This is a genomic window from Cupriavidus sp. UGS-1, assembly GCF_021213615.1.
Taxonomy (GTDB): Bacteria; Pseudomonadota; Gammaproteobacteria; order Burkholderiales; family Burkholderiaceae; genus Cupriavidus.
On sequence record NZ_JAJQJF010000014.1, the window covers coordinates 1 to 56303 of the forward strand.

52 protein-coding genes, 1 tRNA gene and 4 pseudogenes (1 of these 57 running past the window's edge) are annotated in these 56303 nt (G+C 68.4%); 24 read left to right on the top strand and 33 right to left on the bottom strand.

Going from position 1 to position 56303, the window contains the following annotated elements; all coding sequences use genetic code 11:
* From LRR16_RS17450 to hutG, 11 genes and pseudogenes are all read left to right on the top strand, one after another.
* Positions 1–491 (top strand): annotated as a pseudogene (locus LRR16_RS17450) (SDR family NAD(P)-dependent oxidoreductase); the annotation flags it as partial.
* A gap of 448 nt (positions 492–939) precedes the next feature.
* Complete coding sequence (locus LRR16_RS17455) at positions 940–1905, top strand: ABC transporter substrate-binding protein (protein WP_370646843.1); 966 nt, start codon at positions 940–942, stop codon at positions 1903–1905.
* Between the two features lie 15 nt (positions 1906–1920).
* Positions 1921–2805 carry an ABC transporter permease gene (locus tag LRR16_RS17460; RefSeq protein ID WP_370646844.1) on the top strand — a complete coding sequence of 295 codons (885 nt, stop codon included), beginning with the start codon at positions 1921–1923 and terminating at the stop codon, positions 2803–2805.
* A complete protein-coding gene (locus LRR16_RS17465) occupies positions 2802–3581 on the top strand; it encodes an ABC transporter ATP-binding protein (protein ID WP_006579257.1) in 780 nt (259 codons plus the stop codon). The genes LRR16_RS17460 and LRR16_RS17465 overlap by 4 nt, the downstream gene beginning before the upstream one ends.
* Positions 3582–3681: 100 nt before the next feature.
* Positions 3682–4479 (top strand): histidine utilization repressor, encoded by a 798-nt coding sequence (hutC, locus tag LRR16_RS17470; RefSeq protein WP_232206677.1) that lies wholly within the window; start codon positions 3682–3684, stop codon positions 4477–4479.
* Positions 4480–4595: 116 nt separating this feature from the next.
* On the top strand, positions 4596–6185 hold the full coding sequence (gene hutH, locus LRR16_RS17475) for a histidine ammonia-lyase (RefSeq protein ID WP_232206678.1): 1590 nt from the start codon (positions 4596–4598) through the stop codon (positions 6183–6185).
* 86 nt (positions 6186–6271) lie between these two features.
* On the top strand, positions 6272–7972 hold the full coding sequence (gene hutU / locus LRR16_RS17480) for a urocanate hydratase (protein WP_232206679.1): 1701 nt from the start codon (positions 6272–6274) through the stop codon (positions 7970–7972).
* The gene (locus LRR16_RS17485) at positions 7969–8625 is read left to right on the top strand and encodes a HutD family protein (RefSeq protein WP_232206680.1); all 657 of its coding nucleotides are present in this window, start codon (positions 7969–7971) and stop codon (positions 8623–8625) included. The genes hutU and LRR16_RS17485 overlap by 4 nt, the downstream gene beginning before the upstream one ends.
* Complete coding sequence (gene hutI / locus LRR16_RS17490) at positions 8622–9902, top strand: imidazolonepropionase (RefSeq protein ID WP_232206681.1); 1281 nt, start codon at positions 8622–8624, stop codon at positions 9900–9902. Before LRR16_RS17485 ends, hutI begins: the two co-directional genes overlap by 4 nt.
* Positions 9899–11290, top strand: a complete 1392-nt coding sequence (locus LRR16_RS17495; protein WP_232206682.1) for a formimidoylglutamate deiminase — start codon at positions 9899–9901, stop codon at positions 11288–11290. The genes hutI and LRR16_RS17495 overlap by 4 nt, the downstream gene beginning before the upstream one ends.
* Positions 11291–11411: 121 nt before the next feature.
* The gene (gene hutG, locus LRR16_RS17500) at positions 11412–12227 is read left to right on the top strand and encodes an N-formylglutamate deformylase (protein WP_064576491.1); all 816 of its coding nucleotides are present in this window, start codon (positions 11412–11414) and stop codon (positions 12225–12227) included.
* 82 nt (positions 12228–12309) lie between these two features.
* On the opposite strand, the gene LRR16_RS17505 is transcribed toward hutG, so the two are convergent.
* The 3 genes from LRR16_RS17505 to LRR16_RS17515 form a co-directional block, all read right to left on the bottom strand.
* A complete protein-coding gene (locus tag LRR16_RS17505) occupies positions 12310–13074 on the bottom strand; it encodes a M48 family metallopeptidase (protein ID WP_304524543.1) in 765 nt (254 codons plus the stop codon).
* Positions 13075–13250: 176 nt separating this feature from the next.
* Positions 13251–13907, bottom strand: a complete 657-nt coding sequence (gene nfsB / locus LRR16_RS17510) for an oxygen-insensitive NAD(P)H nitroreductase (RefSeq protein WP_064576489.1) — start codon at positions 13905–13907, stop codon at positions 13251–13253.
* Between the two features lie 63 nt (positions 13908–13970).
* Positions 13971–14978, bottom strand: a complete 1008-nt coding sequence (locus LRR16_RS17515; RefSeq protein ID WP_064576488.1) for a zinc-binding alcohol dehydrogenase family protein — start codon at positions 14976–14978, stop codon at positions 13971–13973.
* Positions 14979–15092: 114 nt separating this feature from the next.
* Here LRR16_RS17515 and LRR16_RS17520 point away from each other — a divergent pair, with 114 nt between their 5' ends.
* On the top strand, positions 15093–16013 hold the full coding sequence (locus LRR16_RS17520; protein ID WP_232206683.1) for a LysR family transcriptional regulator: 921 nt from the start codon (positions 15093–15095) through the stop codon (positions 16011–16013).
* A gap of 35 nt (positions 16014–16048) precedes the next feature.
* On the opposite strand, the pseudogene LRR16_RS17525 reads toward LRR16_RS17520, so the two are convergent.
* Both LRR16_RS17525 and LRR16_RS17530 read right to left on the bottom strand, forming a co-directional pair.
* Positions 16049–16710: pseudogene (locus LRR16_RS17525) on the bottom strand (DUF4172 domain-containing protein).
* 67 nt (positions 16711–16777) lie between these two features.
* Positions 16778–17731: a LysR family transcriptional regulator gene (locus tag LRR16_RS17530; RefSeq protein WP_064576487.1), complete on the bottom strand. Its 954-nt coding sequence runs from the start codon at positions 17729–17731 to the stop codon at positions 16778–16780.
* Positions 17732–17847: 116 nt separating this feature from the next.
* Between LRR16_RS17530 and LRR16_RS17535 the strand changes: the two genes are divergently transcribed.
* The 3 genes from LRR16_RS17535 to LRR16_RS17545 all read left to right on the top strand — a co-directional run bounded on the left by LRR16_RS17535 (position 17848) and on the right by LRR16_RS17545 (position 21319).
* Positions 17848–18930, top strand: a complete 1083-nt coding sequence (locus LRR16_RS17535) for a tripartite tricarboxylate transporter substrate binding protein (RefSeq protein ID WP_232206684.1) — start codon at positions 17848–17850, stop codon at positions 18928–18930.
* Between the two features lie 13 nt (positions 18931–18943).
* Positions 18944–20404, top strand: coding sequence for an amidase (locus LRR16_RS17540; protein ID WP_232206685.1), 1461 nt, complete (start codon positions 18944–18946; stop codon positions 20402–20404).
* 96 nt (positions 20405–20500) lie between these two features.
* Positions 20501–21319 (top strand): aminoglycoside adenylyltransferase family protein, encoded by an 819-nt coding sequence (locus LRR16_RS17545; protein WP_232206686.1) that lies wholly within the window; start codon positions 20501–20503, stop codon positions 21317–21319.
* Between the two features lie 19 nt (positions 21320–21338).
* On the opposite strand, the gene LRR16_RS17550 is transcribed toward LRR16_RS17545, so the two are convergent.
* Positions 21339–22562: an MFS transporter gene (locus LRR16_RS17550; RefSeq protein ID WP_232206687.1), complete on the bottom strand. Its 1224-nt coding sequence runs from the start codon at positions 22560–22562 to the stop codon at positions 21339–21341.
* A 295-nt stretch (positions 22563–22857) separates the two neighbouring features.
* On the opposite strand from LRR16_RS17550, the gene LRR16_RS17555 reads away from it, so the two are divergent.
* Positions 22858–23508: a LysE family translocator gene (locus tag LRR16_RS17555; protein ID WP_006576437.1), complete on the top strand. Its 651-nt coding sequence runs from the start codon at positions 22858–22860 to the stop codon at positions 23506–23508.
* A gap of 18 nt (positions 23509–23526) precedes the next feature.
* On the opposite strand, the gene LRR16_RS17560 is transcribed toward LRR16_RS17555, so the two are convergent.
* Positions 23527–24135 (bottom strand): GNAT family N-acetyltransferase, encoded by a 609-nt coding sequence (locus tag LRR16_RS17560; protein ID WP_232206688.1) that lies wholly within the window; start codon positions 24133–24135, stop codon positions 23527–23529.
* A gap of 36 nt (positions 24136–24171) precedes the next feature.
* Between LRR16_RS17560 and LRR16_RS17565 the strand changes: the two genes are divergently transcribed.
* Positions 24172–24972 (top strand): APH(3'') family aminoglycoside O-phosphotransferase, encoded by an 801-nt coding sequence (locus LRR16_RS17565; RefSeq protein ID WP_232206742.1) that lies wholly within the window; start codon positions 24172–24174, stop codon positions 24970–24972.
* Here LRR16_RS17565 and denD read toward each other — a convergent pair.
* The 15 genes and pseudogenes from denD to LRR16_RS17640 all read right to left on the bottom strand — a co-directional run bounded on the left by denD (position 24939) and on the right by LRR16_RS17640 (position 38444).
* Entirely contained in the window at positions 24939–25967 is a 1029-nt protein-coding gene (gene denD / locus LRR16_RS17570; RefSeq protein ID WP_232206689.1) for a D-erythronate dehydrogenase, read from the bottom strand. The two genes, LRR16_RS17565 and denD, sit on opposite strands and share 34 nt — an antisense overlap.
* A gap of 70 nt (positions 25968–26037) precedes the next feature.
* Positions 26038–26820, bottom strand: coding sequence for a 2-oxo-tetronate isomerase (gene otnI, locus LRR16_RS17575; RefSeq protein ID WP_232206690.1), 783 nt, complete (start codon positions 26818–26820; stop codon positions 26038–26040).
* Between the two features lie 54 nt (positions 26821–26874).
* Complete coding sequence (locus tag LRR16_RS17580) at positions 26875–28197, bottom strand: MFS transporter (protein ID WP_006576442.1); 1323 nt, start codon at positions 28195–28197, stop codon at positions 26875–26877.
* 93 nt (positions 28198–28290) lie between these two features.
* Positions 28291–28929: an aldolase gene (locus LRR16_RS17585; protein WP_064576478.1), complete on the bottom strand. Its 639-nt coding sequence runs from the start codon at positions 28927–28929 to the stop codon at positions 28291–28293.
* On the bottom strand, positions 28926–30245 hold the full coding sequence (gene otnK / locus LRR16_RS17590) for a 3-oxo-tetronate kinase (protein ID WP_006576444.1): 1320 nt from the start codon (positions 30243–30245) through the stop codon (positions 28926–28928). Before otnK ends, LRR16_RS17585 begins: the two co-directional genes overlap by 4 nt.
* A gap of 55 nt (positions 30246–30300) precedes the next feature.
* Positions 30301–31197: pseudogene (gene ltnD / locus LRR16_RS17595) on the bottom strand (L-threonate dehydrogenase); the annotation flags it as partial.
* 33 nt (positions 31198–31230) lie between these two features.
* Positions 31231–31935, bottom strand: a complete 705-nt coding sequence (locus LRR16_RS17600; RefSeq protein ID WP_006576446.1) for a FadR/GntR family transcriptional regulator — start codon at positions 31933–31935, stop codon at positions 31231–31233.
* A 180-nt stretch (positions 31936–32115) separates the two neighbouring features.
* Positions 32116–32976 (bottom strand): annotated as a pseudogene (locus LRR16_RS17605) (cation diffusion facilitator family transporter); the annotation flags it as partial.
* A gap of 15 nt (positions 32977–32991) precedes the next feature.
* Positions 32992–33210 carry a hypothetical protein gene (locus LRR16_RS17610; protein ID WP_232206691.1) on the bottom strand — a complete coding sequence of 73 codons (219 nt, stop codon included), beginning with the start codon at positions 33208–33210 and terminating at the stop codon, positions 32992–32994.
* Between the two features lie 289 nt (positions 33211–33499).
* A tRNA-Leu gene (locus tag LRR16_RS17615) sits at positions 33500–33584 on the bottom strand.
* A 123-nt stretch (positions 33585–33707) separates the two neighbouring features.
* Positions 33708–34082 (bottom strand): HNH endonuclease, encoded by a 375-nt coding sequence (locus LRR16_RS17620; protein ID WP_006576448.1) that lies wholly within the window; start codon positions 34080–34082, stop codon positions 33708–33710.
* Between the two features lie 22 nt (positions 34083–34104).
* Entirely contained in the window at positions 34105–34974 is an 870-nt protein-coding gene (locus LRR16_RS17625) for an NAD(P)-dependent oxidoreductase (RefSeq protein ID WP_232206692.1), read from the bottom strand.
* Positions 34975–35048: 74 nt separating this feature from the next.
* The gene (locus LRR16_RS17630; RefSeq protein ID WP_232206693.1) at positions 35049–36239 is read right to left on the bottom strand and encodes an ABC transporter substrate-binding protein; all 1191 of its coding nucleotides are present in this window, start codon (positions 36237–36239) and stop codon (positions 35049–35051) included.
* A 61-nt stretch (positions 36240–36300) separates the two neighbouring features.
* A complete protein-coding gene (locus LRR16_RS17635) occupies positions 36301–37506 on the bottom strand; it encodes a class I SAM-dependent methyltransferase (RefSeq protein WP_232206694.1) in 1206 nt (401 codons plus the stop codon).
* On the bottom strand, positions 37503–38444 hold the full coding sequence (locus LRR16_RS17640) for a CysB family HTH-type transcriptional regulator (RefSeq protein ID WP_006577802.1): 942 nt from the start codon (positions 38442–38444) through the stop codon (positions 37503–37505). Before LRR16_RS17640 ends, LRR16_RS17635 begins: the two co-directional genes overlap by 4 nt.
* 157 nt (positions 38445–38601) lie before the next feature.
* Between LRR16_RS17640 and LRR16_RS17645 the strand changes: the two genes are divergently transcribed.
* The 7 genes from LRR16_RS17645 to cobA all read left to right on the top strand — a co-directional run bounded on the left by LRR16_RS17645 (position 38602) and on the right by cobA (position 45739).
* Complete coding sequence (locus LRR16_RS17645) at positions 38602–39375, top strand: sulfite exporter TauE/SafE family protein (RefSeq protein WP_006577803.1); 774 nt, start codon at positions 38602–38604, stop codon at positions 39373–39375.
* A gap of 75 nt (positions 39376–39450) precedes the next feature.
* A complete protein-coding gene (locus LRR16_RS17650; protein WP_232206695.1) occupies positions 39451–41130 on the top strand; it encodes a nitrite/sulfite reductase in 1680 nt (559 codons plus the stop codon).
* A 41-nt stretch (positions 41131–41171) separates the two neighbouring features.
* Entirely contained in the window at positions 41172–41750 is a 579-nt protein-coding gene (locus LRR16_RS17655) for a DUF934 domain-containing protein (RefSeq protein WP_232206696.1), read from the top strand.
* Positions 41747–42568 carry a phosphoadenylyl-sulfate reductase gene (locus LRR16_RS17660; RefSeq protein WP_232206697.1) on the top strand — a complete coding sequence of 274 codons (822 nt, stop codon included), beginning with the start codon at positions 41747–41749 and terminating at the stop codon, positions 42566–42568. The genes LRR16_RS17655 and LRR16_RS17660 overlap by 4 nt, the downstream gene beginning before the upstream one ends.
* Positions 42569–42576: 8 nt before the next feature.
* Positions 42577–43563, top strand: coding sequence for a sulfate adenylyltransferase subunit CysD (cysD, locus tag LRR16_RS17665; protein ID WP_006577229.1), 987 nt, complete (start codon positions 42577–42579; stop codon positions 43561–43563).
* Between the two features lie 48 nt (positions 43564–43611).
* Positions 43612–44928 (top strand): sulfate adenylyltransferase subunit 1, encoded by a 1317-nt coding sequence (locus LRR16_RS17670; protein WP_053822394.1) that lies wholly within the window; start codon positions 43612–43614, stop codon positions 44926–44928.
* A gap of 46 nt (positions 44929–44974) precedes the next feature.
* A complete protein-coding gene (gene cobA, locus LRR16_RS17675) occupies positions 44975–45739 on the top strand; it encodes a uroporphyrinogen-III C-methyltransferase (RefSeq protein ID WP_232206698.1) in 765 nt (254 codons plus the stop codon).
* Positions 45740–45942: 203 nt separating this feature from the next.
* Here cobA and LRR16_RS17680 read toward each other — a convergent pair whose 3' ends face one another.
* The 11 genes from LRR16_RS17680 to LRR16_RS17730 form a co-directional block, all read right to left on the bottom strand.
* Positions 45943–46524, bottom strand: a complete 582-nt coding sequence (locus tag LRR16_RS17680; RefSeq protein ID WP_232206699.1) for a hypothetical protein — start codon at positions 46522–46524, stop codon at positions 45943–45945.
* A 29-nt stretch (positions 46525–46553) separates the two neighbouring features.
* Entirely contained in the window at positions 46554–47627 is a 1074-nt protein-coding gene (gene ruvB, locus LRR16_RS17685) for a Holliday junction branch migration DNA helicase RuvB (RefSeq protein WP_006577233.1), read from the bottom strand.
* 144 nt (positions 47628–47771) lie between these two features.
* Positions 47772–48353: a Holliday junction branch migration protein RuvA gene (gene ruvA / locus LRR16_RS17690; RefSeq protein ID WP_232206700.1), complete on the bottom strand. Its 582-nt coding sequence runs from the start codon at positions 48351–48353 to the stop codon at positions 47772–47774.
* A gap of 217 nt (positions 48354–48570) precedes the next feature.
* The gene (locus tag LRR16_RS17695) at positions 48571–49716 is read right to left on the bottom strand and encodes a glycerophosphodiester phosphodiesterase (RefSeq protein ID WP_370646849.1); all 1146 of its coding nucleotides are present in this window, start codon (positions 49714–49716) and stop codon (positions 48571–48573) included.
* A gap of 219 nt (positions 49717–49935) precedes the next feature.
* Positions 49936–50481, bottom strand: coding sequence for a crossover junction endodeoxyribonuclease RuvC (ruvC, locus tag LRR16_RS17700; RefSeq protein ID WP_006578757.1), 546 nt, complete (start codon positions 50479–50481; stop codon positions 49936–49938).
* Between the two features lie 284 nt (positions 50482–50765).
* The gene (purH, locus tag LRR16_RS17705; protein ID WP_232206702.1) at positions 50766–52340 is read right to left on the bottom strand and encodes a bifunctional phosphoribosylaminoimidazolecarboxamide formyltransferase/IMP cyclohydrolase; all 1575 of its coding nucleotides are present in this window, start codon (positions 52338–52340) and stop codon (positions 50766–50768) included.
* Between the two features lie 16 nt (positions 52341–52356).
* Complete coding sequence (locus LRR16_RS17710; protein ID WP_006578759.1) at positions 52357–52590, bottom strand: Fis family transcriptional regulator; 234 nt, start codon at positions 52588–52590, stop codon at positions 52357–52359.
* Positions 52587–53645, bottom strand: a complete 1059-nt coding sequence (gene dusB / locus LRR16_RS17715) for a tRNA dihydrouridine synthase DusB (RefSeq protein WP_232206703.1) — start codon at positions 53643–53645, stop codon at positions 52587–52589. Before dusB ends, LRR16_RS17710 begins: the two co-directional genes overlap by 4 nt.
* A gap of 305 nt (positions 53646–53950) precedes the next feature.
* Positions 53951–55270 (bottom strand): UbiH/UbiF/VisC/COQ6 family ubiquinone biosynthesis hydroxylase, encoded by a 1320-nt coding sequence (locus LRR16_RS17720; protein WP_232206704.1) that lies wholly within the window; start codon positions 55268–55270, stop codon positions 53951–53953.
* Entirely contained in the window at positions 55251–55724 is a 474-nt protein-coding gene (locus LRR16_RS17725; RefSeq protein WP_232206705.1) for a hypothetical protein, read from the bottom strand. Before LRR16_RS17725 ends, LRR16_RS17720 begins: the two co-directional genes overlap by 20 nt.
* Positions 55724–56303: the final stretch of an aminopeptidase P N-terminal domain-containing protein gene (locus tag LRR16_RS17730; protein ID WP_064576456.1), read on the bottom strand. Its footprint extends 806 nt past the window's final position; only the last 580 of its 1386 coding nucleotides appear in the window; its start codon lies off the right edge, out of view; it ends in the stop codon at positions 55724–55726. The genes LRR16_RS17725 and LRR16_RS17730 overlap by 1 nt, the downstream gene beginning before the upstream one ends.

Here is a 56303-nt window from a genome sequence, read left to right on the forward strand (position 1 = left end):
GGCCGCAGACCGCGCGGGCACGCCGCCGCGTCGCTGCCGAGCGGGCGGTGCGGGCCTTCGGCCGTGCCAGTGGCTGGCGCGCCGGCATCGTGCGGATTCCCGGCATCTACGCCGCGGACCGCCTGCCAGTGGCGCGCCTGCTCAAGGGCACGCCGGCGCTGGTGCCCGAGGACGACGTCTACACCAACCACATCCACGCCGACGACCTGGCGCGCGCGATGATCGCCGCGCTGCTGCGCGGCAGGCCGCAGCGCGTCGTCCATGCCAGCGACGACAGCGAACTGCGGATGGCCGACTATTTCGATCTGGTGGCCGACCGCCGCGGGCTGCCGCGGCCGCCCCGGCTGTCGCGCCAGCAGATCCGCGAGGCCGTGGAGCCGGCGCTGCTGAGCTTCATGAGCGAATCGCGCCGGCTCGACAACGCGCGGCTCAAGCGCGAGCTGCGGCTGCGGCTGCGCTATCCGACGGTTCACCACTTCTTCGAAACCTGATCCGCTCCGGGCGCCTGGAGCCCTTTGAAGCCATCGCGCCGCCGCGATGGCATGGCGATTGCGTCATTCCGCTTCGCTAACCTGTCTATACAGCATATTGGGGCACGATGCCCGCAGGCCGTGCCGGAACGTCACCACGATGGTGCGAAACAACCGTTGCCAAGGCCTCCGCCGATGCCGCCGTTCCATCCGCCTGCCCGTCATCGCTTTCCCTATCAGGGTTTGCGAGGAGCGTCCGGAATTCGGCACGGTCATTGGCGGCGTCTTTCCGGAAGGGCGAAGCCGGGATCTTTCGTCTCCTTGACTTGTATATACAGGATTGCTACATTGCCCGGAAACCGACCGGCGCCCCGACCGAGGACGCCGGCACGACCCGGGCGGGCCCGCCAGCCGGCGGCGCCGTTCGCGACACCAAAGGAGCCAGACAGTGCAGATGCAGAAGCGGAAGTTGGGGAATCAAGGGGGCGCCGGCCGTGCGCTCGGTTGGCTGGCCACGCTGGCGCTCGCCGCCGGGGCCGGCGCGGCGCAGGCCCAGACCACCAAGGTGGCGCTGGGCATGAGCGGCTGGACCGGCTTCGCGCCGCTGACGCTGGCCGCCAAGGCCGGCATCTTCGAGAAGCACGGCGTCGAGGTCGACATCAAGATGATTCCGCAGAAGGACCGCCATCTGGCGCTGGCCTCGGGCGCGATCCAGTGCGCGGCGACCACGGTGGAAACGCATGTGGCCTGGAACGCCAACGGCGTGCCGATCACGCAGATCGTGCAGCTCGACAAGTCCTACGGCGCCGACGGATTGGCGGTGCGCAGCGACGTCAAGTCCTTCGCCGACCTGAAGGGCAAGACCATCGGCGTCGATGCGCCGGGCACCGCGCCGTATTTCGGGCTGGCGTGGATGCTGAAGAAGAACGGCATGACCATCAAGGACGTCAAGACCACCACGCTGTCGCCGCAGGCGGCCGCGCAGGCCTTCGTCTCGGGCCAGAACGATGCGGCGATGACCTACGAGCCGTACCTGTCGACGGTGCGGCAGAACCCGGACAAGGGCAAGATCCTCGCGACCACGCTCGACTATCCGATGGTGATGGACACGCTCGGCTGCACCCCGAAATGGTTGAAGGACAACCCGAAGGCCGCGCAGGCGCTGGTCGACGGCTACTTCGAAGCATTGGAGATGATTCGCAAGGACCCGGCCAAGTCCAACGAGATCATGGGCGCCGCGGTCAAGCAGACCGCCGAGCAGTTCGCCAAGTCCGCCTCGTATCTGCGCTGGCAGGACCGCGAGGCCAATCGCAAGTTCTTCGCCGGCGAGCTGGCGGAGTTCAGCAAGGAAGCCGCCGCGGTGCTGCTCGACGTCGGCGTGATCCGCAAGGTGCCGGACGTGACCGCCCTGTATGACCCGCGGTTCATCCGCTAAGCGCCGGGAGCCGCGATGACACAACCGTTGCACGCCGATTCGCTGCGGGCCGTCGCGCCCGACAGCCCGGCGCCCGCCAGGACGATGCCGGCCGCGCCGCGTGCGCGCCGGACCCATCCGTGGCTGACGCCGCTGACCCCGGTCTCGCCGCCCACCCGCTGGGTGCTGGGCCTGGGCTTCTTCGTGCTGTTCTTCGCCGTCTGGGGCGCGGTGACGCTGGGCGGCCTGGTGCCGCCGACCTTCCTCGCCGATCCGATGACGATGGCGCGCGAGGCGTGGCTGCTGTTTACCGAGTATGGCTTTCTCGGCGACATCGGCATGACCGTCTGGCGCGTGCTGGGCGGCTTCGTGCTGGCCGCCGTGCTGGCGGTGCCGCTGGGCATCCTGATGGGCGCCTACAAGGCGGCCGAAGCCTTCTTCGAGCCCTTCGTCTCGTTCTGCCGCTACCTGCCGGCCTCGGCCTTCATTCCGCTGCTGATCCTGTGGGCTGGCATTGGCGAGACGCAGAAGCTGCTGGTGATCTTCATCGGCTCGTTCTTCCAGATCGTGCTGATGGTGGCCGTCACCGTGGGCGGCGCGCGCCGCGACCTGGTCGAGGCGGCCTATACGCTCGGCGCCAACAGCGCCGGCATCGTCAAGCGCGTGCTGATTCCCGGCGCCGCGCCCGGCATCGCCGAAATCCTGCGGCTGGTGCTCGGCTGGGCCTGGACCTATGTGATCGTCGCCGAGCTGATCGGCTCGTCGTCCGGCATCGGCCACATGATCACCGACAGCCAGGCGCTGCTCAATACCGGGCAGATCATCTTCGGCATCATCGTGATCGGCTGCATCGGCCTCGTCTCTGACCTGCTGTTCAAGCTCGCCAACCAGCGGCTGTTTCCGTGGAGCACCATTCAATGAGCGCGCTGTCGATCCAGCAGGTGTCGCGCACCTTCGTCAATCCGCGCGGCGGCCAGACCCAGGCCTTGCTGCCGGTGGACTTCGAGGTCCGCGAGAACGACTTCGTCACCATCCTCGGGCCTTCGGGTTGCGGCAAATCGACGTTGCTGCGCATCGTCGCCGGCCTCGACTCGCCGACCTCGGGCCGCGTGCTGCTCGACGGCGAGCCGGTCACCGGACCCGGCGCCGACCGCGGCATGGTGTTCCAGTCCTATACGCTGTTCCCGTGGCTGACGATCGAGCAGAACGTCCGCTTCGGCCTGCGCGAGCGCGGCATGAGCGTGGCGGAGCAGCGCGAGCGCAGCGATTTCTTCATCGCGCGCGTGGGCCTGCGCGGCTTCGAGCATCACTATCCGAAGCAGCTGTCGGGCGGCATGCAGCAGCGCACCGCGATTGCGCGGGCGCTGGCCAACGATCCGAAGATCCTGCTGCTCGACGAACCGTTCGGCGCGCTCGACAACCAGACCCGCGTGCTGATGCAGGAGCTGCTGCTCGGCATCTGGGAAAGCGCGCGCAAGACGGTGTTGTTTGTCACGCACGATATCGACGAGGCGATCTTCATGGCCAACCGGGTTGCGGTATTCTCTGCGCGGCCCGGACGGATCAAGACCGAAATCGCCGTCGACTTCGCCCATCCGCGGCACTACACGATCAAGACGTCGCCGGAGTTCTCGGCGTTGAAGGCGCGGCTGACCGAAGAGATCCGTGCCGAGGCGATGGCCTCGGCCGAGCATTGAGCCGGCCCATGATGTCCACCCGCCCGCGCACCGACACGCCCACCGACACGCCCACCGACACGCCCGCCGACGCGCGCGTCGACCCACGCAACCTCTGACCATGACCGTAGAAGCCGGCACCCGCCGCCCCGCCAACCGCCCCGACGCCAACGGCCACCGCCCGTCGCCCGATGCCACGCCGACCGCGCTGTACCAGCAGGTCAAGGAGTACATCGCGCGCCAGATCCAGAGCGGCGCCTGGCAGCCGGGCGATCGTGTGCCGTCGGAGCAGGAGCTGGTCAACCGCTTCGCCGTGTCGCGGATGACGGTCAACCGCGCGCTGCGCGAGCTCGCCGAGCAGGGCAGGGTGGTGCGGGTCGCGGGCGTCGGTACCTTCGTCGCGGAACACAAGCCGCAGTCGACGCTGCTGTCGGTCGTCAACCTGCAGGACGAGATCCGCATGCGCGGGCACGACTACGCCTGCGACGTGATCCTTGTCGAGCGCGCCTCGGCCTCGATCGAGGTGGCGGCGGCGCTCGACCTGCGCACCGGCGAGTCGGTCTTCCATTCGGTGTGCGTGCATCGCGAGGACGGCGTGCCGGTGCAGTTGGAGGACCGCTACGTCAATCCGCGCGTGGCGCCCGATTTCATCAACCAGGACTTCAGCGGCGTCAAGCCGGGCGAGTATCTGCTGCGGCACGTGCCGTACGACCAGGTCGAGCACGTGGTCGACGCGGTCGCGGCGACGCCCGAGCAGGCCAGCCAGCTGGAGATGCCGGTGACCCAACCCTGCCTGCTGCTGACGCGGCGCACCTGGACCGCCGGCACGCCGGTGACCTTCGTGCGCTGCCTGCATCCGGGCAATCGCTATCGGCTCGGCAGCCGTTTCCGTGCCGATGGCAATCCGGCGTTCGGCTAGCGCCGGACCTTGCGGCCCGGTGGCGCTTCCCACCGTACGCTGCCGAACCTGACTTCGATCTCGATTCGACCTAAGCTGATTCAAGCCGTACCAAGCTGTATAGACAGGACCATACAATGACAACGCCACACTCCGCTTCCCAATCGACCCAGGCGCATCCCACGCTGACCCTGCATCCCGGTCAGGTTTCCCTCGCCGAACTGCGCCGCATCTACCGCGGCGAGGTCCGGCTCGCGATGGCGGATTCCGCCTGGGCCGACGTGCGCGCCGCCCAGGCCACCGTGCAGCAGATCGTCGACACCGACGCGGTCGTCTACGGCATCAACACCGGCTTCGGCAAGCTGGCCAACACGCGCATCCCGCACGACAAGCTGGCCGAGCTGCAGCGCAACCTGGTGCTGTCGCACAGCGTCGGTACCGGCCGCGATCTGCCCGCCGATACGGTGCGCCTGATCCTCGCGACCAAGGCGGTCAGCCTGGCGCGCGGCCATTCGGGCGTGCGTCCGGAACTGATCGAGGCGCTGCTGGCGCTGGCCAACCACGGCGTCACGCCGTGCATTCCGGCCAAGGGCTCGGTGGGCGCCTCGGGCGACCTCGCGCCGCTGGCGCATCTGTCGTGCACGCTGATCGGCGTCGGCGAGGCCATCGTCGATGGCCGCCGCCTGCCGGCGGTCGAGGCGCTGGCGCATGCCGGCCTGAAGCCGTTCGAGCTCGGGCCGAAGGAAGGACTGGCGCTGCTGAACGGCACCCAGGTATCGACGGCGCTGGCACTGGCGGGCCTGTTCGCCGCCGAAGACGCGTTCGCTGCGGGCCTGGTGGCGGGCGCGCTGTCGCTCGAGGCGATCAAGGGCTCGGTCAAGCCGTTCGACGCCCGCATCCACGCCGCGCGCGGCCAGGCCGGCCAGATCGCGGTCGCCGGCGCGGTGCGCGAGCTGCTGGCGGGCAGCGAGATCGTCGACTCGCACCGCGAGTGCGGTCGCGTGCAGGACCCGTATTCGATCCGCTGCCAGCCGCAGGTGATGGGCGCCTGCCTGGACAACCTGCGCCACGCGGCGCGCGTGCTGCAGATCGAGGCCAATGCCGCGTCGGACAACCCGCTGGTGTTTTCCGAGCAGGGCGACGTGGTGTCCGGCGGCAACTTCCACGCCGAGCCGGTGGCGTTCGCCGCCGACATCATCGCGCTGGCGCTGGCCGAGATCGGCGCGATTTCCGAGCGCCGCCTGGCGCTGCTGCTCGACACCGGCCTGTCGGGCCTGCCGCCGTTCCTGGTGCGCGACGGCGGCCTGCATTCGGGCTTCATGATCGCGCAGGTCACCGCCGCCGCGCTGGCCTCCGAGAACAAGTCGCTGGCCCATCCGTCCAGCGTCGACAGCCTGCCGACCTCCGCCAACCAGGAGGACCACGTGTCGATGGCGACCTACGGCGCGCGCCGGCTCGGCGACATGGCGGAGAACACCGCCGTCGTGGTCGGCATCGAGGCGATGGCCGCCGCGCAGGGCATCGAATTCCACCGGCCGCTGAAGTCCTCGCCGCTGATCGAGACCGAACTGGCCCGCATCCGCGAGCGCGTCGATTTCGTCGAGGTCGACCGCTATCTGGCGCCCGATATCGAGGCGATGAAGCAATGGGTGCTGCAGGGCGACGCCGGCGCGGGCTGGCCGCAGGCCGTGCGCGCCGTGCTGCCGGCGCAGGGCGAAGCGGGCTGACGCGGGCGCCCGCAAACCGAAGCCGCCCGACACCACGGACCGAAACACCACCGAACGAGACACCAGCAAAGCAGGAGAACCCGAACATGAACGCCAACGAACAGCAATTCCTCGCACGCGGCCAGCGCGAAATCCGCGCGCCGCGCGGCACCGAGCTGCACTGCAAGAACTGGCTGATCGAAGCCGCCTATCGCATGATCCAGAACAACCTGGACCCGGACGTCGCCGAGCGGCCGCAGGACCTGGTGGTCTACGGCGGCATCGGCAAGGCCGCGCGCAACTGGGAATGCTTCGACGCGATCCTCGACAGCCTGCGCCGCCTGGGCGAGGACGAATCGCTGCTGGTGCAGTCCGGCAAGCCGGTCGGCGTGTTCCGCACGCATGCCGATGCACCGCGCGTGCTGATCGCCAACTCGAACCTGGTGCCGCACTGGGCCAACTGGGACAAGTTCAACGAGCTCGATCGCGCCGGCCTGATGATGTACGGCCAGATGACCGCCGGCTCGTGGATCTACATCGGCACGCAGGGCATCGTGCAGGGCACCTATGAGACCTTCGTCGAGGCGGGCCGCCAGCACTACGGCGGCGACCTGTCCGGCAAGTGGATCCTGACCGCGGGCCTGGGCGGCATGGGCGGCGCGCAGCCGCTGGCCGGCGTGCTGGCCGGCGCTTGCGTGCTGGCGATCGAATGCCAGGAGTCGCGCATCGATTTCCGCATCCGTACGCGCTATCTGGACAAGAAGGCCACCACGCTGGACGAGGCGCTGGCGATGATCGCCGAGGCCACCGCCAGCAAGCAGGCGATCTCGGTGGGCCTGCTCGGCAATGCCGCCGAGACCGTGCCCGAGCTGGTCAAGCGCGCGCAGGCCGGCGGCATGCGGCCCGATATCGTCACCGACCAGACCTCGGCGCACGACCTCGTCAACGGCTATCTGCCGGCCGGCTGGACCGTCGAGCAATGGGAAGCCGCGCGCAAGGCCGATCCGAAGGCGGTGGAAGCCGCGGCGCGCCCGTCGATCGTCGAGCACGTCAAGGCGATGCTCGCCTTCCAGCAGATGGGCGTGCCGACGCTGGACTACGGCAACAACATCCGCCAGGTCGCCTTCGACGAGGGCGTCAAGAACGCCTTCGACTTCCCGGGCTTCGTGCCGGCCTATATCCGTCCGCTGTTCTGCCGCGGCAAGGGCCCGTTCCGCTGGGTCGCGCTGTCCGGCGATCCGGAGGACATTTACAAGACCGACGCCAAGATGAAGGAGCTGTTCCCCGAGGACAAGCACCTGCACCGCTGGCTCGACATGGCGCGCGAGCGCATCGCCTTCCAGGGCCTGCCGGCGCGCATCTGCTGGGTCGGCCTGGACGAGCGCCATCGCGCGGGCCTGGCCTTCAACGAGATGGTCAAGTCCGGCGAGCTGAAGGCGCCGGTGGTGATCGGCCGCGACCATCTGGACTGCGGCTCGGTGGCCTCGCCCAACCGCGAGACCGAGGCGATGAAGGACGGCTCGGATGCCGTCTCCGACTGGCCGCTGCTCAACGCGCTGCTCAATACCGCGGGCGGTGCGACCTGGGTCAGCCTGCACCACGGCGGCGGCGTCGGCATGGGCTTCTCGCAGCATAGCGGCGTGGTGATCGTCTGCGACGGCACCGATGCCGCCGCCCGCCGCATCGAGCGCGTGCTGTGGAACGACCCCGCCACCGGCGTGATGCGCCACGCCGACGCGGGCTACGACATCGCGATCGACTGCGCGCGCGAGAAGGGCCTGAACCTGCCGATGGCCAACCGCGGATGAGCGCGACGCCGTCGCAACCACCGCAACCGGGGCGGCCACGGCGCTTTGCGCTGGCCGAGCTGACGCCGATGCCGTGGAAGAACGGCGGCGGTACCACGCGCGAGATCGCCGCGTGGCCGCCCGCCGCCGGGCTCGACGCGTTCGACTGGCGCCTGAGCATCGCCGATATCGCGGCCGATGGCCCGTTCTCGGCGTTCCCCGGCATCGACCGCCAGATCGTGCTGCTCGATGGCGCCGGCGTGCGCCTGCAAGCGCGCGATGGCAGCTTCGATCATCGTCTGGTGGCGGTCGGCGAGCCGTTCGCCTTTGCCGGCGAAGCCACCGTCGATGCCACGCTGCTGGGCGGACCGACGCGCGACTTCAATGTGATGACGCGGCGCGGCCGCTGCCGCGCGCGTGTGCAGTGCACCGGCGCGGCCATCGACAGCGCCGAGGTCCAGGCAGATACGACGGTCGTGCTCTATGTGCTGGCCGGCCGCTGGCGAAGCGAAGATGCGCGAAGCGCCGACGCCGATGTGCTGGCGGCGGGCAGCGGCTTGTTGCTGCCACCCGGCAGCGCGTTCCGCTGGCTGCCCGAAGATCAGGGCGCCCGCTGCCTCGTCGTCAGGCTGCAATCGACGCAGCCATCCTCCGATAGGGAAACCCAGTCATGACGCAGTCCGCTGAAGAATTCGCTATCGATGCCGGCGTATCGCGTGCGCCGTCGGCCGACGGCGTCTGGCATCGCTGCCATCTGCTGCCGGATGCCGACCCTGCCAACGCCATCCGCGATGCCGCGCTGGTCGTCGAGCAGGGTCGTATTGCTTGGCTCGGCAAGCAGGCCGAGTTGCCCGAGGCTTACCGCAGCCTTCCGTATCACGACGCAAACGGGACATGGGTCACGCCCGGTCTGATCGATTGCCACACGCATCTGGTCTATGGCGGCCAGCGCGCCGACGAATTCGCGATGCGGCTCGCCGGCGCCAGCTACGAGGACATCGCCCGGGCCGGCGGCGGCATCGTCTCCACCGTGCGTGCCACGCGCGCCGCCGACGAAGATGCGCTGTTCGCGCAGGCCGCGACGCGGCTGGCGCCGCTGCTGGCCGAGGGCGTCACCGCGATCGAGATCAAGTCGGGCTATGGACTGGACCTCGCCACCGAGCGCAAGCAGTTGCGCGTCGCGCGGCGGCTCGGCCAGGCGTTCGGCGTGGCGGTGCATACGACCTTCCTCGGCGCGCATGCCCTGCCGCCCGAATACGCCAATCGCGCCGACGACTACATCGCGCTGGTCTGCGACACGATGCTGCCGGCGCTGGCGCAGGAAGGACTGGTCGATGCGGTCGACGCCTTTTGCGAGGGCATCGGCTTCTCGCCGGCGCAGACCGAGCGCGTGTTCGAGGCCGCGCACCGGCATGGGCTGCCGGTCAAGCTGCATGCCGAACAGCTGAGCAATCTCGGCGGCGCCGCGCTGGCGGCCCGCTATCGCGCCTTGTCGGCCGACCATCTGGAACATCTGGACGAGGCTGGCGTCGCGGCGATGGCCGAGGCGGGGACCGTCGCCGTGCTGCTGCCCGGCGCCTACTATTTCCTGCGCGACACGCATCTGCCGCCGATCGCGCTGCTGCGCCAGTACGGCGTGCCGATCGCGCTGTCGACCGACCATAACCCCGGCACGTCGCCGGTGACCTCGCTGCTGCTGATGCTCAATATGGCCTGCACGCTGTTCCGCATGACGGTGCCCGAGGTGCTCGCCGGCGTCACCACGCACGCCGCGCGCGCGCTCGGCGCCAGCGATCGGCATGGCCTGCTGGCACCGGGACGCGGCGCGGATTTTGCGCTGTGGCGCGTCGATTCGCCGGCCGAGCTGGCCTACTGGTTCGGCCGCAATCCGCTGGCCGCCGTGGTGCGCCAGGCGCGCGTGTTCGCCGGACCCGCAGGAGTGTCGAGATGAGTCCAGTCCCCGATCGAACGCTGTTCGCCGCCGAGGCGCTGCTGCCCGATGGCTGGGCCAGCAACGTGCTGCTGAGCTGGGACGCCGACGGCAAGCTGACCGCCGTGACGCCCAACGCCGCGCCCGCCGCCGACACGCCGCGCGCCGCAGGGCCGGTGCTGCCCGGCATGACCAATCTGCATTCGCACGCCTTCCAGCGCGGCTTCGCCGGCCTGACCGAGTTCCGCTCGGCCGCCGACGATTCGTTCTGGAGCTGGCGCGAGCTGATGTACCGCTTTGCGCTGCGGCTGGCGCCCGAGACGCTGGAGGCGATCGCCACGCAGCTCTATATCGAGATGCTGCGCGCCGGCTATACCAGCGTCTGCGAATTCCACTATGTCCATCACCAGGCCGACGGCACGCCGTACGCCGATCCGGCCGAGATGTCGCTGCGCCTGCTGCGCGCCGCGGAGCGCGCGGGCATCGGCATCACGCTGCTGCCGGTGCTGTACCAGAGCGCGGGCTTCGGCCCCAAGCCGCCGTTGGCCGAACAACGCCGCTTCCTGCACGAGACCGACGCGATGCTGGCGCTGTTGCAGCGGCTGGCACCGGCTTGCACGGGAGCGGCGCGGCTTGGTCTCGCGCCACACTCGCTGCGCGCGGTGCCGCCCGACAGCCTGCGTGCCGCGGTGGCCGGGCTGCATGCGATGGACCCGACCGCGCCGGTGCACATCCATATCGCCGAGCAGCAACGCGAGGTCGACGAATGCCTGGCGTGGTGCGGCACGCGGCCGGTGGACTGGCTGCTGGACCATGCGCCGGTCGACGCGCGCTGGTGCCTGGTGCATGCGACCCATCTGGACTGGGACGAGCGCCGGCGCCTGGCGAATAGCGGCGCGGTGGCCGGCATCTGTCCGACCACCGAAGCCAATCTCGGCGATGGCGTGTTCGATGCCGCGCCCTATCTGGAGCAGGGCGGCGCATGGGGCATCGGCTCGGACAGCCATGTGAGCGTCAGCGTCAGCGAGGAGCTGCGGCTGTTCGAATACGGGCAGCGGCTCGCGCTGCAGAAGCGCAACGTGCTTGCCTCCAGCCGCCATCCGCAGGTGGCCGATCGGCTCTATCTCGATGCGGCGGCCGGCGGTGCGCGGGCGGCGGGACGTGCGGTGGGCGGGCTGGCGGCCGGACAGCAGGCGGACTTCGTCGTGCTGGACGGCAATCATCCGACGCTGGCCGGCCTGCGCGGCGAGCAGGCGCTGGCCGTCCACGTGTTCGCCAATCACGGACATGAGACACTAGCGGAAGTCCGCAGCGCGGGACGCCGCCGCGTGCAGCGCGGCGTCCATGCCTTGCAGGCCGAAGCGGGCGCGGCCTTCGCCAGCGCGCGTGCCAGTCTGCTGGCGCCATGACGGTGACCGTCGATGGCGACTATGCCGCGGCCGCGGACCGCATTCCAGACGAACCCTGATCTCGCCACCGGCAACGCCGCACCGGCTCGCGGCCGGCGGCGATGCCACTCGTAGCAGCAATATGACTTCCTTCTCCACCGATACCCCGGCCTTCACGCTGCAGCGCGGCACGCGCCCGCTGCTGATCTCGATGCCCCATGTGGGTACCTATCTGCCGCCGTCGGTCGCCGACCGGCTGACCGATGAGGCGCGCACCGTGCCGGATACCGACTGGCACATGGACCGGCTCTATGGCTTCGCGCGCGAGCTTGGCGCGTCGGTCCTGATGGCGACGCACTCGCGCTATGTGGTCGACCTGAACCGCCCGCCCGACAACGCCAACCTGTATCCGGGCCAGGACACCACCGGGCTCTGTCCGGTCGATACCTTCGACAAGACGCCGCTGTATGCGAACGGCGTGGGTCCCGACGAAACCGAGATTTTCGCGCGCCGTGACGCGGTCTGGCGTCCCTATCACGATGCGCTGGCCGGCGAACTGGCGCGGCTGCGCGCGGAGCACGGCACGATCGCGCTGTGGGACGCGCATTCGATCCGCTCGGTGCTGCCGCGCTTCTTCGACGGCAAGCTGCCCGACTTCAATCTGGGCACCGCCAACGGCGCCAGCTGCGATGCGGCGCTGGCCGACCAGGTCGCGAAGATTGCCGGCGAAGCGCAGGGCTATACGTCGGTGCTGAACGGACGCTTCAAGGGCGGCTATATCACCCGCCAGTACGGGCAGCCCGCGCAGGGCGTGCATGCGATCCAGCTCGAGCTGTCGCAATGCACCTATATGAGTGAGCAATATCCGTTTGACTACGACGAAGCGCTGGCGGGCAAGCTGCAGCCGACGCTGCGGCGGATGCTCGAGGCCGTGCTGGCCTTCGTCGAGGCGCGTTGATGGCGCGCTGATGGCGTGCCGATGGCGTGCTGGCATCGGCAAAACAGAGACGGCGCATGCCGTCTCTGTTCTCGCGCCAACGTCATTTCCCGCTGCGCAGCCGCTCCTCGATATGCTGGGCGCGCTGCAGCGAACCGGGGTGCGTGCTCAGCATGCTCGATTGCCCGCCGTCGAGCGCAGCCATCTTGCGGAAGGCGGTCACCAGCGCCTCCCGATTGGACTTGTTCTTCGTCAGCAGATCGAAGGAATAGTCGTCCGCCGCGGTTTCCTGCCGCTGCGAGAACTGCGAGTTGACCAGCGTCTCGGCCAGCTCGCCCAACTGCGACGACGACAGCGCATTGAGCGTCGCGCTGCCCGCGGCGCCCAGCACGCCGCGCGCGGCAGCGGTCGCGTAGGCCACCTGCATCGCCGCCTTGGTATGGCCGAGCGCCACGTGGCCGATCTCGTGCCCGACCACGCCGCGCACTTCGTCATCGGTCATCATGTCCATCAGCCCGCTGTAGATCCGCACGCAGCCGTTGGCCATCGCCCAGGCATTCACTTCCTTGGTCTCGTAGACCTTGGCGTCGAGCGGCAGGCCGGTGTTCTGCAGGCCCGCCATGATCTTGGTCAGGCGCTGCCCAAAGGTGCTCGTCGGCGCGGCGATCTTGTTCTTCTTGTCCATCTCGGCGCACGACTGGTCCGACAGCGTCTTGATATTGGCGTCGGACAGCGTCGCGGCGGTGAACAGGCTGCCGCCCGCCTGCGTCAGGCCCTGCATGTCGGCGCCGGCGCATCCGGCGAGCAGGGCGGCCGCGAGGGTCGCGAGCAGGGGGGCCTTGACGCGCAAGGCGGTGCGGCGTGGCATGGCTGGGGTCATGGCGGATCCTCTTGATGCTGGAGAATCCAGCAGCATACGCAGCGCAGCCGCGACCCGGTAGCAGGCGATGTCCGACGTCGCGAAGATCACTCGTCTCGGCAATGGGGCGTCATGTCGCCGCGTACGGCATTTTGGCGGCATGTCGGCGGCATGACCCCATGGCGTTACAGGTACCGAACCACGGTCTCCGCCGGCAAACGGGACTTCGGCAGCGCCGCATTGAAGTCGCTGTCCGCGCGATAGCCAAGGCCGACCAGCACCACGCTGGTGTACCCGGCATCGCGCAGGTTCAGTTCGTCGTCGAGCGCGCCTGCGTCGAATCCTTCCATCGGCGTCGCGTCGATGCCCAGCGTGGCGGCGCCCAGCAGCAGCGTGCCGAGCGCCAGATAGACCTGCTTCTCCATCCAGTGCTGCAGGTCCTTTTGCGTATAGCGATGCAGATCGACGAAGCCTTGCCGGGTCTTGCGCTGGTTCCCGCGCGCCTCGGGCGTCTGGAAGCGGCCGTCGCGCTCCTCCTGGTCGAGGATGACGTCCAGCTGCGCGTCCGGCAGGCCGGTGCGCGCGCACAGCACGATCACGTGCGACGCGTTCTCGATCTTCGGCGCGTTGTAGGCGTAAGGCCCTTGCGCGCCGGCCTTGGCGATGCGCGCCTTCGCCGCGGCGCTGCCCGCGACCACGAAGTGCCACGGCTGCGAGTTGACGGACGAGGGGCTGTAGCGCAGCAGCGTGATCAGCTCCTGCAGATCGCTGTCGGATACCTTGCCGGCAGGATCGAATGCCTTGGTGGTATAGCGGGTGCGGGCGAGATCGGAGAGGGACATGGGCATGCTCTTGATATTGGTATGTCGTGTGTGTCTGTTGTCGGGATGAGGAGGCGCCGGTGCTCAGAACCCTTCGAGCACGACCTTGCCGCGCGCGCGGCCGCTTTCGATCAGCGCATGGGCGCGGCGCAGGTTGGCGGCGTTGATCGTGCCGAAGTGTTCGCCGAGCGTGGTGCGGATCGTGCCGGCGTCGATCAGCTGCGCGACGCGGGTCAGCAGTTCGTGCTGGCGGATCATGTCCGGCGTCTCGAACATCGGCCGCGCAAACATGAATTCCCAATGCAGCGACAGCGACTTGCGCTTCATCGGCATCACGTCGAGCGTGGCGGGATCGTCGATCACCGCGAGCTGACCCTGCGGCGCCAGCACGTCGATCAATTGCGGGTAGTGTTGTTCGGTATGGGTCAGGCTGGCCACATGCTCGACCTGCGGCACGCCGATGCGCTCCAGTTCTTCACGCAAGGGCCTGGTGTGGTCGATCACGTGATGGGCGCCGAGCGACGTCACCCAGTCGCGTGTCTCCGGACGCGACGCCGTGCCGATCACGGTCAGGCCGGTCAGCTGGCGCGCGAGCTGGGTCAGGATCGAGCCGACGCCGCCGCCGGCGCCGACGATCAGCAGGTGCTGGCCCGCGCCGCCATGCTCGGGAACGCGCAGCCGGTCGAACAGCAGTTCCCACGCGGTGATCGTCGTCAGCGGCAATGCCGCGGCTTCGGCGTCCGACAGCGAGGCCGGCTTGCGCGCGGCGATGCGTTCGTCGACGAGGCAGTACTCCGCATTGCTGCCGGCACGCGTGATCGAGCCGGCGAAGTAGACGTCGTCGCCCGGCGCGAACAGCGTGACCGCGCTGCCGACGCGGACGACCTTGCCGACCGCGTCCCAGCCCAGCACGCGCATGGCCGCGACCGCGGACGATGCCCGGACCTTGGTATCGACCGGGTTGACTGCGATGGCGCGCACCTGGACCAGCAGGTCGCGCGGACCGGGTTCGGGCGTCGGCAGATCGATGTCGATCAGCGCGGCCGGGTCGTCGATCGGCAGGCCGTGCTGGAGGTAGGCGATGGCTTTCATGTGGGCTCCGTGACTTGAGGAGAGGGTTTGCCTGGTCGGTGCCGCTATCTTGCGCCGTCGCCGCCTATCCGATAAGCGGTAAAATCCGCCAGCACTTTCTCTCGTGGAGTGAAGATGATCCGCCTCGAAGACCTGACCCTGTTCGTGCGCAGCGCCGCCCTCGGCAGCTTTTCCAGCGCCGCGCGCGAGGCCGATCTGCTGCCGGGGCAGGTCAGCGCCGCGGTCAAGCGGCTGGAGCGCGATCTCGATATCCGGCTGTTCGCCCGTTCCACGCGCAGCCTGCGCCTGACCGCCGAGGGCGAGCGCTATCTGCCCTACGCGCAGGAAGTGCTGGCCACGCTGAACGAGGGCCGCGACCGGCTGCGCGGCGATGGCGCCGCACTCAGCGGGCTGCTGCGCGTCACGGCGCCGTCCGACCTCGGCCGCAATGTGCTGCTGCCCTGGATCACCGAATTCCGCCGCGCCCATCCCGACCTGACGCTGCGGCTCTATCTGTCCGACCATGTGACCGACGTCTTCCGCGATCCGATCGATGTCGCGATCCGCTACGGGCGCATCGAGGAGGCCAGCTATGTCGCCTTGCCGCTGGCGCCGGAAAACCGCCGCGTGCTGATCGCCTCGCCGGCCTATCTGGCCCGGCATGGCCGCCCGCAATCGCTTGATGAACTGGCCGCGCATCGCTGCCTGCTGTACCACCTGAGCGGCCGCGTCTACGACAAATGGCCGTTCGAAACCGCGCGGGGCCGACGCCTGGTCGAGGTCAAGGGCAGCCTGTACACCGACGACGCCGACGTGGTCCGCCGCTGGGCGGTGCAGGGCGAGGGCATCGCCTACAAGTCATGGCTCGACGTCTGCGGCGACGTGCAGGCCGGCCGCCTGACCGTGCTGCTGCCGCACGAGCCGGGCGAAAGCACGCCGCTGCAACTGGTCTGCCCGCACCGCAAGCAGTTCTTGCCGGCCGTGCGGCAATTGCAGGCGCTGCTGAAGGAGCGGTGCGCGGCGTTGACTGCGCTGTATGCGGCGGCGGTGGCCTGAGCCGCTTGTCGCTGCCGCGATCGAAAACCGTCGCGTCAGGTCTCTGCCGGCGCGGCTAGCTCGTAGCTCGTGCTGCGGCCACCAGCCGCTGACTTCTGCAGCACGCCGTGTTGCACCAACTCATTGATGTCGCGCAGCGCCGTATCGTTCGAACATTTGCCGATGGCCGCCCATTTCGCGCTCGTCAGCTTGCCCTCGAAGCCGTCCAGCAAGCGGTTCAGCACCTTGATTTTCCGCTCGTTCATCGGCACCGTCGCGGCCCGCTGCCAGAAGCGCGCCTTGAGCAGTACCCGATCCAGTGTCTTGTTGGCCTGCAACACGGCCGCGTGCAACGTCGCGAGAAACCAGGCAAGCCACTGCGTGATATCGAGAGTGCCTTTCTGGGTCCGCTCAAGGATTTCGTAGTAGGCCTTGCGCTCTCGCTGGATTTGCGCGGAGAGGCTATAGAAGCGCTGCGGCGTCCCGTCGGCGCGCGCAAGCAGCAGGTCGCCAATCGCGCGCGCGATGTCTTCACGACGTCTTCGGTCAGGACCGCGAGGCACGCTTCGTTTCTGAAGCCCATGCCGAGATCGGCCAGTCGGCCTAGCAGAAGGCCCTGAGCGTGGGTGGTCTCCGCCATGGGGGTCGCCAGGGCGGCCAGGTCGTACTGCCACCGCGGCCAGTGCGGAGATTGCCAGACGTATTCGCCGTAATTCATGCGGAGATGATGGGTCGTATTTCCCGCACGGTCAAATTTATGACCTAAAAAGCACATAACAAGCGAGCTACGCGGCCTTTCCAATTTTTCCGAGCGACCGTCGCGGCGTCGCCGGTGGGCTCATCACCGCCGACGGCATCAGGTCGGCGATGACCTGCCGCAGCCAGGCATTGGCCGGATCGCGGTGGTAGCGCACGTGCCAATGCTGCTTGACCTCGTAGCGCGGGACCTCGTACGGCAGGGCGAGCAGCCGGATGGGCTCGCGCGACTGCATCACGGCAGCGTAGTGCCGAGGCACCGTGGCGAGCAGTTCGGTCTCGCCGACGATCTGGGCCAGGGCCAGGAAGCTGGGCACGTGCAGGGCGATGCGCGGTGACGCGCCATGACCGGCGAGGGCCTTCTCCAGAATGACGGTGTGGCCAGTGCCCGTGGCGGCCACCGTTGCATGCCGCTCGCGCCGATAGACCGCCTTTGACAGTGTCTTGCCGATGCGAGGATGCGAGCGGCTGGCGATGCAGACAAAGTCCTGCTCGAACAGGGCGCGCTGATAAAAGCCCGCCTCCAGCTGCGGCATGTAGCCCACCGCGACATCGACCGCGCCTTCCTCGAGCCGCCGCGCGCTGTCGGCGGTGATGCGTTCCGCATCGATGTCGATGCCCGGCGCATGGCGCTGCAGGTAATTGAGCAGCCGCGGCAGCAAGGCGATTTCTCCCAGATCCGTCATGCAGATCCGGAAAGAACGCTTCGCCTTGGCGGGATCGAAGGCCGACGCGGTGCGGGCCTGTTCGAGCATCGCGCGGACCTCGCGCAGCACCTTGTGCAGGGCGTCGGCCCGGGGCGTCGGCAATACCCCGCGCGCGGTGCGCGTGAACAGCGGATCGCCATAGTAGGCACGCAAGCGGTTCAGCGCCGTGCTCGCCGCGCCTTGCGTCATGCCGAGCTTGTCCGCCGCGCGCGACACGCTGCCGGCCTTGTAGACCTCGTCGAATACCGCAATCCACTCCAGGTCCAGCGACGCCATCGGATGTCTCCGCACAGGGATATCGAAAAATTGGATAGATGGTATCCCGCGGCGCTGTTGCTGGCGAGGCCGACCGGCACAAGAATGGGTTGCATCGAACCGGGGAGGAGACAGCGATGATTCCCAGCACCAGAGTTCCGCCCACCAGAGGCCCCGCAGTGTGCTCGACCAACACCAAGGCATCCATGCGGCGCGCGTGGACCGTCCTTGTCCCCGAAGGCATCGTCGCGACGCTGCTGGCAGTCGCCTTGCTGACGCCGGCTTTGCCGAGGTTGGCATTCGGGGCCGGCAACGGCGCCTTTCCGACCAAACCGGTGACCATCGTCAGCACGTTCTCGGCGGGCAGCGGACCGGATGCGATGATGCGCGCCGTCGCCGAAAAACTGGCGCTCCAATGGAAGACGCCCGTCGTCATCGAGAACCGGCCGGGCGGCGCGGGCTTCATTGCCATCAACGCGGCGCGCGCGGCGGCGCCGGATGGCCATACGCTGCTGCTGCACGATGGCGATGCATTGAGCGCGCTGCCGCATCTGTTCAAGAGCCGCAATTTCCGCGTGTTCGATGCCTTCGAGCCGGTCGGCGTGCTCTACAGCACGCCGTTCTTCGTGGTGGTGTCGTCGTCCTCCCCGTGGAAGACCGTCGGCGATCTGCTCGCGGCCGCGAAGGCCAGACCGGGCAAGGTCAGCTTTGGGACCTGGGGCGTCGGCAGCACGGCGCATCTGCAGTCCGCGCTGCTGGAGGCGCAGGCCGGCGTCAGGATGCTGCACGTGCCGTACAAGGAGATGGGGCAGCTCTATACCGGCGTCAGCACGGGCGAAACCGACTGGGCGTTGGGGGCGAGGGCGTCGACCGAGTTCGTCTATCAGCCCGGTCGCGTCCGCTATCTCGCGGTGACGAGCCCGCAGCGGCTGCCTGCCATGCCCGATGTGCCGACGCTGGCCGAGTCCGGCGGTCCGGCCCATGCGGTGCCCAGCGGTTTCGTCGCGCTGATGGCGCCGAAGGGCACACCCGCGGCGATTCTCGACAGGATCAACAAGGATCTGCTCGCCGCCGTCGCCAGCACGGACGTGCAGGCGCGCTACAAGACCTTCAGTTTCGAGGCCACACCGTGGAGCGGCGCGCAGATGCGCCGTGCGATCGAGACGCGCAGCGCGACCTATGAGCAGGTCGTCCGCCAGAACGGCATCAAGCTCGATTGAGGAACGGACGAGCATGCGAAGGAAGCCCAACGACATCGGCCCCGCAGCCCGGGCGGCATCGCTGCCGGCGGCATTGTGGCAATGGGACGCCGCCGACTTGGCGGCGCAGATTCGCGCCGGCACGGTGTCGAGCGTGGAGGCGGTCCACAGCGTGTACGAACGCATCGACGCCATCAATCCGCGTCTCAATGCGATCGTCCATGCGGATCGCGAGCGGGCGCTCGAAGCAGCAAGGCGGGCCGACGCATTGCGTTCGGCTTCGCCGGACCCGCTCGGACCGCTGCATGGCGTACCGGTGACGATCAAGCTCAACGCCGACGTCGAAGGCGAGGCGACGACCAACGGCGTGCCGGCCTACCGCCGCCGCGTGGCGCGCGAGGATGGTCCCGTCGTTGCGAACCTGCGGCGCGCCGGTGCGATCGTGGTCGGGCGGACCAATGTGCCGCCCTTCTCGTTTCGCTGGTTCACCGAGAACCCGCTGCACGGCAGGACGCTCAATCCCTGGAACGCCGATATCACGTCGGGCGGGTCCAGCGGCGGCGCGGCGGTGGCGGTCGCCGCGGGCATGGGCGGGATCGCGCACGGCACCGACATCGCCGGCTCGATCCGCTATCCGGCCTATGTCAACGGCGTGGTCGGCTTGCGGCCCACCCCTGGACGCGTGCCGGCCTATCAGCCGACCGCAGATCCGCGCCTCGCCGGCCTGCAGCTGTTCTCGGCGCAGGGGCCGCTGGCGCGATGCGTCGACGACGTCGAGCTCGGATTCCGTGCCATGGCATCGAGCGGATCGTGCGATCCGACGTGGGTCGGCATGCCGCTGGATGTCCCGGACGACGCGGCGCCTGTCAGCGTGGCGTGCGTGGACGAGATTCCCGGCGCCCGGCTCGCTCCGGAAGTGGTACGCGCCCTTGGGAAGGCAGCCAGCGCGCTGCAGGCGGCCGGCTACCGCGTCGAACGGGCCGTGCCGCCCCGGCTCGACGAAGCGCTGGATATCTGGCTGGCCATCGTGATGACGGAAGTCCGGATGGGAATGATGGCGGCCGTCGAGGCGACGCGCGATCCGACGATCATCGCGTCGGTGAGGCACATGGCCGCGTGTGCGCCACCGCCGGACCTGCGCACCTATGCCGCGGCCTTCGCGCGGCGCGATGCGCTTCGGCGCGAATGGAATGCGTTCCTCGACCGCTATCCGCTGGTGCTGATGCCGACATCCTGCCGTCCGCCGATGCCGTGGGGCGAGGATCTGCACGATCTCGAGCGGATGCAGATGCTGCTGCGGGATCAGTCCCCGTTGATCGGCGTCGCCGCGATGAGCCTGCCGGGTTTGCACCTGCCAACCGGTATCGACAACGGACTGCCGAGCGGCGTGCAGCTGGTGGCCGCAAGCTTCCGCGAACAGCGGCTGCTCGCAGCCGGCAGGGTGATCGAGCGGGATGCGGGGATGCCGAGGGCTTATGACGCGCCGGAACGGTGAGCCATGGACGCGCGCGCTCGTGGACCTGTGGGGAGAGCGGCGGCAGCGCGCTAGTATTGCGGTTCCATCGAACATCGCCAACGACGCCACTGCACCATGCCGCCGCTTGCCAACGAGCCGGTCCCGATCGAAGTCCGGCGCATTCTCGATGTCGTAGTCGGCGCGCTCGGCGACAACATCGCCGGCGCCTATCTGTTCGGCTCCGCCATCGTGGGCGGGCTGCGGCCGGACAGCGATGTCGACCTGCTGGTGCTCACGCATCGAACGATGGCCGCGCAATGCCGCAGGCAGTTGGTGCAAGCGTTGATGAAGGTCTCCGGCGCGCGCGCGGAGAGGGGGCCGGCCCGCAATGCCGAAGTCACGATTGTGGTGCTCGACGACATCGCGCCGTGGCGGCACCCGGCGCGGAGCGACCTCGTCTATGGCGAATGGCTGCGCGACGAGTTCGAAGCGGGCGCGGTGCCGGCGCCGAGCACCGACCCCGATCTGACGCTGGTGCTGGCCACGGCCCTGCAAGGCCACCGCGCATTGATCGGCCCGGCGCTTGCCGAATTTCTTCCAGCGATTCCCTACACCGATATCCGGCGCGCCATCGCGGACAGCCTGCCGGCGCTGGTGGCGAACGTCTGCGGCGACGAACGCAACGTCATGCTGACGCTGGCCCGCATGTGGGTCACGCTGGCGACGGGCAAGATCGTGCCGAAGGACGAGGCTGCCGACTGGTTGCTGCCGCGCCTGCCGCAGGGCCAGCGCGCGCTACTGGCGACGGCCCGCGATGCCTATCGTGGCGATGGCGGCGATGGCGGCGATGGCGCCGATGAGGCCTGGCACGAACGCGGGGCAGACGTCCGCGCCTGGGTCAACGATGTCAGCCAGGCGATCGCGCGGATGCTGCACGAGGGCGGCGACGCATGAGCACTCATGCCATCGCGTGCTAGGCGGTGCGTTTCGGCTGGACCGCCATCAGCATCAGCGCAATCACCGCCAGGGCCAATGGCGCGAACGATACCCACAACACCGTATCCCAGTCGTAGGCCGCCAACAGTCCCCCGGAGGCAAACGAGCCGAGCGCCATCGTGCCGAAGACGATGAAATCGTTGAAGGACTGCACCTTGGTCTTTTCCTCGGGCCGGTGGCATTCCAGCACCAGCGCCGAGGCGCCCACGAAGCCGAAGTTCCAGCCGAGCCCCAGGAGAATCAGGGTCAGCCAGAAGTGGGCCACATCGATGCCGGTCAGGCCGATCGCGGCGGAAACGCCGGTCAGCAGCAGGCCCGCCGTGACGACGCGCTGCGCGCCGAAGCGGGTAATCAGCCGGCCCGTGAAGAAGCTCGGTCCATACATTGCGATCACGTGCCACTGCAGACCGAGGTTGGCGTCTTCCTGCGAATGGCCGCACAGATGCATCGCCAGCGGCGCCGCGGTCATCAGGAAGTTCATCAGCATGTATGACACGGCGCCGCACATGACCGCGGTGACGAACAGCGGCTGGCGCGCGATCGTCGACAGCGGCCGCCCCTTCGCGACTTCCGCCGCCGTCGGCATCGGCAGCCGCACGCCCCACAGCACCAGCGCCGACACCAGCGCGACGACGGCCTGCATGACGAAGGTCGCCGCGAACATGTGCGGCGGCCACAGATGCATGGTGTGCGTGACCAGCTGTGGTCCGACGACACCGGCGACGACGCCGCCTCCCATCACGAAGGACAGCGCACGCGGGCGCAGCGCAGGCGAGACGCCGTCGGCCGCGGCGAAGCGGAACGACAGCACCACCGCCGCATAGGCGCCGCCGAAGAACGTTGCCAGGCAGAACAGCCAGAACGAACTCCACACGACGGCGGCGGCCGCCAGCAAACCGACCAGCACGCCGCAGGCGGTGCCGGCCAGGAACGAGGCGCGTCGGCCGTAGCGGCGCGCGATGGCTCCCGTCGGCAGGATGCACGCCGCCATGCCGACAACGAAGATCGAGATGGGCAGCGTGGCCAGCGTCTTGTCGGGGGCCAGCATGTCGCCGACGATCGCGCCGGTCGCATAGACCACGACGGAATTGGCACCGGCCAGCGCCTGCGCGACGGTCAGGCGCAGGATATTGCCGCGCTGGTCGCGCTCGGAGAGTTCGGCGACGGAATCGCTCAGTGCGGCAGGGGCGGCGTTCGACAAGACAATACCTCGGAGAAATGGGGATTCGCGCTCGGCACCGTGGGTCGATGGCGGAATTCCGGCGGGACGACAGGCGATTGTTGGCGGATTATCCCCGACCTGCAAACAAGATTAAGTATCGATCAGCGAAAGAATAGCTTTATCGATGTGGAAGTCGTCGCGCACGAGTCGATCGGAGCGGCGGCGCCGGCGCAAGGGAAAAACATGCTGCACCGCACGACCGGGCGAGAAACGGTCCTGCGGTAGAGTAACGGTTCTTCTTCCCCCCCGATGCTCGCCATATGGAGACCGAGCCATGGAATTCGTTATCCCCAGTACCGCAAATCTGGTTCTGTTCGTCAGCGCCGCCCTGGTGTTGTTGGTGATTCCAGGCCCGGCCGTGCTGTACATCATCGCGCAGTCGGTGGAGCAGGGCCGCAAGGCCGGGATGGTGTCGGATCTCGGCATCCATACGGCCACGCTGGTACACGTGCTGGCCGCCGCGCTGGGGTTGTCCGCGTTGCTGGCCTCGTCCGCCGTGGCGTTCAGCATCCTGAAGTATGCCGGTGCCGCCTATCTGATCTGGCTGGGGCTGAAGAAGATCTTCGGCCGTCCGGCGCCGGTCGTCGTCGATGCGGTGCCGCAGCAGCGGCGCTACGCCCGGCTGTTCCGCGACGGCTTCATCGTCAACCTGCTCAATCCCAAGACGGCACTGTTCTTCCTGGCCTTCCTGCCGCAGTTCGTCGACGTCAGCCGCGGCCACGTGGCGATGCAGATCGTCTTTCTGGGCCTATTGTTCACGCTGCTTGGCCTGATCAGCGATGCCTGCTACGCGCTGGCCGCAAGTGCGGCGGGCCGCTGGCTGCGCCAAAGCCGCGGCTATCTGACGTTCGAGCGCTACGTCGGCGGCACGCTGCTGATCGGGCTGGGCATTACTGCAGCGTTTGCCGGGAACGGCAAGAAATAGTCGGCGCCGCCGAAGGCGTTACCGAATCCGGATGTCGGCCGCGCCGCCGCCGGTATCCTGCCGGACCGCGGTCCAGTCGGCCCGCGTCAACCGGTACACGCAATGCGCTTTGAGCGGATGGCCATCGGGTACGTTCGGGTGGTCGAAGGTCTGCGCGCAGCGCCGCATGCCCAGCCGTTCCATCACCGCCTGCGAGGGCTGGTTCAGCAAGGCGGTGAACGACACGATTTCGTTCAGGCCGAATACCTCGAAGCCGGCCCGCAGGGCGGCGCGCGCGGCCTCGCTGGCGTAGCCCCGTCCCCAGTATTCAGCCGCAAGGCGCCAGCCGATCTCCACGCACGGCGCGAAGGGTAACGGCGCGCCTGGGATGTTCAGGCCCACCATGCCGATAAACGCGCCATCCTGCTTGCGCTCCACCGCCCAGAACCCGAACCCGTGCGCGGCAATATGCGCGCTGCAGCGGTCGATCATCGCGTCGCTGGCGGCGCGGTCAAACGGCGCCGGAAAATAGCGCATGACCCGGACATCGGCATTGAGCGCGGCAAAGGGATCGCTGTCGGAAGCCTGCCATGGGCGCACGATCAGACGGGGTGTTTCGAGCTGGATGGGGCGCGGACCCGGATGCATTTGGCGTTTCCGTTCGCATCAAGAAGGGAGGGAAGTATGACACTGCCCGCGGCACTGGCCGATCACGGCCGTCTTCGCTGGATGCCGGTCAGCATGGGCGAATCGGGCGATCTTGTCTATCGCCGCGATGACGGCCGGGCCTTCGCCAAGGTCGTGCCGGAGTCCCGCTCGGCAGAGCTCGCCGGCGAGCGCGATCGGCTCGCCTGGCTGGAGGGTCAAGGGATTGCCTGCCCGAAGGTACTGGACTGGCGAGAAGCGGGGAACGAAGTGTGCCTGGTGATGACAGCCGTGCCAGGCGTGCCCGCGGCCGATTTGCCCGGCACGGATCTGCTCGAGGCATGGCCGTCGATGGTGCGCGAGCTTGGCGCGCTGCACGCGTTGTCGTCGGGCCAGTGCCCGTTCGAACGCAGCCTGTCGGCGATGTTCGCGCGTGCCGTGGACGTGGTGAACCGCGATGCAGTCAATCCAGACTTTCTGCCCGACGAGGACAAGCGCACGCCGGCCCCGGAACTGCTGGCGCGGGTCGAACGCGAGCTGCCCGTCCGCCTTGCGCAAGAGGCCACCTCTACGGTGGTCTGTCACGGCGATCCCTGCCTGCCCAACTTCATGGTCGATCCGCACACGCTGCGATGCACGGGCATCATCGACCTGGGTCGGCTCGGCCGGGCGGACCGCTATGCCGACCTCGCCTTGATGGTGGCCAATGCCGAGGAAAGCTGGCAGACACCGCAGCAGGCGGAACAGGCCTTCGCCATGCTGTTCGACACCCTCGGGCTGACGGCCGATCGCGAACGATTGGCCTTCTACCTGCGGCTCGATCCGTTGACCTGGGGGTGAATGGCGCCCGCCGTCCGCGTTCCCTGGCGCAGCTCGTCCTCGATATAGGCCCGGATCACATCGGCGAAGCCGGCGTCGCCGCGCAACCCCAGCTGCTCGGCGCGCGTGGTGTCCCAGCGGCCCGGCCAGCTGCCGACGATCTGCTGCACGCGGGCGTCGGGCTCGCGGCGAATGCGGTTGGCGGCCTCGTCGCCGGCCACTTCCCGCAGCGCGGCGATCATCTCATCCACGGTCACGGAAACGCCAGGCAGATTGACGATGCGCCGATTGCCCAACCGTTCGCCCGGCAGCTCGCTGCCGGCAATCAGCGCCTCGATGGCCCGGCGCGGCGACAGCAGCCACAGCCGCGTGGCGCCCGGCACCGGGCAGATCGCCTCCTCGCCATTGAGCGGTTCGCGGATGATGCCGCTGGCAAACGACGATGCGGCGGCATTGGGCCGGCCCGGACGCACGCTGATGGTCGGCAGCCGCAACACGACGCCGTCGACAAAGCCGCGCCGGCTGTAATCGGACAGCATCAGTTCGGCAATCGCCTTCTGCGTGCCGTACGACGATTGCGGATTGAGCGCGGTATCGTCGCGCACCACCTCGGGCAGCACGCCGCCATAGACGGCCACCGAGCTGGTGAACACCACGCGCGGGCGATGGCCGCGGGCCCGGCATACTTCGAGCAGCGCGCGCGAGGCATCGAGGTTGATGCGCATGCCCAGGTCGAAATCGGCCTCGGCCTGGCCGCTGACGATGGCGGCCAGATGGAACACCACCGCGGTATCGCGGTCGATCGCGCGTTCGAGCAGCGCGGGATCGGCGATATCGCCGACCAGCGCGGTCACGCGCTGGTCGCCCAGATCGTTGCCTGGCACGACATCGACCAGCACCAGTTCCGTGATGGGAGCCGCCTTGCCGTCGGGACCGGTCAGCTCGCCGCGCGACAGCAGCTGTTTGGCCAGACGCTGGCCGAGAAATCCGGCGCCGCCGGTGATCAGTACTTTCATGATGCGTTGCCTTGTTGAATCGCGAGATCGGCGGGCAGCCGGCCGTGAATGTGCCAGCCGCCCGCAATGATTACCGCTGCAGCCAGGGGCGCAGCCACCCAAGCCCCTCGGTGGTACCTGCCCTGGGGCGATATTCGCAGCCGATCCAGCCCTGGTAGCCAAGCGCGTCGATCACGTCGAACAGGTAGGGATAGTTCAGTTCGCCGATATCCGGCTCGTGCCGTTCCGGCACGCCGGCGATCTGGATATGACCGATGCCGGCGATGTCGCGCCTGAGCTTGGTCGCCACATCGCCTTCGACGATCTGGCAGTGATAGCAGTCGAACTGCACCTTGAGGTTCGGCGCGCCGATCTCGCGGCAGATCGCTTGCGCATCGTCCTGGCGGTTCAGGAAGAAACCCGGGATATCGCGGGTGTTGATCGGCTCGATCACCACCGTGATGCCGTCGGCCTGCGCGGTGCGGGCGGCGTACTCCAGGTTGCGCAGATAGATGGCGCGCTGCTGGTCGCGCGACACGCCCGGCGCCGCAAGGCCCGCCATCACGTGCAGCTTGTCGTTGCCCAGCACGCGCGCGTAGTCGAGCGCCGTATCGATGCTGCGCCGGAATTCGTCTTCCCGTCCGGGCAGCGACGCGATGCCGCGTTCGCCGCCGGCCCAGTCGCCCGGCGGCGCATTGAACAGCGCCTGTTGCAGGCCATTGGCATCGAGCCGCGACTTCAGCTCGGCCGCCGGAAAGTCGTAAGGAAACAGATACTCCACGGCGCGGAAGCCATCGTTCGCGGCCGCGGCAAAACGGTCCAGGAACGCGTGCTCGTTGTACATCATCGAAAGATTGGCGGCAAAGCGTGGCATGGCAGCAAGTCGGGATGGAGTGGAGGAAGGCGGCGCTAGCGCGCCGCGTCCATATTAGCGGTTGACCAGCCTGGCCGGCGTCAGCCAGACGGCGACGGCACCGAGCACCAGCATGCCGGCCAGCACATACATGCCGGCTGCCGTGCTGTTGGTGGCATCGCGCAGGAAGCCGATCAGATAGGGGCTGGCGAAGCCGGCCAGGTTGCCGATCGAATTGATGATCGCGATACCGGCCGCGGCGGCGCTGCCGGCGAGGAACGCGGTCGGCAGCGACCAGAACAGCGGGGCGCAGGTCAGCACGCCGGCGGCCGCCACCGACAGCGCGACGATGGACAGCGTGGTGTTGCCGGTGGCGGAGGCGGCGATGGTGAAGCCGACGGTGCCCATCAGCGCCGGCACGATCAGATGCCAGCGCCGCTCGCGGCGCTTGTCCGCGCTGTGGCCGAACAGGTTCATCGCGACGATGGCGACCACGAAGGGAATCGCGCTCAGCAGCCCGATTTCCAGCGTGCCCGTGATGCCGGTCGATTTGACGAAGGTCGGCATCCAGAACGTCAGACCGTACTGCCCCGATACGAAGGCGAAGTAGATCAGCGACATCCACCACATGCGCGGGTCACGGAACACCGCGCGCAGCGAATGCGCGTGCTGTTGCTGCTCCTGCGGCTGCGCGGCGATCTCGTCGGCGAGCAGCGTCTTCTCGCGCTCGGTCAGCCATTTGGCGCTGCGGATGTTGTTGTCCAGATAGAGGATCGTCGCGATGCCGATCAGCACCGCCGGGATTGCCTCCAGCACGAACATCCATTGCCAGCCGTGAAAGCCCGCGCCACCGTGGAAGCTCTCCATGATCCAGCCGGACAGCGGATTGCCGAAAATGCCCGATACCGGAATCGCCGACATGAACACCGCGATGATCTTGGCGCGGCGGTGCGATGGAAACCAGTAGGTGAGGTAAAGGATCACGCCAGGATAGAAACCGGCCTCCGCCAGGCCCAGCAGGAAGCGCAGCACATAGAACTGCGTCGGCGTCGTGACGAAGGCGAACATCGCCGACAGGATGCCCCAGGTGATCATGATGCGGGCGATCCAGATGCGCGCGCCGATCCGGTGCATCAGCATATTGCTCGGCAGTTCGAACAGGAAGTAGCCGAGGAAGAAGATGCCGGCGCCCAGGCCGAACACCGTCTCGCTGAAGGCCAGGTCCTGCGACATCTGCAGCTTGGCGAAGCCGACGTTGACGCGGTCCAGATAGGCCACCACGTAGCACAGCATCAGGAACGGCACGATGCGCCAGAACACCTTGCGGTAGGTCAGGTCGAGTTCGGCTTTGTCGGGTGCGTCGACGTAGGCGGCCGCGGCCGCGTCGTAGGCTGTCATCGGTTGTCTCCTATGGATTGTGTCGGGCCGGCTGTCGCGCCGGCGCCGGTGTGCGTAATCAAGGCCCGTGCACACCGCGGGCTGGCGCGTCCGCTACCAGCGTGCGCCGAAGGTCTGGCGTAGTTCTTCAAGCGCCGCGGCGTCGAGCGGCGCGGGCTTGGGATCGGTCATCAACCACAGGCGTGCGGTTTCCTCGAGCTCTTCGAGCGCCCACGACGCTTGCGAAACCGACGGGCCCCACACCACGGGGCCCAGCCGGTCCAGCAGCACGCCGCGCACGCGCGCGGCCAGCGCGGCCACTTGCGCCGCGACCTCGGGGTCGCCCGGGCGGCGATAGCGCAGCAGCGGAACATGGCCAACCTTCATCACGTAGTAGGGCGTGATCGGCGGCAGCACGTCGTCGTCGCGCCAGACGCCCGCGAGCGTCAGCGCGACCAGATGGGTCGAATGCGTATGCACCACGCCGTGCGCGTTCGGGTCGTTGGCATAGATGCCGCGATGCAGCGCCAGCGTCTTCGAGGGCCTGTCGCCGGACACGTGCTGGCCGCTGGCGTCGACCTTGGCGATGCGCGCCGGGTCCAGCCGGCCCAGGCAGGCATCGGTCGGCGTAATCAACCAGCCGTCGTCGAGCCGCGCGCTGATATTGCCGGCGCTGCCGACCGCATGCCCGCGCGCATACAGGCTCGCGCCGATCGTGCAGATCTCCTCGCGCAGGCGGGCTTCCTCGCTCATTGGATGCCTCCTTCCAGCTGGCGCAGCGCCTTGGCGAAGAAATCGACCGCGCCGAAATTGCCCGACTTGAGCGCCAGACCCAAGGGCTCGGTGTCGATGGTGGCGGTGGCCGGCACGCCGGGATCGATCTGCGCGCCGATCTGCAGCGATTTCACGTCGAGTGCCTGCACCACGGCGCCCGACGTCTCGCCGCCGGCAACCACGAACTTGCGCACGCCCATCTCGCGCAGACCGCGCGCGATGGCAGCCAGCGTGGCCTCCACCAGTTGGCCGGCCTCCGCCACGCCGAGCGCTCGCTGCACGCTGCGCACTTCGTCGGGCGTGGCGGTGGCATAGATCAGTACCGGCTCGGGCAGATGCGATCGGGCAAACGCCAGCGCCTGCTCGACCACCGCTTCGCCGCGCGCCACCGCGAGGGGGTCGATGCGGAAACTCGGCCTGGCGTCAGCTCCGTTCCCGTTCCCGTTCCCGCGCCACGCTGCCACCTGCTGGTTCGTCGCTTGCGACGCGCTGCCTGCCAGCACCGCGGCATGGCCTTCGATGCGGGGCAATTGCGCGGCATCGGCGCGTTCCGCCAACAGACCCGCGCGGCGGAAGTTGGCGGGCAGGCCGAGCGCGATGCCCGAGCCGCCGGTCACCAGCGGCAGATCGGCGCACGCTTCGCCGAGCACGTGCAGATCTTGGTCGGACAGCGCGTCGGCAATCGCCAGCCGTACGCCATCGGCGCGCAACTGCGCGATCGCCTCGCGCACCGCGGCCGCGCCGGCGGCGATCGTGTCATAGCGGATCAGGCCGACCCTGTCGCGGGTTTGCCGTTGCAGCACGCGCACCAGATTGGCATCGCGCATCGGCGTCAGCGGATGGTTCTGCATGCCCGACTCGTTCAGCAGCGTGTCGCCGACGAACAGATGGCCGCGAAAGACCGTACGGCCGTTCTCCGGAAAAGCCGGACAGGCGATCGAGAAGCCGGGCTGTTCCAGCGCATCGAGCAGGGCCTCGGCCACCGGGCCGATATTGCCGGCATCGGTAGAGTCGAAGGTCGAGCAGTACTTGAAGAAAAATTGGTGGCAGCCCTGTTCGCGCAGCCAGGCGAGGGCGGCCAGCGATTGCGCAATGGCCTCGGTTGCCGGGATGGTGCGCGATTTGAGCGCCACCACAATGGCGTCCGCTTGCAGCGGCGCCGCGGACGGCGGCACGCCGATGGTCTGCACGGTTCGCATGCCGCTCTTGACCAGCATATTGGCCAGATCGGTGGCGCCGGTGAAATCGTCGGCGATACAGCCCAGAAGCGGGCGAGGCGAGTTGGAGTGGGACATGAATGGGCGGGGGATAACGGACAGCGGCAACGAACGGCGCTCAGCCTGTTTTGAATCAGCGTGAGGGCGGCAGCGTGATGCCGGGGAAGGTCTTGATCACCGCGGAATCGTCCTCGCCGCCATGGCCGGCGCTGGACGCGCTCATGAACATCTGATGCGCGGTGGCCGACAACGGCAGCGGGAATTTGCTGCGGCGGGCGGTATCGAGCACCAGGCCCAGGTCCTTGACGAAGATGTCGACGGCGGACAGCGGCGTGTAATCGCCTTTGAGGATATGGGGCACCCGGTTCTCGAACATCCACGAGTTGCCGGCGCTATGGGTGATCACGTCGTACAGCGCGTCCGGATCGACGCCCTCGCGCAGCCCCAGCGCCATCGCTTCGGCGGCAGCCGCGATATGCACGCCGGCCAGCAATTGATTGATGATCTTGACCTTGGAGCCGGCACCATGCTGCTCGCCAAGTCGATAGACCTTGCCCGCGATGGCCTCGAGCACGTCGTCGCAGGCGGCATAGGCGGCCGCCGGCCCCGACGTCATCATCGTCATCTCGCCCGACGCCGCGCGCGCCGCACCGCCGGACACCGGCGCGTCGAGCATCAGCAGGCCCGCCGCTTCCAGGCGCACGCCAAGCTGCACGGCAAATTCCGGCGCGACCGTCGCGCTGGCAATGACCACGCTGCCGGCCTTCATGCGGGCCACCGCGCCTTGCTCGCCGAACAGCACCGCTTCGGTCTGCTCGGCATTGACCACCAGCGTCACCACCACGTCGCACTGCGCACCCAGTTCGGCCGGCGTGGCGCAGGCGATGCCGCCTTCGTTGGCGAAGGCGCGCAGCACCTCGTCGCGCACGTCGCAGGCGTGAACGCGAAAGCCCGCGCGCAACAGCGAGCGCGCAACGCCCAGGCCCATGGCACCGAGGCCGATGACTCCAATATGTCGTGACATGATCTGTCTCTGGTTGGCGCGAGCCGCCGCGGCGGCCGCTCAGCAGATGCCGGCTTGCGACAGCCGGCGCTCGGCGTTGTACAGGTGGGTCAGGGCGGCATTGCGTGCCGCCATCGGGTCGCGCGCACGGATCGCGTCGACGATGGCCGCGTGTTCGTCGCGCACCTGACGCGAGAAATCGTCGCGCGTCGCCTCGTTGCGGCGGGTCACCGCGACCCCGGCCTCGAGGTACTGGTTCAGGAAATTCAGCGTCTTGATGAAGTAGGGGTTGCCGGTCACCGCGGCGATCTTGCGGTGAAAGGCGACATCCTCGGCCACGCCATCGCGTCCGGCGGCCGCCGCCTCGTCGATATTGGCCAGCGCCGCGTCGATCTCGGCGATATCCCGGTCAGTGCAGCGCCGCGCGGCCTCCGCTGCAACCTCCGCCTCGATGGCGCGGCGCACCGCCAGCAGATGCGGCATCGAGCTGGGCTCGATCGCCTCGGCGTAATCGATCCGCAACGGCCGGATCGCGCCATGCTCCTTGACGAACACGCCGCTGCCCTGGCGCGGCTCGACCACGCCTTCGTTCTTGAGCCGCGAAATCGCCTCGCGAATCACCGTACGGCTAACGCCGAACTGCTGCGCCAGCACGGCCTCGGTGGGCAGCTTGCCGGTCGCGGCAAAACTGCCGATCTCGATCTGCTTGAGCAGTTGCTGAGCGACGGTGTCGCTCATCGCGGGGGCGGAGACCTTGTCGAACATGGCTTGGGCCGGTGTGATGCCTTATCAGGTAATAAGGTCATCATACAAATTTGAGGGCGGCAACCGTTATTGGGGACAACCCTTGCAACGCTAGAGGATTCTTTGCGTCACCTAAGCGAACACCTTTGCCAACGAGCCTTGCTGGCGTAAGCCGCCTGCAGCAGCGCAAGGCGCTTGGTATCAGCCGGTATCACGCGATTTGATACTTCTCGCCGTCGACGATACCGAACCAGGTTTTTCTGGAGTCGTTGCCCCTGTCCCGCTCGGCTCGGCGGCCGCGGCCAGCAGCCGCGCCTCGATGTAGATCCGTTTGACGGAGGGATAGCGCAAACGAATCTGCCGTTCCACCCTTTCCACCGAGCGCGCGATCTCGGTGCCGCGAGCGCCGGCACGGAACTGGACGTCGAGCGCTACCAGTACATCGTCGGGACCGAAATGCATGGTCAGCGGCCGCGCGGCGTAATCGATGCAAGGGTCTTCGTGTGCCAGGCGCTGAATACCTTCGGCCATCTCGCGGTTCACGCTTTCCCCCACCAGCAAGCTGCGGCTTTCCCGGACCAGCACCGTAGCGACGCCGGTAAGCAGCACGCCAATCACCAGCGATGCCGCGCCGTCCAGCACCGGCATGTTCCAGCGGTGGCTCGCATAGATGCCCGCCGCAGCGATCACCAGTCCAGCGAGCGCCGCGGCGTCTTCGGCAAGCACGGTGACGGTGGTGGGATCCTTGCTGCTGCGCAGCGCCGTCCAGAACGGCGTGGCGCCCTTTTCGCGATTGAACTCGCGCAGCGCAATGGCAAAGCTGATTCCTTCGAATATCGCGGCGCAGGCCAGCACGATGTAATTCCAGTGGGGATCGCGCAATGGCTCGGGATCCATCATGTGAAGCACACCTTCGTAAGCCGAAATGCCGCCGCCCAGGCCAAAGATCAGCACCGCGACGATCAAGCTCCAGAAGTACAGCTCCTTGCCGTAGCCAAACGGATGCTGCGGATCGGCCTTGCGGCGACTGCGCGACAGACCGACCAGCAGTAGTAGCTCGTTGCCGGTATCGACGGTCTAGTGGATCGCTTCAGAGAGCATCGCGGAGCTGCCCGTGACACTGGCGACAATGAATTTGGTCACGGCGATGGCGAGGTTGGCCGCGATCGCGCCGTAGATGGCGAGGGGAGATTTGCGCGACGCGCTGGCCGGCGAGGGCGGCGCCGGTTCAGATGGCGAGGCATCCTTGAGCGCCGCGCCGGTGACAGGAGGGGGCCACGGATGACGTCCTGACATGCAGTCTTCGTGTCGTGACAGCAGGAATACGACGGGTCAAGCAACAGTTGTACCTTGGCCGCATCCGCGCCTGAAAAAAGCGAACGGACCTCAATGGCGCCCGCGATGACGTCGATCGAACGGTAAATGCTTCATGCCGATGTATTGGTCGCAACCGCAAGCCGGCGCGGCGGGCAGAGCCGATAGCAGCATGCCAATGCACAGTCCGACACCGGACGTATGGGATGTTATGGGAAGCAAAAACCCCCGCAAAGCGAGGGTTGACGGCGTCTCTGGACTTCTTGGGATTTGGTGCCCGGGGTCGGACTCGAACCGACACGCCTTGCGGCGGGGGATTTTGAGTCCCCTGCGTCTACCTGTTTCACCACCCGGGCGGGGTGCGCGATCGTGCCGGAGGGTTGCCGGAGAAGCGGCGGGGGCACTGCGCTGAGCAGCGGATTATGCCGCAAATCGCCTGACGGGACAACCGAGGGCGGCCTGCCGCGGGGCGGCGCGGTCTAGCGCCGGCGCTTGTCGTTGGTCCAGCGGTTGCGGTCGTAATACTCCGGCGGCTTGCGGGCGATCCAGCGGATGAAGTCGGCCATGGCGGGGTGGCCGCGCAGCTTGTCCCAATCGTGGAATTCGGTGGCGAGCTCGGCTTCGGTGAAGACCGAGTGGATCTTCTGGTGGCAGACCCGGTGCATCGGCACCACCTCGGTTCCGCCGCGGGAGCGGGGCACCGGGTGGTGCAGGTCGGTGCTGGGGCCCGCGATCAGTGGCCGCCCGCATAGCGGGCAGGTCTCGAGCAGGGCTGGCGTGTCGGCCGGGGCCGGTGGTCCGTGCTGATCGCCGCGGCCGGCCTTGCCCACGCGAAGATGGCGTTTGACGACCATGCCCGGCCACTTTCATGCCGAATCAGCCCTGATCCTCCAGCACCCGCAGCAGCGACGAGGTGTCGTCCTTGCCCCAGCCGTTGCGCATCAGCGTCTGCAGCTGCGCGGCGGTGGCCTGCATCGCCGGCAGCGCCAGCCCGGCTTCGCGGGCGACGTCGGCGGCCAGGCCAAAGTCCTTGTCGTGCAGGCGCGCCTGGATGCCGGCGGCGAAATCGCGGGCGACCATCTTCGGTCCCATCATGTCCAGCATGCGGCTGCCGGCCATGCCGGTCGACATCGCCTGCAGCACGCGCTGCATGTCGACCTGCTGCGACTGCGCGAAGCGCATCGCCTCGGCGATCCCTTCGATATTGACGACCTGCGCGATCTGGTTGCACAGCTTGGCGACCTGGCCCGCGCCGTTGTCGCCGATATGCGTGATGGTCTTGCCGTAGCAGGCGAGCAGCCGCTGCACGCGTTCGAGGACTTCCGCCTTGCCGCCGACCATGATGGTCAGCGTGCCGGCTTCGGCGGCGACGGTGCCGCCCGACACCGGGCAGTCGAGCGCCTGGATGCCGCGTTCGGCCAGCGCCTGGGCGATCTCGCGCGTGACCACCGGCGAGATCGTGCTGTGGTCGATGCAGATCGTGCCCGGCGCGGCGCTCTCGATCACGCCGCCTTCGCCGAGCAGAACCATGCGGACATCCTCGGACGAGGTCACGTTGGTGAACACGACCTCGGCGCCGCGCGCCGCCTCGGCCGGGCTGAAGAACGGCTCGGCGCCCAGTTCGCGCGCCGCGTCGGCGGCTTCGGGCCGGCGCACGGAGGCGCGCACCGTATGGCCGGCCGCGAGCAGATGGCGCACCATCTGCGAGCCCATCGCGCCCAGGCCGATAAAGGCAATGGTAGTCATGTCGACAGCTCCTTCCTGATCTTGTTGTGCGCGGCAGTGCGCGTTCGCCCGTGCCGCGCCCGGCAATGCCGGCCTTATTGTCCCGCGTAACTGAACTTGCCGTTGCGGATCACGCCCATCACGCGCGAGCGCTGATCGAAGCCCTGGTGGTCGCGCGGGCTCAGGTTCAGCACGCCGTTTGGCACGGTCAGATTGGCGGTGGTTTCCAGCGCGTTGCGCATCGCCGCGCGAAATTCTTTGGTGCCCGGCTGCGCGCCGGTCTTCAGCGCGCGCCGTGCGGCGTCATCCAGCAGTTGCCACGCGCCCCAGGCATCGCCGGCAAATTGCGTGATCGAATCCGCGCCGTACTTGGCCTCGTAGCGGGTCACGAAGTCGAGCGCGACCTTCTTGACCGGATGGGTGTCGGGCAACTGGCGAGCGACCACCACCGGGCCGGTCGGAAACAGCGTCCCTTCGACGTCCTTGCCGCCCATGCGCAGGAATTCACCGGTGGCGATGCCGTGGGTCTGATAGACCTTGCCCTTGTAGCCGCGCTCGCCCAGCGTCTTCTGCGGCAGCACCGACGGCGTGCCGGCGCCTGCGATCAGGATCGCATCGGGGTTGGCCGCCATCAGCTTCAGGACCTGGCCGGTGACCGAGGTGTCGTTGCGCGAGAAGCGCTCGCTGGCGACCACGCGGATCTTGCGGACCTCGGCCAGCTTGGAAAACTCTCGCCACCAGCTCTCGCCGTAGGCGTCGTTGAAGCCGATGAAGCCGACCGACCGCACGCCGTGATTGCTCATGTGCTCGGTCAGCACGGTCGCCATCTGCGAGTCGTTCTGCGGCATCTTGAAGGCCCAGCGGCGCTTGGGGTCGGTCTGCGGCTCGACGATCGCGGCCGAGGCGGCCAGCGCAACCATCGGGGTCTCGCCTTCCGATACCGCGTCGAGCGCGGCCAGCGCGGTGGGCGTGATGTTCGGGCCGACGATCACGTCGACCTTTTCCTCGGAGATCAGCTTGCGGACGTTGCGCACCGCGGCGGACGGGTCCGAGCCGTCGTCGAGCAGGATGTACTCGGCCTTCTGGCCGCCGAGCGTCGCCGGCCACATCAGGATCGTGTTCTTCGACGGAATGCCGATCGACGCGGCGGGGCCGGTGGTCGACACGTCGATGCCGACGCGGATGTCGGCGCGCGCGGCACCGGAGCACAGCGCGCCGGCGGCGGCAAGCGCCAGCGCGGCAACGCGCAGCGAACGTCGCAGGCGGGGCAGGGTGGATCGTGGCATTGGGGTCTCCTCCTTCGGCTTGTTGGCTTTTCTCTCGCGTCTGCTTCTATTGAGTACGGAGTCAACCTGGCCGGGCGGCGGCCTTCGGCGCGAGCCGCCACAGCGAGGTCGTCTCCGCGGCGCGGGCCGCGTGCAGCGGATCGTCGGCATCGGCGGCACGGGGATGGCGCGGCTTGATGTCGATGCGGCCCAGCACCTGCAGGCCGGCGGCGTCGATCATGCCGAGCAGCGCCTCGCGCGTGCGCAGGCCCTGATGTTCGGCCAGGTCCGACAGGATCAGCCAGCCTTCGCCGTCGTCGCTCAGATGCGCGGCCAGGCCGGCCAGAAAGCCGCGCAGCATGCGGCTGTCCGGGTCGTAGATCGCGTGCTCGATCGGCGCATTGGCGCGTGCCGGCACCCACGGCGGATTGCAGACCACCAGCGGCGCGCGGCCGGACGGAAACAGGTCCGCCTGCACGATCTCGACCTGTCTGGTCAGCCCAAGCCGGCCGATATTGTCGGCGGCGCAGCCCAGCGCGCGCGGGTCCTGGTCGGTGGCGACGACGCGGGCGATGCCGCGCCGGGCCAGCATCGCGGCCAGCACGCCGGTACCGGTGCCGATATCGAAGGCCAGCGATTCGCGCGCCAGCGCCTTGGGCAAGGGCGCCTGGCCGACCAGGTCGACATACTCGCCGCGCACCGGCGAGAACACGCCATACCAGGGATGGATGCGGTCGCCCAGCGCCGGCACCGGCACGCCCTTCTTGCGCCACTCGTGCGCGCCGATCAGGCCGAGCAGTTCGCGCATCGACGCGACATAAGGCTGGTCGGCCGGACCGTAGGCCTCGGTGCAGGCTTCCCGGACGTCCGGGGCGCGCCGCAGCGGCACGGAGTGATCCGACTCGAACGGCAGCAGCAGCATGCCGAGCGTGCGGGCGCGCTGCGCCTGTGCCTGGCGATGCAGATGGAAGGCCTCGGCCGGGGTGGCCGGCGCGGGCTTGGCCTTGGCCTGGCGCTGCGCCGGGCGCGGCTTGCGCTCGACCCGGCGCGCCATCGCCTGCAGCAGCTGGCGCGCGTTCTGGAAGTCGCCGCGCCACAGCAGCGCGGTGCCCTCGCAGGCGAGCCGGTAGGCGGTATCGGCGTCGGTGCGGTCGTCGGCGATCACCACGCGCCGCGGCGGCGGCATCCCGGCCTCGGAGCGCCAGCGCGCGCGATGCGGCACGCCTTCCTCGGTCCACTCGATGATGGGCTCGGCCTCCGGCCGTTGCTCGGGTTGGTGTGCGCTCACAGTTCGTAGGCCTCGTGGTCGCCCGACATCGCCTGCTCGACCAGCTTGCGGTTCAGCGTCGGCGAAAACAGTTCGATGAAGGTATAGACGAAGCTGCGCAGGTAGGCGCCCTGCTTGACGGCCAGGTGCGTCACATTGGTGCCGAACAGGTGGCCGGCCGGAATGCCGCGCAGATTGCGGTCCCGCTCGGGATCGAAGGCCACGCCGGCGACGATGCCGATGCCGAGCCCGATCTCCACATAGGTCTTGATCACGTCGGCGTCGATCGCCTCCAGCACGATGTCCGGCTGCAGGTGGCGCAGCTCGAACGCCTTGTCGATCTTGGGGCGGCCGGCGAAGTTCGGGTCGTAGGTGACGATCGGATAGCCGATCAGGTCCTCCAGCGACAGATGCGGCTTGTCCAGCAGCGGGTGGTCCGGCGGCGTCACGATGGTGTGCTGCCATTGATAACCGGGCAGCGACACCAGGTTCTTGTCGCCCGAAATGCCTTCCGTGGCGATGCCCAGGTCGGCCTGGTCGTGCAGCACCATGTCGGCGATCTGAGCCGGGTTGCCCTGCTGGATCGACAGCCGCACCTTCGGGTAGCGCTTGGTGAACTCGCCGATGACCCGCGGCAGCGCGTAGCGGGCCTGCGTGTGCGTGGTGGCGATCGTGAAGTTGCCCTGGTCCTGGGCGGCGTAGTCCTTGCCGACCCGCTTCAGGCTCTCGACCTCCTGCAGGATCTTCTCGACCGAGGTCAGGATTCGGCGGCCCGGTTCGGTCAGGCTGCGGATTCGCTTGCCGTGACGGGTGAAGATATCGACACCCAGCTCTTCTTCGAGCTCGATGATCGCCTTGGAAACCCCTGGTTGTGACGTATAGAGCGCTTTAGCGGCTTCGGTCAGGTTGAAGTTCTGACGGACGGCCTCGCGCACGAAGCGGAATTGGTGCAGGTTCATATATCGTCGTCCGTATAAACAAACAACTTCTTATTAGTTTGAGATATGAGGCGAGTTTATTACGATTTGCGAACTTTGTTAATGAACGGCTAGTCCCCGTGCGCCCGGCGTTACAAGGCCGGTGCGGCCCGGCGGGGACCCACTTCGGTGCGCCCCCATGTCCCTGGCCTTTACCGTTTCCGGTCTGTTGGTAGGCGTCCTCGTCGGTCTGACCGGCGTGGGCGGGGGCTCGCTGATGACGCCGCTGCTGACCCTGCTGTTCGGCTTCTCGCCGGCCACCGCGGTCGGTACCGATCTGGCCTTCGCGGCGATCACCAAGGGCTTCGGCACGCTGGCACACCGCGCCCACGGTCATATCCAATGGCAGGTGGTCAAGCGCCTGTGCCTCGGCAGCCTGCCAGCGGCGCTGGCGGCCATCCTGGTGCTCAAGAGCGCCGGCGAACTCGACGCCGGCTGGCTGCACGCGATCCGTCTGTCGATCGGCATCTCGGTGATCCTGACCGTGCTGTCGCTGCTGTTCCGCCGCCAGCTGCTGGAGTGGCTGGCCCGCAATCCCCGTTTTCAACTGGAAGGCCGCGCCCAGGCGGTGGCCACCGTGATCGTCGGCGTCGTGATCGGCGTGCTGGTCACGGTGTCGTCGATCGGCGCCGGCGCGGTCGGCGCGACGCTGATCCTGCTGCTGTATCCGCGCATGAAGCCGGCCGAGGTGGCCGGCACCGATATCGCCTACGCGGTGCCGTTGACCGCGCTGGCCGGGCTGGGCCACGTGTGGCTCGGCACCGTCGACTGGAACCTGCTGATGGCGCTGCTGGTGGGCTCGATCCCCGGCATCTGGCTGGGCGCGCAGCTGTCGCGCGCGCTGCCGGAGCGGCTGGTGCGCGGCGCGCTGGCCACCACGCTGACGCTGGTGGCGATCAAGCTGGTTTCCTAGCGCCGGTGTCCTTGCCCGGCGCCCTTACGAACGAAACACCAACGAACACGAACGCATACTGAACGGACCCACACCATGTATCAGTACGATGAATACGACCAGCGCATCGTTGCCGAGCGCGTCGCCCAGTTCCGTGACCAGGTGCGTCGCCGCCTGTCGGGCGAGCTGACCGAGGAAGAATTCCTGCCGCTGCGCCTGCAGAACGGCCTCTACATGCAGCGCCACGCCTACATGCTGCGCGTGGCGATTCCCTATGGCCTGCTGGCGTCGAAGCAGCTGCGCATGCTGGCGCACCTGGCGCGCCACTACGACCGCGGCTACGGCCACTTCTCGACGCGCCAGAACATCCAGTACAACTGGATGGAGCTCGAGCGCGTGCCCGATGCGCTGGCCGACCTGGCCTCGGTCCAGATGCATGCGATCCAGACCTCGGGCAACTGCGTGCGCAACATCACCACCGACCACTTCGCCGGCGTCGCGCCGGACGAGGCGGTGGACCCGCGTCCGCTGGCCGAGCTGCTGCGCCAGTGGAGCACGTTCCAGCCGGAATTCGCCTTCCTGCCGCGCAAGTTCAAGATCGCGATCTCGGCCTCGAAGGACGACCGCGCCGTGGTGCAGATGCACGACATCGGCGTCTACGCGTACCGCAACGCGGACGGCGAACTGCGCCTGAACATCCTGGCCGGCGGCGGCCTGGGGCGTACCCCGATCCTCGGCACGATCATCAAGCACGATCTGCCGTGGCAGCACATGCTGACCTATATCGAGTCGGCCATCCGCGTCTACAACCGCTATGGCCGCCGCGACAACAAGTACAAGGCCCGCATCAAGATCCTGGTCAAGTCGCTCGGCGCCGAGAAGTTCGCCGAGGAAGTCGAGGCCGAATGGCAGCACAGCAAGGACGGCCCCGGCACGCTGACGCAGGCCGAGTTCGACCGCGTCGCGCAGTATTTCGCGCCGCCGGCCTATGACAAGCTGCCCGACACCGATACCAGCTTCGAGAAGCATCTGCTCGAGGACAAGGCCTTCGCCCGCTGGGTCCGCCGCAGCGTGCACGGCCACAAGGTGCCCGGCTATGCCGCGGTGACGCTGTCGACCAAGCCCGGCGTGGCCGCGCCCCCGGGCGACGTGACCGCCGAGCAGATGGAGCTGGTCGCCGACTGGGCCGACCGCTACGGCTACGGCGAGCTGCGCGTCGCGCACGAACAGAACCTGGTGCTGCCGGACGTGCGCAAGCGCGACCTGTACGATCTGTGGCAGCTGGCCAAGGCCAACGGCCTGGCCACGCCGAACATCGGCCTGCTGACCGACATCATCGCGTGCCCCGGCGGGGATTTCTGCTCGCTGGCCAATGCCAAGTCGATTCCGATCGCGCAGGCGATCCAGCAGCGCTTCGACGATCTGGACTTCGTGCACGACCTCGGCGAGGTCTCGTTGAACATCTCGGGCTGCATCAACGCCTGCGGCCACCACCACGTCGGCAACATCGGCGTGCTCGGCGTCGACAAGGACGGCGAGGAGTGGTACCAGGTCACGCTCGGCGGCGCGCAGGGCAACGAGACCGCGCTGGGCAAGGTGATCGGCCCCTCGTTCAAGGCCGAGGAAATGCCGGACGTGGTCAGCCGCATCATCGAGACCTTCGTCGAGCACCGCATCGAGGACGAACGCTTCATCGACACCTTCGCCCGCATCGGCGTCGCGCCGTTCAAGGAACGCGTCTACGCGAACAAGCAGCGCGAACGGGCCGAAGCTTGAGCCCCACGGCAACGACGAACGCAAACGCATCGAGAACGAATATGGCAAAGATCATCCAACTGCAACGCGCCGACGGCGGCCAGGCCGCCGTGCCGGCGATCGTCGACGACGCGTGGACCGTGCTGCGCGGCGCCGAGGGCCAGGCCCCGACCGAGGAGCAGATCGCCGCGGCGGCATCGAGCCAGGACGCGGTGCTGTTCCCGCTGCCGGTCTGGCTGGCGCACAAGGACGGTGTGCTGGCCGGCCGCGCCGCGGCCAACACCGGCATCTGGCTGGCGCCGGACGACGAGCCGGGCGATGTCGCCGGCGAACTGGCGCGCGTGTCGCTGCTGGCGGTCGACTTCCCGGTGTTCCGCGACGGCCGCGGTTTTTCCACCGCGTATCTGCTGCGCACCCGCTATGGCTGGAAGGGCCAGCTGCGCGCGATCGGCGACGTGCTGCGCGACCAGCTGAACTTCATGAAGCGCTGCGGCTTCGACGCGTTCGCCGTGCGTGCCGACAAGAACATCGAAGACGCGCTCAAGGGCTTCAGCGAATTCACCGTGACCTACCAGGCCTCGGTGGACGAGCCGCTGCCGCTGTTCCGCCGCGCGCGCGCCGAACAACGGGAATCGGCATGAGCGTGATCCCGATCGTCGAACTGCCGGCGACCGCGTCGGAGATTGCGTCGGAAATTCCGGCCGCGTCACCGCTGCGCCCGTCGCTGTGGACGGCGCCGGAATACAGCGGCACCGCCGCGGCGCTCGAGGCCAAGGAGGCCGCGCTGGCCGAACGGCTCGAAGCGATCGCGAGCCGCTTCTACCGCGCGCGCTTTGCCTCGAGCCTGGCCGCCGAGGACATGGTGATCACCGACGCGATCCTGCGCGGCTCGGCCGCGCTGCGCGCCGGCATCCGCGTGTTCACGCTGGCGACCGGCCGCCTGCACGCCGAGACGCTCGCGATGCTCGACGAGGTCAAGGCGCACTACGGCTACGAGATCGAGCGCTTCACGCCGGACGCCGAGGCGGTCGAGAACTATGTGCGCAAGCACGGCCTGAACGCCTTCTACGACAGCGTCGAGCTGCGCAAGGAATGCTGCGGCATCCGCAAGGTCGAGCCGCTGAACCGCGCGCTGTCGCATGCGGACGCGTGGCTGACCGGCCAGCGCCGCGAGCAGGCCGTCACGCGTGCCGAGCTGCCGTTCGAGGAAATCGACGAGGCGCGCGGCATTCCGAAGTTCAATCCGCTGGCGGACTGGACCGAGGCCGAGGTGTGGGCCTATCTGAAGCGGCATGCGGTGCCGGTCAACGCGCTGCATGCCAAGGGATATCCCAGCATCGGCTGCGAACCGTGTACGCGTGCCGTGCGCGCCGGCGAGGACGTGCGCGCCGGCCGCTGGTGGTGGGAAAGCCGCGACTCGAAAGAGTGCGGCCTGCACGAACAGAACATCAAGCATTGAGGCCACAGATGGGCATCATGAACGAACTCCAGGCCGGCGCCGCGGCCACGCGCGACGGCAACCCCGACATCGCGCACCTGATCGAGGTGCAGAACGACCACCTGGACCGGCTCGAGGCCGAGTCGATCTACATCATCCGCGAGGTGGCCGCCGAGTGCCGCAATCCGGCGCTGCTGTTCTCGGGCGGCAAGGACTCGATCGTGATGCTGCATCTGGCGCTGAAGGCGTTCCGGCTCGGCAATCGCAAGATCGAGCTGCCGTTCCCGCTGGTGCATATCGACACGGGCCACAACTATCCCGAGGTGATCGCCTTCCGCGACCAGCGTGTGGCCGAGATCGGCGCGCGGCTGGTGGTCGGCCACGTCGAGGATTCGATCAAGCGCGGCACCGTGCGGCTGCGCAAGGAAACCGATTCGCGCAACGCGGCCCAGGCGGTCACGCTGCTGGAAACGATCGAGCAGCACCAGTTCGACGCGCTGATGGGCGGCGCCCGCCGTGACGAGGAAAAGGCGCGCGCAAAGGAACGGATCTTCTCGTTCCGCGACGAGTTCGGCCAATGGGATCCGAAGGCGCAGCGGCCCGAGCTGTGGAGCCTGTACAACGCCCGCATGGCGCCGGGCGAGCAGATGCGCGTGTTCCCGATCTCGAACTGGACCGAACTGGACGTGTGGCAATACATCGCGCGCGAGAACCTGGCGCTGCCGCCGATCTACTACGCGCACCAGCGCGAGGTGGTCCGCCGCAACGGCCTGCTGGTGCCGGTGACGCCGATCACGCCGAAGCAGGACGGCGACGTCAGCGAGGTGCTGTCGGTGCGCTTCCGCACGGTCGGCGACATCAGCTGCACCTGCCCGGTGGCCAGCACCGCCGCGACGCCGGTCGAGATCATCGCCGAGACCGCGGTCACCGAGATCACCGAGCGCGGCGCCACGCGCATGGACGACCAGACCAGCGAGGCGTCGATGGAGCGCCGCAAGAAGGAAGGCTACTTCTGAGGCTGGATTTCTGCGCAACGCGCGACGCACCGACACAGGATTTGCATCATGACTACCCAAGCCGCCCATCAGGGCCTTCTGCGATTCATCACCGCCGGTTCAGTCGACGACGGCAAGAGCACGCTGATCGGCCGCCTGCTGTATGACAGCAAGGCGGTGCTGTCGGACCAGCTGACCGCGCTGGCCAATGCCAAGAACAAGCGCACCGCCGGCGAGCAGATCGACTTCTCGCTGCTGACCGACGGCCTCGAGGCCGAGCGCGAGCAGGGCATCACGATCGACGTGGCCTACCGCTATTTTTCGACCGCACGCCGCAAGTTCATCATCGCCGATACGCCGGGCCATGAGCAGTACACGCGCAACATGGTCACCGGCGCATCGACCGCGCACGCCGCGATCGTGCTGATCGACGCCACCCGCGTGACGGTCGCCGATGGCCGCGCGCAGCTGCTGGCGCAGACCAAGCGCCATACCGCGATCGTCAAGCTGCTCGAGCTGCAGCACGTGATCGTCGCCGTCAACAAGATGGACCTGGTCGACTACAGCGAGCAGCGCTTCAACGAGATCCGCACCGCGTACGCCGAGCTGGCCAGCCAGCTGGGCTTGAAGGACGTGCGTTACGTGCCGGTGTCGGCGCTGCGCGGCGACAACATCGTGCACGCCAGCGAGGCGATGCCCTGGTATCAGGGCGAGCCGCTGCTGCCGCTGCTCGAGGCGCTGCCGGTCGAGGAGGTCGCGCCGCAGGGCGAGGCCGCGCTGCGTTTCCCGGTGCAGCTGGTGATCCGCCAGGATGGTGCGCAGTCGGACGATTTCCGCGGCTATGCCGGCCGCGTCGAAGCCGGCACGGTGCGCGTGGGCCAGACCGTACGCGTGCTGCCGGCCAACCGCGAGGCGGTGGTCGCCGAGGTGCTGACGCCGAACGGTGCCGCCGAAGAGGCGAGCGCCGGCGAGACCATCACGATCCGGCTGGCCGAAGACGTCGATGTATCGCGCGGTGACATGTTCGTCGCTGCAGCGGCCGCGGAAAGCCAGCAGGCGCTGCCGGCGAAGAAGTTGCAGGCCGACCTGTGCTGGTTCGACGATGCGGCGCTGAATACCGCACGCAAATACGTGCTGAAGCACACCACCGCCAGCGTGTTCGCGCGCGTGTCCGCGGTGGACCGCGTGCTAGACGTGCATACGCTGTCGCACGAGACCGGCCGTCACGACATCCGCCTGAACGACATCGGCTCGGTGCAGATCACGCTGCAGAAGCCGGTGGTCTGCGACGTCTACAGCGACAACCCCGCCACCGGCGCGTTCGTGCTGATCGACGAGGCGACCAATCACACGGTCGCCGCGGGCATGATCCGTGCATATTCCTGAGATCGAAGTGATCGAAGTCGATCCAGGAATCACGAGGAGCAGCAACATGGGCAAGGTCTACCTGATCGGCGCCGGTCCCGGCGCGGCGGACCTCATTACGGTGCGTGGTGCACGACTATTGGGCGAAGCCGACGTGGTGCTGCACGATGCGCTGGTGTCGCCCGAGATGCTGGCCTGGTGCCGGCAGGCCAGGCTGGTGGAGGTGGGCAAGCGCTGTGGCAAGCGCTCGACCGCGCAGCTGTTCATCAACCGGCAGATCGTCGACCTGGCGCGCAAGCACGAGCGCGTGGTGCGCCTGAAGGGCGGCGATCCGATGCTGTTCGGCCGCGCCGACGAGGAATTGCAGGCGCTGGAAGAGGCGGGCATCGATTACGAGATCGTGCCGGGCATCACCGCCGCGCTGGCCGCCGCCTCGGCGATCGCGCGTCCGCTGACCAGGCGCGGCGTGTCGCGCAGCGTCGCGTTTGCCACGCAGGCGAAGGCGCCCGACACCATCGACGTGGAGGCCGACGTCAAGGCCGATACGCTGGTCTACTACATGGGCCGCGACCAGGCCGCGGCCATCGCCGCGCAGCTGATCGCGCATGGCAAGCCCGCCTCGACGCCCGCCTGGGTCGTCGAGGCCGCCTCGACCCCGCACCAGCGCAGCCGCCAGTTCACGCTGCGGCAGATGGCCGCTGGAGAAGCCGCGGCGTGGATCGATCCGCAGCATCCGAGCTTGCTGATGATTGGCGAGGCGTTGGGTGGGCGGGCGAGTGGTGTGGTCGACGGCGATTTGCAGGAATCGGAGCGCCACCCTCGGGCGGCTTGACTCGCCGGCGGCGATTAGCAGCGCAGCGTATCGCGCCCCGCGCTGGTTTTCTCCCCTCTCCCGCGAGCGGGAGAGGGGCGGGGGAGAGGGCAAACGGCCTTCGCTCTGGCGAAAGCGCATCGCGATAGGCACCGCCCTTTCCCTCTCCCCAACCCCTCTTCCGCTGGGCGGGAGAGGGGAGCAACGCGACGGCGGTCGACGTTCTACCGTCCTTCCCTCGTAATCTCCACCGTCTCCCGATAAACGATCCGGGCCATCTGGCCTGGCCGCAGCCCGGCCACGTCGATCGAGATGTCGTCCGCGCGTGCCGCGTGTTCCGCGTTGCGCGGGCCGCGGAACGTCACCGTGCGGCCGATCGGATCGACCGCGACGATTTCGGCGGTGGCCGTGGTCGTGATCTCGCGCACCACGCCGGGCCGGCCGTCGTCGAGACGGCGCGACAGCCGGTCGACCGATTCCGCGGTCGCGACATTGCGGCTCGGCAGCGGCTCCAGCTTGGTGATGCGCGCGGGGCCGCGCGTGACCGTCAGACGGTCGCCCGCATTGACCGTACCGAAATGGCGTGCCTCGTCGCCGGTCATCAATTCGGTCAACTGACCCTGCGGCCCTCGCACCAGCACCGCGTTCGAGGCATCGATGCGGACGACCTCCGCCGCGGTGGTCGCGGGCGCGGTCTGCGCGTTCGCCTCGCCGACGGTGCCGGCCGCCAACACCCAGGCCATCGCGCCGGCCAGCGCCAGCGCGCGCGCCCCGCGTCGTATCGTGCTGTCTCGATCGTTTCGCATCGGCGCCTCCACAATGGTTTATCGCGTGATCACTCGTCCGGCAGGATGCTGCCCTGCGCGCCGCCGGGCGCCGCCAGCCCGAAGTGCCGGTAGGCGGCGGGGGTCGCCACGCGTCCGCGCGGCGTGCGTTGCAGATAGCCCTGCTGGATCAGAAACGGTTCGAGCACGTCCTCGATGGTGTCGCGCTCCTCGCCGATCGCCGCGGCCAGATTGTCGACGCCGACCGGCCCGCCGCTGAACTTGTGCAGGATGGCCTCGAGCAGCTTGCGGTCCATCAGGTCGAAGCCGACGCGGTCGACGTCCAGCATCGCCAGCGCGGCATCGGCCATCTCGCGCGTAATGGTGCCGTCGCCCTTGACCTCGGCATAGTCGCGCACGCGCCGCAGCAGGCGGTTGGCGATACGCGGCGTGCCGCGCGAGCGGCGCGCGATCTCGAGCGCGCCGGTCGGATCGATGCGCGCGTGCAGCAGCTGGGCCGAGCGCGTGACGATGCGGGCCAGCTCGTCGGCGGTATAGAACTCGAGCCGCGCGACGATGCCGAAGCGGTCGCGCAGCGGATTGGTCAGCATGCCGGCGCGCGTGGTGGCGCCGACCAGCGTGAACGGCTGCAGATCGAGCTTGACCGAGCGCGCGGCCGGGCCTTCGCCGATCATGATGTCGATCTGGTAGTCCTCGAGCGCCGGATACAGGATTTCCTCGACGACCGGCGACAGCCGGTGGATCTCGTCGATGAACAGCACGTCGTTGGCTTCGAGGTTGGTCAGCAGCGCCGCAAGATCGCCGGGCCGCTCGAGCACCGGCCCCGAGGTCTGGCGCAGATTGACGCCCATCTCGCGCGCGATGATATGGGCCAGCGTGGTCTTGCCCAGGCCCGGCGGGCCGAACAGCAGCACGTGGTCGAGCGCTTCGCGGCGATTGCGCGCCGCGTGCATGAAGATGTCGAGCTGGTCGCGCACCTTCTGCTGGCCGACATAGTCGTCGAGCAGCTTGGGCCGCAGCGCGCGCTCGAAGGCCTCCTCGCTGCTGGACGCGGGCGTGGCGGCAATCAGGCGGTCGCCGCTGTCGGCAGGGCGGCTCGGGGCGAACTTGTCGGTCTGGATCATGGCGCGGAGGCGGGAAAACTGGCTCGATTGTAGCCCACGGCACCGTCGGCGCCGTCCGCCGTCTCAGCGAGCACGAGCCGCTTACCGGCTCGTACGCAGGCCCGTACACCGGCCTGCACGCACGTGCCCGTGCCCCTCGCCGCCTCAGCCCTTCGACAACGCCTTCAGCGCGAGCTTGATCCCTTCGGAGACGCCGGTGCCGGCCGGCACCTGCCTGGTCGCCGCGGCGGCCTCCTTGTCGGAATAGCCCAGCGCCAACAGCGCGTTCAGGATATCGGCGGCGCTGTCGTGCGAGGCCACCGCGCCGCCGACATGGCCCAGTTCGGCGCCGAGCTTGCCCTTCAGTTCGAGCAGCAGCCGTTCGGCGGTCTTCTTGCCGATGCCCGGAATGCGCGTCAGCCGGCCCGCCTCCTGCAGCGTGATGGCCTGCGCCAGTTCGGCCACCGACATGCCCGACAGCACCGCCAGCGCCATGCGCGCGCCGATGCCGCTGATCTTGATCAGCTCGCGGAAGGTATTGCGCTCCTCCGCGCTGCCGAAGCCGTACAGCAGATGCGCGTCCTCGCGGACGATCAGCTGCGTCAGCAGCGTGACAGGCTGGCCGACCGCGGGCAGGTTGTAGAAGGTGCTCATCGGCACGTCGACCTCATAGCCGACGCCGTGGCAGTCGACCAGCAGATGCGGGGGATTCTTCTCGATGAGGGTGCCGGCGATGCGTCCGATCATGGTGGCTTGCGAAAGTGGGCGAGGGCGCAAGCGGGGCGCCCGAGCATGGGTCAGTCACGAAGGGCCCCAGTGTAGCGCAGCGCTTCGGTGCTTCCAGGGAGCGTCAGGAACGATCTCGTCGCCCCCGCGAAAGCGGGGGGCCAGCGGCGTCGTCTCGTGGCAAGGCAAGCCACTGGGTCCCCGCCTTCGCGGGGACGACGGGGAGAATGCACACCGGTCATTCCGGCCGCGCCGGCCCCGGAGCGCTGTCCACCGCGCGGCGCCCGAGCGCGGGATCGTCGGTGAAGAAGCCGTCCACGCCGGCATCGACCAGGGCCCGGACCTCGCGGATCATGCCGGCCGGATGGCGCGCGGCGTCGCCGCCCGGGCCGCGCAGGCTCTTGGGCAGGAAGGCGTTCTCCGGCCGCACCGTGTAGGGGTGCACGACCAGGCCGGCCGCATGTGCGTCGCGCACCAGCGCGGTAGGCGCGCCCAGCGCGCCGGCGCTGTCGCGCGGCACCACGTGCGTGCGCTCCGGGCCGATGCCGTCGGCGTACGTGGCAACCTCGCGCAGTCCGAGCGGCTTGATCATGTCCGCATAGCGGCGCGTATCGCCGGACAGCCGCCAGTCGGCCGGCGCCTTCGAGGCATTGCCGATCAGCTGCACCAGTTTGACGTTGGGCATCGACTTGCCGAGCCGCTCGCGCAGCGCGCGCAGATTGGCCGTTTCGAACGATTGCAGATAGACCGGTGCGCGGCGCGTATGCGCATTGGCACGCAGCGCGTCCACCAGCTTTTCTTCCATCGGCAGCCCGATGCCGCGGAAGTAGCTCGGATGCTTGGTCTCGATATAGAGGCCGATGGTCCTGCCGCTGCGGCGCGAGGCGTTGGCGGCCAGCGCGATGATCTCGTCCAGCGTCGGGATCTCGAACTTGTCGTCGTACTGTGCATTGGCCGGACGCAGCTTCGGAATGCGCTCGCGCGCGCGCAGCGTCTTGAGCTCGGCCAGCGTGAAGTCCTCGGTGAACCAGCCCTCCAGCCGCTCGCCGTCGATCACCTTGATGCGCTTGCGCTCGGCGAACTGCGGCAGCGTGGCGACGTTGGTGGTGCCGCCGATCTCGTTCTCGTGGCGGGCCACCAGCACGCCGTCGCGCGTGACGACCAGATCGGGTTCGATCAGATCGGCGCCGTCCTCGATCGCCTTGGTGTACGCCGCCAGCGTATGTTCGGGCCGCAGCGCGCTGGCGCCGCGATGGCCGATTACCAGTGGCCTGGGTCGCGGCGGGGCTGGTTGGGCTTGCGGCGGTTCGGCGGCGGGCGCGGCGGGAGGTACGGGTTGGGTGGCACAGCCCGCGAGCAGGATGGCCAGCATCGCCGCCGACATCGCGGCGTGGAGCCGGGCGGCGGGCTGCCAGGCAAGACGGGGGAACAGGCTGGGACGGGACATGCGGCCTCCTCGAGCGCGAGATCAGGCCGATTGTAAGTGAGGCGGGCGTCGCCCGGGACACCGTTCGCGATGGGAGGGCAGCGGGTGCTAGCCGACCAGTGCCAGCCGAGCAAGCCAGTCGACCAGTGCTAACTGACCAGTGCTAGCCGAGGAGTGCTAGCCGACCAGCCGGCCCCGCCGGACCCGCACGCCCTTGCGCGCCAGTTCGGGGGCGAGGCCGCTCAGCGTCGCCAGCGTATCGCCGCCGTTCGCATGGCAGATCGCCACGCCGAGCGCGTCGGCCGCGTCGGAGCTGGGATGGCCCGGCAGCGCCAGCAGCCGCGCCACCATCTCCTGCACCTGCGCCTTGTTGGCGCGGCCATAGCCGACCACCGCCACCTTCAACTGCAGCGCGGTGTATTCGAACACCGGCAGGCCGTAGCCCACCAGCCCGCAGATCGCCGCGCCACGGGCCTGCCCAAGCAGCAGCGTCGATTGCGGATTGACGTTGACGAACACTTTCTCGATCGCCGCGCAGTCGGGCGCATAGGTCCGCGTGACCTCGGCAATGCCGTCGTACAGCGTCTTCAGACGCTCGGGCAGGCTGCCGTTGCCATCGCTCTTGATGGTGCCCGAGGCGACGTAGGCGAGCTTGTTGCCGTGCTTTTCGACCACGCCGAAGCCGGTGGTACGAAGGCCGGGGTCGATGCCGAGGATGCGCATTGAGCTAGGAGAGGTGGCGATGGGGTAGTGTAGGTGGAATCGGTGCAGGGCGCTGTGCGATCGGCTGCCCTCCCCTCTCCCGCAAGCGGGAGAGGGGAGCGGAGTTCAGGTCGGCGGCGGTAGCGGCATGCGGACCGTGGGTGTTCCCCACTCCCGCAAAGGGGAGAGGGGAGAAAACCGAGAGCCCCTTCATCGAGCGACTGTGTTTCCCTCTCCCGCTGGCGGGAGAGGGGCAGGGGAGAGGGCAGCCGGCGCTCGTTCACCCCAAGCGCCAGCGTTGCACGTCAATGCCGGAAATGCCGCGTACCGGTCAGCACCATCGCGATATTGCGCTCGTCGGCGGCGGCGATGACTTCGTCGTCGCGCATCGAGCCGCCCGGCTGGATCACGCAGGTCGCGCCCGCGTCGACCACCACGTCCAGGCCGTCGCGGAACGGGAAGAAGGCATCGGAGGCAACCGCCGAGCCGGCCAGCGTCAGGCCGGCGTTCTGGGCCTTGATGCTCGCGATGCGGGCCGAGTCGACGCGGCTCATCTGGCCGGCGCCGACGCCGAGGGTCATGCCGCCGCCGCAGAACACGATGGCGTTCGACTTGACGAACTTGGCGACGCGCCACGCGAACAGCAGATCGCTCATTTCCTTCGGCGTCGGATGGCGCTTGGTGACGACGCGCAGCTCCGACGGCTGCACGTTCTTCGCGTCCGGGCTCTGCAGCAGCAGGCCGCCGCCGACGCGCTTCAGGTCATACTGGTTGACGCCCTTGCCGAGCGGGATCTCCAGCAGGCGCACGTTCTGCTTGGCGGCGAACACCTCGCGCGCGGCCGCGCTGAACGACGGCGCGATCAGCACCTCGACGAACTGTTTGGCGACCGCCTGCGCGGCCGTGCCATCGAGCTCGACGTTGAAGGCGATGATGCCGCCGAAGGCCGACGTCGAATCGGTCTTGAACGCCTTCTCGTAGGCCTCCAGCGCATTGGCGCCGATCGCCACGCCGCAGGGGTTGGCGTGCTTGATGATGACGCAGGCGGCGCCGTCGGCGGCCTCGAACGACTTGACGCATTCCCATGCCGCGTCGGCGTCCGCGATGTTGTTGTACGACAGCTCCTTGCCCTGCAGCTGCACGTAATTGGCCAGCGCGCCGTCGACCGCCTTCAGGTCGCGGTAGAACGCCGCCGACTGGTGCGGGTTCTCGCCGTAGCGCATTTCCTGCACCTTCTCGAACGCCAGGTTCAGCGTCTGCGGATAGGCGCTGCGCGCCTGGTGCGACTTGTCCGCGCCGAGGCTGGTCAGGTAGTTGGTGATCGCGCCATCGTATTGCGCGGTATGCGCGAACACCTTGGTGGCCAGCCGGAAGTTGGTGTCGTAGCCGACCTGGTTGCCGTTGGCGCGCATTTCCTCGAGCACCGGCGCGTAGTCGGCCGGATCGACGATCACCGTGACGTCGCGATGGTTCTTCGCCGCCGAGCGCAGCATGGTCGGGCCGCCGATGTCGATGTTCTCGATCGCGTCGGGCAGCGTGCAGTCGTCCTTGGCGACGGTCTGCTGGAACGGGTACAGGTTGACCACCAGCAGGTCGATGGTCGGGATGCCGTGCCTGGCCAGCGCGCCCATGTGCTCGGGCAGGTCGCGGCGCGCCAGGATGCCGCCGTGCACCTTCGGGTGCAGCGTCTTGACGCGGCCGTCCAGCATCTCGGGGAAGCCGGTGTAGTCGGCCACCTCCGTGACCGGCAGGCCGGCGTCGGCAAGCAGTTTGGCGGTGCCGCCGGTGGACAGCAGCGTCACGCCGAGCGCATGCAGTTCGCGCGCGAAGTCGACGATGCCGGTCTTGTCGGAAACGGAGAGAAGGGCTTGCTTGATCATGGTGATGGAGGACGCTTCAAAGTAAACCGTGCTGCTGCAGCTTCTTGCGCAGCGTATTGCGATTGATGCCGAGATAGGCCGCGGCCAGCGACTGGTTGCGGTCGGCACGCGCCATCACCGTTTCCAGCAGCGGCCGTTCCACCGCCTCCAGCACCATGTTGTACATGTTCGACGGCTGCTCGCCGTCCAGATCGCGGAAGTAGGCGCTCAGGCTGTCCCGGATGCATTGGTCGATAACGTTGCGGCTCATGCGGCAAGCAACTCCCTGTTGTTGTTGTTCGATGCGCCGGTCTGTGCTTCGCCTTCGTCGACATACACCAGCCGGTCGGACAGCGCGGCCTGCTCGTCGAAGAAAGCGTTGACGGCGGCCAGCTGCGCCTCGGTGCTTTCCAGTGTGTTCATCCGGTGCCGGAACAGATTGGCACCCTTGAGCCCGCGCGTGTACCAGGCAATATGCTTGCGCGCGGTACGCACGCCGGTGAATTCGCCATAGAAGGCGTAGTGGTCCTGCAGATGCGCGTTCATGATCGCGCGGATCTCGGCCACCTCCGGCGGCGGCAGCTGCTCGCCGGTGGCCAGGAAATGCGCGATCTCGCGGAACAGCCACGGGCGTCCCTGCGCGGCGCGGCCGATCATGATCGCGTCGGCGCCGGTGGCCGCGAGCACGTGCCGCGCCTTGTGCGGCGTCGTGATGTCGCCGTTGGCGACCACCGGGATGCGGATCGCGTCCTTGACCGCGGCGATGGTCTCGTATTCGGCCTCGCCGTGGTACAGGTCGGCGCGCGTGCGGCCATGCACGGTCAGCATGCTGATGCCGGCCGCCTCGGCCATGCGGGCGACGCGCACCGCGTTGCGGTTCTGCCGGTCCCAGCCGGTGCGGATCTTCAGCGTGACCGGCACGCGGTCGCCGACCGCGCCGACCACCGCCTCGACGATGCGCACCACCAGCGGCTCGTTCTGCAGCAGCGCCGACCCGGCAGCGACATTGCAGACCTTCTTGGCCGGGCAGCCCATATTGATATCGATGATCTGCGCGCCGCGGTCTACGTTGTAGCGCGCCGCCTCGGCCATCATGCCGGGCTCGGCGCCGGCGATCTGCACCGCGATCGGCTCGACCTCGCCGTCGTGGTTGGCGCGGCGCATGGTCTTTTCGCTCTTCCACAGCTGCGCGTTGGAGGCGACCATCTCCGAGACCGCATAGCCCGCGCCGAGCTTCTTGCAAAGCTGGCGGAAGGGGCGGTCCGTGACGCCGGCCATCGGCGCGACGAACAGGTTGTTGCGAAGGTGGTGAGGTCCGATTTGCACGGCTAGGGTCCGGCGACGTCCAGAAAGGCTGGCCGTGACCGGCCGCCCAGCAGCGGTGTCACGGATCGAATGGCGAAAGGCATGCCCGGCCGAAGCAGCGTCGGCGGTGAAGCGGGGGGCATGTGCGAGGGCGGGATTTTACCGCTAAACCAGCCGGCTGCCCAATAAATAAGCAGGCTCGATGTGCTGCGGCGCCACATCGACTTGAGTTACCCGGAGCGGCCCGGATCGGCCCGGATCGGCCCGGATCGGCCCGGATCGGCGCGATCGGGGGCCGATCCTCGTCATCGCGTTGTGCGGCAGGCTTAGCGGCGCATGCCGTAGATCATCTGATGCGCCAGCGCGTGCTTGAGCGGCGACAGGCAGGCCAGCGCCGCCAGCGAGGCCCCGCGCGCGTGCGCGGCCAGCGGATAGGGGATGCCGAACACGCGCGGCAGCAGGTCGGTGACGCCGATCGTCATCGCGCGGTCGACCCGGTGGCGAGTGCCGAAGGCGGCCAGCGCCCGCGGCGTGCAGGCGGTGCGCAGCTCGTCGGCCAGCGCGAACGCATCGCGCAGCCCCAGGTTCAGACCCTGGCCGGCGACCGGATGCAGGGTCTGCGCGGCGTTGCCGATCGCCACCAGCCGGCCCTTGACGGTCAGCTGCGCGGCATTGAGGCCCAGCGGGAAGGCGTGGCGCTTGCCGACGCGGGTGAAGCGTCCCATGCGCGGACCGAAGACCTCGCCCAGCTCGGCGAGGAAGCGTGCGTCGTCCAGCGCGAGGCGCCGCGCCGCCTCTTCGGGAGAGCAGCACCAGACCAGCGCATAGCCCGAGCCGCCGTCGCCGTGCGGATCGTCGTCCAGGTCGTGGGGCAGCAACGCGAGCGGACCCTGTTCGGTGAAACGTTCCCATGCCCAGCCGGGCATCGGATGGCTGCAGGCGACATGCGAGACGATCGCGGTCTGCCCGTAGTCGCGGCGGCGCGTGCCGCTGGCGCCGGCCGCGGCGGTGCGCGCCACCTGCTGATGGAACAGCCCGCCCTCGGCCTGTACCGCCAGGCGCGCGCCCAGGCGCACCGGCTGGCCGTCGGGTCCAGCGCCGCGCAATTGCACCGGCGCGGTATCGGGCGAGCCGGCGGCGACGGCCTCGGACGCGGCCCCGGCGGGACCGTGCCGTGACTCGCGGACCGCGCGCGCATCGCGCTCCTCAATCTGGTCGATCGCATCGATGCGCGTGTCGAACGCCCGCACCAGCCGCTGCTGGCCGCCGGTGCGCCCGAGCGCGTGTTCGAGCGCCGCGCACAGATCGCCGTAGCGGACCACGTAGCCGAGCGCCGGGATGCCGTAGTCGTCGTGATGCAGCTTGACGTGGCCGAAGCGGCCGCGTTGCGACACATGGATGTGCTCGATCGGCGTCGCCGCCGCGGGCCATGCATCGAGCTGGGCCAGCAGATCGCGGCTGCCATGCGACAGCGCGATCGCGCGCGGATCGCGGGCGGCGCGCGCCGGCGTGGCGGCGTCGAGCAGCGCGATGCGCCAGGGGCTGGTCTGCAGCAGCCGGCAGGCCAGCGCGAGGCCCACCGGGCCGCCGCCGACGATGGCGATATCGCAGGCGTCGCCGTGCGGTTCAGGGGTGGGCTGGGTCATCGTTGGCACCTCCGGCATTGGCACCGCTCACTGCGGCATCGCCGCGCTGCCAGCACACCACGTCCTCGCGCGTCCTGCCGTTGCGGGCATCGCGCAGCGCGTTGTCGAGCAGGGCCTGATCGAAGCCAGGCAACGCGCGCAGGCGCGACAGCAGCGCCTCGTGGTTGACCGCGTCGAGCGGCGTCACGCAGCCTTGCTGGCGGCCGTCGGGCCGTTCCTCGCCGACCAGGATCAGCCAGGCCCTGCCGGTCCACGGTGCGCGCCGCGATACGCGCGCTACCACGCGCTCCAGCGCCCGCCATTCGAGTTCTTCGCGCTGGCCGTCGGGACGATGCACCACCACGCGGTCGTCGAACAGATTGACGATGAACGGCTGTTCCGGCTCCGTCTGCGTCCGCGACGCCGTGGCGTTGTTATCCGCACTGCCGAACAGTTTTCTCAACCAGCTGACCATCACTTCTCACTCCGTTCGCGCATCAGCGCCTCGATCTCGTCGGCGTCGACCGGGACGCCGCGGGTCATCAATTCACAGGGGCCGCCGGCCGTGACCACCGCGTCGTCCTCGATGCGGATGCCGATATGCCAGTAGCGCTCCGGCACGTCCTCGGCCGGCCGGACGTAGATGCCGGGCTCGATCGTCAGCACCATGCCCGCCTCGAGCGGCCGCCACGGGCGCTCGCCCTCGGCCGGTGCGGGGCCGGGCACGCGGTACTCGCCGACGTCGTGCACGTCCATGCCGAGCCAATGGCCGGTGCGATGCATGTAGAAACGGCGATAGCTGCCGCTGGCGATCACGTCGTCGACGCCGCCTTCCTTGCCGCGGTCCAGCAGGCCGGTGTCGAGCATGCCCTGCGCGAGCACCCGCACCGCCGCGTCATGCGGCACGTTGTACGGCACGCCGGCGCGCGTCTCGTCGATGGCGGCCTGCTGCGCGGCCAGCACCAGATCGTAGAGCTCGCGCTGCGCCGGCGAGAAGCGGCCCGACACCGGGAAGGTGCGCGTGATATCGGACGCGTAGCCGTCCAGTTCGCAG

Excerpts from the sequence above, each read along its gene's own strand:
- LRR16_RS17460 (WP_370646844.1), top strand. The coding sequence starts at position 1,921 with ATGACACAACCGTTGCACGCCGATTCGCTGCGGGCCGTCGCGCCCGAC.
- LRR16_RS17465 (WP_006579257.1), top strand. The coding sequence starts at position 2,802 with ATGAGCGCGCTGTCGATCCAGCAGGTGTCGCGCACCTTCGTCAATCCG.
- hutC (WP_232206677.1), top strand. The coding sequence starts at position 3,682 with ATGACCGTAGAAGCCGGCACCCGCCGCCCCGCCAACCGCCCCGACGCC.
- hutH (WP_232206678.1), top strand. The coding sequence starts at position 4,596 with ATGACAACGCCACACTCCGCTTCCCAATCGACCCAGGCGCATCCCACG.
- hutU (WP_232206679.1), top strand. The coding sequence starts at position 6,272 with ATGAACGCCAACGAACAGCAATTCCTCGCACGCGGCCAGCGCGAAATC.
- LRR16_RS17485 (WP_232206680.1), top strand. The coding sequence starts at position 7,969 with ATGAGCGCGACGCCGTCGCAACCACCGCAACCGGGGCGGCCACGGCGC.
- hutI (WP_232206681.1), top strand. The coding sequence starts at position 8,622 with ATGACGCAGTCCGCTGAAGAATTCGCTATCGATGCCGGCGTATCGCGT.
- LRR16_RS17495 (WP_232206682.1), top strand. The coding sequence starts at position 9,899 with ATGAGTCCAGTCCCCGATCGAACGCTGTTCGCCGCCGAGGCGCTGCTG.
- hutG (WP_064576491.1), top strand. The coding sequence starts at position 11,412 with ATGACTTCCTTCTCCACCGATACCCCGGCCTTCACGCTGCAGCGCGGC.
- LRR16_RS17505 (WP_304524543.1), bottom strand. The coding sequence starts at position 13,074 with ATGCCACGCCGCACCGCCTTGCGCGTCAAGGCCCCCCTGCTCGCGACC.
- nfsB (WP_064576489.1), bottom strand. The coding sequence starts at position 13,907 with ATGTCCCTCTCCGATCTCGCCCGCACCCGCTATACCACCAAGGCATTC.
- LRR16_RS17515 (WP_064576488.1), bottom strand. The coding sequence starts at position 14,978 with ATGAAAGCCATCGCCTACCTCCAGCACGGCCTGCCGATCGACGACCCG.
- LRR16_RS17520 (WP_232206683.1), top strand. The coding sequence starts at position 15,093 with ATGATCCGCCTCGAAGACCTGACCCTGTTCGTGCGCAGCGCCGCCCTC.
- LRR16_RS17530 (WP_064576487.1), bottom strand. The coding sequence starts at position 17,731 with ATGGCGTCGCTGGACCTGGAGTGGATTGCGGTATTCGACGAGGTCTAC.
- LRR16_RS17535 (WP_232206684.1), top strand. The coding sequence starts at position 17,848 with ATGATTCCCAGCACCAGAGTTCCGCCCACCAGAGGCCCCGCAGTGTGC.
- LRR16_RS17540 (WP_232206685.1), top strand. The coding sequence starts at position 18,944 with ATGCGAAGGAAGCCCAACGACATCGGCCCCGCAGCCCGGGCGGCATCG.
- LRR16_RS17545 (WP_232206686.1), top strand. The coding sequence starts at position 20,501 with ATGCCGCCGCTTGCCAACGAGCCGGTCCCGATCGAAGTCCGGCGCATT.
- LRR16_RS17555 (WP_006576437.1), top strand. The coding sequence starts at position 22,858 with ATGGAATTCGTTATCCCCAGTACCGCAAATCTGGTTCTGTTCGTCAGC.
- LRR16_RS17560 (WP_232206688.1), bottom strand. The coding sequence starts at position 24,135 with ATGCATCCGGGTCCGCGCCCCATCCAGCTCGAAACACCCCGTCTGATC.
- LRR16_RS17565 (WP_232206742.1), top strand. The coding sequence starts at position 24,172 with ATGACACTGCCCGCGGCACTGGCCGATCACGGCCGTCTTCGCTGGATG.
- denD (WP_232206689.1), bottom strand. The coding sequence starts at position 25,967 with ATGAAAGTACTGATCACCGGCGGCGCCGGATTTCTCGGCCAGCGTCTG.
- otnI (WP_232206690.1), bottom strand. The coding sequence starts at position 26,820 with ATGCCACGCTTTGCCGCCAATCTTTCGATGATGTACAACGAGCACGCG.
- LRR16_RS17580 (WP_006576442.1), bottom strand. The coding sequence starts at position 28,197 with ATGACAGCCTACGACGCGGCCGCGGCCGCCTACGTCGACGCACCCGAC.
- LRR16_RS17585 (WP_064576478.1), bottom strand. The coding sequence starts at position 28,929 with ATGAGCGAGGAAGCCCGCCTGCGCGAGGAGATCTGCACGATCGGCGCG.
- otnK (WP_006576444.1), bottom strand. The coding sequence starts at position 30,245 with ATGTCCCACTCCAACTCGCCTCGCCCGCTTCTGGGCTGTATCGCCGAC.
- LRR16_RS17600 (WP_006576446.1), bottom strand. The coding sequence starts at position 31,935 with ATGTTCGACAAGGTCTCCGCCCCCGCGATGAGCGACACCGTCGCTCAG.
- LRR16_RS17610 (WP_232206691.1), bottom strand. The coding sequence starts at position 33,210 with ATGTCAGGACGTCATCCGTGGCCCCCTCCTGTCACCGGCGCGGCGCTC.
- LRR16_RS17620 (WP_006576448.1), bottom strand. The coding sequence starts at position 34,082 with ATGGTCGTCAAACGCCATCTTCGCGTGGGCAAGGCCGGCCGCGGCGAT.
- LRR16_RS17625 (WP_232206692.1), bottom strand. The coding sequence starts at position 34,974 with ATGACTACCATTGCCTTTATCGGCCTGGGCGCGATGGGCTCGCAGATG.
- LRR16_RS17630 (WP_232206693.1), bottom strand. The coding sequence starts at position 36,239 with ATGCCACGATCCACCCTGCCCCGCCTGCGACGTTCGCTGCGCGTTGCC.
- LRR16_RS17640 (WP_006577802.1), bottom strand. The coding sequence starts at position 38,444 with ATGAACCTGCACCAATTCCGCTTCGTGCGCGAGGCCGTCCGTCAGAAC.
- LRR16_RS17645 (WP_006577803.1), top strand. The coding sequence starts at position 38,602 with ATGTCCCTGGCCTTTACCGTTTCCGGTCTGTTGGTAGGCGTCCTCGTC.
- LRR16_RS17650 (WP_232206695.1), top strand. The coding sequence starts at position 39,451 with ATGTATCAGTACGATGAATACGACCAGCGCATCGTTGCCGAGCGCGTC.
- LRR16_RS17655 (WP_232206696.1), top strand. The coding sequence starts at position 41,172 with ATGGCAAAGATCATCCAACTGCAACGCGCCGACGGCGGCCAGGCCGCC.
- LRR16_RS17660 (WP_232206697.1), top strand. The coding sequence starts at position 41,747 with ATGAGCGTGATCCCGATCGTCGAACTGCCGGCGACCGCGTCGGAGATT.
- cysD (WP_006577229.1), top strand. The coding sequence starts at position 42,577 with ATGGGCATCATGAACGAACTCCAGGCCGGCGCCGCGGCCACGCGCGAC.
- LRR16_RS17670 (WP_053822394.1), top strand. The coding sequence starts at position 43,612 with ATGACTACCCAAGCCGCCCATCAGGGCCTTCTGCGATTCATCACCGCC.
- cobA (WP_232206698.1), top strand. The coding sequence starts at position 44,975 with ATGGGCAAGGTCTACCTGATCGGCGCCGGTCCCGGCGCGGCGGACCTC.
- LRR16_RS17680 (WP_232206699.1), bottom strand. The coding sequence starts at position 46,524 with ATGCGAAACGATCGAGACAGCACGATACGACGCGGGGCGCGCGCGCTG.
- ruvB (WP_006577233.1), bottom strand. The coding sequence starts at position 47,627 with ATGATCCAGACCGACAAGTTCGCCCCGAGCCGCCCTGCCGACAGCGGC.
- ruvA (WP_232206700.1), bottom strand. The coding sequence starts at position 48,353 with ATGATCGGACGCATCGCCGGCACCCTCATCGAGAAGAATCCCCCGCAT.
- LRR16_RS17695 (WP_370646849.1), bottom strand. The coding sequence starts at position 49,716 with ATGTCGGCGGCGATGCTGGCCATCCTGCTCGCGGGCTGTGCCACCCAA.
- ruvC (WP_006578757.1), bottom strand. The coding sequence starts at position 50,481 with ATGCGCATCCTCGGCATCGACCCCGGCCTTCGTACCACCGGCTTCGGC.
- purH (WP_232206702.1), bottom strand. The coding sequence starts at position 52,340 with ATGATCAAGCAAGCCCTTCTCTCCGTTTCCGACAAGACCGGCATCGTC.
- LRR16_RS17710 (WP_006578759.1), bottom strand. The coding sequence starts at position 52,590 with ATGAGCCGCAACGTTATCGACCAATGCATCCGGGACAGCCTGAGCGCC.
- LRR16_RS17720 (WP_232206704.1), bottom strand. The coding sequence starts at position 55,270 with ATGACCCAGCCCACCCCTGAACCGCACGGCGACGCCTGCGATATCGCC.
- LRR16_RS17725 (WP_232206705.1), bottom strand. The coding sequence starts at position 55,724 with ATGGTCAGCTGGTTGAGAAAACTGTTCGGCAGTGCGGATAACAACGCC.